The organism is Leucobacter chromiireducens, from assembly GCF_003917135.1.
Lineage (GTDB): Bacteria > Actinomycetota > Actinomycetes > Actinomycetales > Microbacteriaceae > Leucobacter > Leucobacter chromiireducens_A.
In genome coordinates, this window is the sequence record NZ_RPDI01000020.1 from 1 (window position 1) to 56,142 (window position 56,142).

The following is a 56,142-nucleotide window of genomic DNA, read 5'->3' on the forward strand; positions in this document are numbered from 1 at the left end:
CAGCGCGCACCCCGGGCGACGGCTGGGTGGGCGAGGGCGGCGCCTCGCACCTCGGACCGGCGACCCACATGAGCGCCGGGCACCCGCACGGCGACGATGAGGACGCGGCGGACGACGCCGAGTCGCTCGACGAGGAGGAGTAGCCCGAGCGCTCGTGCGGCGGTTACGCCTGCACGAGCGCGATCACGCTGGCGATGGCCGAGACCACGGCGATCAGCAGCGCGATCCCGATCAGCACGGCGTGCACGGTGAGGAAACGCGTGGGGCGGCCCTGCTCGTCGCGTGCGCGCGGATCCTTCGCGACGCGGCTCCAGAAGCGCGGCCACACCACGATGTTGTAGACGGCGTTCACGAGGAGCAGGATTCCGGCGAGGGTGAGCATGGCTCCAGCTTACGGTGACGGGGCCGGGTCGGCGCCGTGCCGCAGGGACGCGCGCGAGCCTGCGACCCCGAACACGAGCTCGACCGCCGCCACGGAGACGAGCAGGAGGAGCGAACCGGACCAGGGCAGGCCCGCCTGCGACAGGAACCCGAGCAGCAGCGGCCCGGTCGCCGCGAAGGCGTAGCCGACGCCCTGGCTCACGGCCGAGAAGCTCGCGGTCGCCGCTACGCTCGGCGCGGTGAACACGATGAGCGCGATTGCGAGTCCGAACGCGCCGCTCTGCGCGACGCCGAGCGCGGCGACCACGAGCGGTGCGAGCGAGATCGGGCCGAAGGCGAGGCCGAGCAGGCTCACGCCGGAGAGCACCGCAACGCCGATGATGAGCGGGGTGCGCAGCCGCGGGCGGGACGCGAGCGTCGGGGCGATGAGCGAGGCGGGGAGGCCGGCGATGCTGAGCCAGGCGAGCAGCATGCCCGACTGGCTGGGGCTCATCCCGCGGTCGATCGCGATCGTTGGCAGCCACGCGGTGAGCGCGAAGTAGATCAGCGCCTGGCAGCCGAAGAACCCGGTGACGGCCCAGATCCCCGGGGTGCGGAGGAGGCCGCGGAGCGACTGGGTCGGCGGCTGCTGGCCCCCGTGCGCCCGCGCACCGAGCGCTGGGCCGAGCCCGAGCGAGAGCCCGAGCGCGATGAGCAACGGGATACCCCACGCCGCGAGCGCCGGGGCCGCGCGGTCGTCGAACAGGTGGAAGAGCGGCACGGCGAGGCCGGCACCCGCTGCGGCGCTGATGCCAAACGACGTGGTGTAGACCCCCGTCCAGAAGCCGCCACGCCGCGCGAGCGCCTGCCGGATCACCTGCGGCGCCAGCACGCCGAGCAGCGCGATGGTCATGCCGCCGACGATCACCCCGGCGAACAGGAGCGGCGGCGACAGCGGGCGCAGCAGCGTTGCCGTGGCGAGCAGCGCGAGCAGGACGGTGATGGCGCGGGCGAGTCCGAGCCGGCGCACGAGGAGCGGGGCGAACGGGGAGGCGACGCCAAACATGAGCACGGGAAGCGAGCTCAGGATCGCGAGGCCGCCGGCGCTCAGCCCGTAGCTGGCGCCGATCTCGGGGAGGAGCGGGGAGACTGAAGTGATGGGAAACCGGACGCTGAGGCCCACCGCCAGGATCAGGATCCCGGCTGCCGCGGCCCGGCGCCGCTCAGTCCGACTCATCGAGCAGACGCTCCTGCTGCTCCAGCACGCCGAGCGCCGCTGCCGCCGCCGCGTCGGGTGACTGCGCGGCGATGGCCTGGAAGAGCGCATCGTGCATGTCGGCCCGGTCGGGGTCGTGGCGCTGGGTGAGGCAGGACGCGTCGGCAACGGACTCCCTGAGCGAGGTGTCGAAGCTTGCGTAGAGGTCGGTGAGCAGCTGGTTGCCCGAGGCCTCGGCGATGCCGAGGTGGAAGGCGACGTCCGCGTCGGCGAAGCCGTCGGCGTCGCCGGCCGCGATGGCCGCGGCGCGCGCGCTGAGGTGCGCCTCGAGCTCGGTGAGGTCGGCCGCCGTGCGGAACTCCGCGGCCTCGCGCGCGGCGAGCGCGTCGAGCGCGCGGCGCACGCGGATCACCTCGCGACCGTCGGCCGAGTGGATGGCGCGGCGGAGCGCCACCTGGGTGGGATCGGTGGCGATGAGGTAGGTGCCGTCGCCCTGCCGGGTCTCGAGGAGGCCGAGCTGCACGAGCGAGCGCACGGCCTCGCGCACGGAGGGTCGGCTCACGCCGAGGGCGGTGGTGAGCTCTGCCTCGGAGGGCAGGCGGTCGCCGAGTGCCCAGCGGCCGGCACTGATTTCGCGCTTCAGCTCATCGACAACGGTGTCGACGAGCGATCGTCGGTGAATGGGTCGCACGGTATCTATCCTTGCAGCTGCGGTTGGTTATATGGTTATCATATGTCTGACAAGTGGTTCGGCGCCAGGCTGGCGCCGGATTTCCCCGCAGAATCCCCGAGAAAGGTCCTCCAATGACGGCGACCCCCGACGCAGTGGCTCCCGCGGTGCTGGCGACCCCCGGCCTCGTTGACGGCCACATCCACCCGGACAAGACGTCCTGGGGCAGCGCGTGGATGTCCCGGCGCCCCGCGCACGATCTCGCGGAGCTCATCGCCAACGACCGCGCGACGCAGTTCGACTTCACCGAGAGCGTCGAGGAGCGCGCGTACGCGCTGCTCGCGAACGCGCGCCGCAACGGCACACTCGCGATGCGCGCGCACGTCGACGTCGCGAGCGAGCTCGGCGTGCGCAACGTCGAGGGCGTGCGCGCCGCCGCGGAGCGGCTGCCCGGCCTGACCGTGCAGATCGTCGCGTTCCCGCAGTTCGGCCTGCTCCGCAACCCGGGCACGCTCGACGTCATGGCGGCATCGCTCGACGCCGGGGCAGACCTCGTCGGGGGGATCGATCCTGGCGGCATCGAGGGCGATCTGCACGGCCACCTCGACGCCGTGTTCGGGCTCGCCGAGCGCAAGGGGCGCGACATCGACATCCACCTGCACGACGGGGGCGAGGACGGCCTCGCGCAGATTCGCGAGATCGCGCGCCGCACGGTCGCAGCTGGCCGCCAGGGGCGCGTCACGATCGGCCACGCCTTCGCGCTGTGCGACGAGACGCTGCCTAGCCTGCCCGACACCCTCGACCGCGTCGCCGAGGCCGGGATCTGGATCGCAAGCTGCGCGCTCGGGCCGGATCCGGTGCCGAACATCGACCGCTTCGAGCGGCACGGCGTGCGGCTCGTCGCCGGCTCGGACGGCGTGCGCGACTCCTGGAGCCCCTTCGGCACCGGCAGCATGGTCGACCGCGCACACCTCCTCGCCTACCGCACCGGCGCGATCACCGACGCGGAGCTGGAGCGCGCATTCCGCATCGCCTCGCTCGCGGGTGGCGAGATGCTCGGCATCAGCGAGCTGGCCGAGTGGACTGGCCCCGACTCCGACACGCGCCTCGAGTTCGTGGCGGACAGCATCGCGCAGCTCGTGGTCGATCGGCCGGCCCCAACGCGCGTGCTGCGCGGCGGCGTCGTGCTCAGCTAGCGCGCGGCCGCGCTGGCGGTCCGCCTCGGCCGCCCAGCTGAGCCCCTCCCTCGAACCCCTCACTCCCACCCACTGAACACCGCAGTACCCCTCACCGGAACAAAGGAGTCCCCGTGTCCATTCGACGTCTCACGCTGCTCGGAGCAGCCACCGCGGCCGCGCTCGCACTGACCGCATGCGCCGGCGGTGGTGGTGGCGCCCCCGCGAGCACCGCCTCCGGGAAGGCCGCCTTCGACCTCGACCCGGCGAAGCTCGCCACCACCACGCCAGCCGGCACCGCCGCGGTGCCGGAGATCACCTGGAACCTCCCGTACGAGCCGATGTCGATCGACCCGATGCTCTCGTTCAACTACGCCGAGAACACGGTGGACTCGAACATGTGCGAGGGGCTCACGCGCATCACGCCCGAGCTCGAGATCGAGAACGCGCTCGCCGAGAAGGTGGAGTCCCCGAGCGACACGAGCTACGTGTACACGCTGCGCGACGGCGTCACGTTCTGGGACGGCACCCCGCTCACGGCGGCCGACGTGGTGTACTCGCTTGAGCGCCAGGTGGGCGCCGACGCGCCAACCTACTGGACCGACTACTTCGCGAACGTCGCGTCCGTTGAGCAGACGGGCGACGCCGAGGTCACGGTGACGCTCAGCACGCCCGACGCGCTCTTCGCGCAGGGTATGTCGAGCGCCGCCGGCGCGATCGTGCAGCAGGCCGCGGCCGAGGCCGCAGGCGAGCAGTTCGGCACGCCGAAGGGCGGCATGATGTGCACCGGCCCGTTCCAGCTCGACTCCTGGGAGCCTGGCAAGGCGATCACCCTCGTCAAGAACGAGAACTACTGGGACGAAGCCCTGATCCCGAAGGTTGAGAAGCTGTCGTTCAGCTTCATCGCCGACGAGTCGACCGCGATCAACGCCCTCCGCTCCGGCGACGTCGACGGGCAGTTCTTCTACCTGCCGCCCGCCGGCCTGAGCCAGCTCGAGGGCAGCGACGCGAGCATCACCTTCGGCAAGTCCTACATCTTCTGGTCGCTGCGCGCGATCCAGGAGACCGGCACCTTCTCGAACCCCAAGGTGCGCGAGGCGCTGCTCGCCGCGATCGACAGCCAGGCCATCGCCGACGTGGTGTTCCAGGGCGCCGCGATCCCGTCGCCGGTGCTCACCGGCCCCGCGTACTACGCCGACGACGAGGCGGGAGCGCTCTTCCAGGAGGCGTACGACGGCTACGAACTGCAGCCTGACATCGAGCGCGCGAAGGCGCTGCTCGCGGAGGCCGGCGACGTGTCGGCGCCCATCGTACTCGGCGTGCAGGGCTCCTCGGCCGTGCACGAGCAGACCGCCAACCTGATCCAGGCCGCGGGGCAGGCCATCGGCCTCACGATCGAGACGAAGGTGATCCCGGTCGAGCAGTTCGGCAACCTGTACTTCGACCCGAAGGCGCGCGAGGGTCTCGACGGCTTCTTCACCACCTACTACGGGAACGTGACCGACCCGCTCGACGTGTACACGACGTTCATGCCGGACAGCACGAACAACTTCATCAAGTACGACGGCGCTGCGGCGGAACTCACCGAGGCGCGCGCGACGCTCGACCCGGTCAAGCGGGCCGAGCTGACGATCGCAGCGCAGGAGAAGATCACGCGCGACCTGCCGTGGCTGCCCATGGGTGACCTGCCCGTGATCCTCGTGCAGAACACCGGCATCTCCGGCGCGACCGCGTCCTCGGCGTACCTCGGCTACCCCTGGGCGGCCACCATCGGGGGCGTGGAGTAACGCGTGTCGATCCCCTCGTTCCTGCTTCGCAAGTCGGGCAGCCTCCTGCTCGTCCTGCTCGTGACCTCGTTCGTGGTCTTCGGCATGCTGTACCTCGCCCCGGGGAGCCCGCTGAGCTTTGTGCTCGGCCCCCGGGGCGGGACCCCCGAGCAGATCGCTCGGGTCACGGCCCAGTACCACCTCGACGACCCGTTCTTCGTGCGCTACTTCGCGTGGATCGGTGACCTCGTCCGCGGCGACCTCGGCGACTCGGTCGTGTACCGCCAGCCGGTTGCCGACCTCATCGGCGGCCGGGTGGGCACCACCGTCGCGCTGATCGCGCTCGCCACCCTCATCATCGCCGTGCTCGGCGTGGGGCTCGGGCTCCTCGGCTCGCTGCGCGGCGGCTGGGCCGACCAGGTGGTCACCACGCTCGCGACGCTCGGCCTCGCCACCCCGGCGTTCGTGATCGGCGTCGCCCTGATCAGCGTGTTCGCGGTGGGGCTCGGGTGGTTCCCGACCAACGGCAGCGGCAGCGGGGGGCTCGACACTCTCTTCCACCTCATCCTCCCCGCCGCGGCGCTCGCCGTCGCGAGCACCGCGTACCAGGCGCGCATCACGCGCGCGTCGGTGCTCGAGGAGGCGGGCCGCGAGCACGTGCAGACGGCCGTGGCGCGTGGCCTGCGCACAAACCTCATCGTGCGCAGGCACATTCTGCGCAACGCGCTGATCCCGATCACCACGGTGCTCGGCCTGACGGTCGCGACGCTCATCGCCGGCGCCGTGGTCATCGAGAACGTGTTCGCGCTCGACGGCCTCGGCTCGCTCCTCGTGCGCGCGATCCTGCAGCGCGACTTCGCCGTCGTGCAGGCGGTCATCCTCGTGCTCGTTGTCGCGTTCGTCGTGATCAACGCGATCGTCGACTTCCTGTACACGATCATCGATCCGCGCATCCAGCTGGGGAGCACGCAATGACCGCACCGAGCACCACTCAGATCGCCCTCCGGAAGGCCGCGGCGCAGGATCCCGGCCGCCTCACCCTCGTGGGCCGCAAGCTCGGGCCAACCGGCATCATCGCGGCCGCCGTGCTCACGGTGTTCGTGCTCGCGGCGCTCCTCGCGCCCTGGCTCGCGCCGTACGATCCCGACTTCCCCGACCTGCTCGCCGCGCTCTCCGGCCCGAGCGCGCAGCACCTGCTCGGAGCGGATGCGCTCGGGCGCGACCTGCTCTCGCGGCTCATGTTCGGCGCCAGGATCACGCTGCTCGGCCCGACGCTCGTGATCCTCATCGCGACGGTCGTCGGCACCGCGCTCGCGCTGATCGCCGCGTGGAATCGGGGCCGCGTCGACACGGTGATCTCGTGGGTCCTCGACGTGCTGTTCTCGGTGCCAGGCATCGTGTTCGCCCTGATCGCCGTTGCGATCTTCGGGCCGAACCTGCCCACGGTCGTCGTCGGCCTGTCGATCGGGTACATCCCATACGTTGCGCGCGTGGTGCGCGGCGCTGCGCTCCGCGAGCGCGGCATGCCGTACGTTCAGGCCGCCTGGCTCCAGGGACAGTCGGGGGTGGGGATCAGCCTGACGCAGATCCTCCCGAACGTGCAGCCCATCGTCGTCGCGCAGGCGGTGTCCTCGCTCGGCTTCGCGGTGATCGACCTCGCCGCGGTCTCCTTCCTCGGCCTCGGTGTGCAGCCGCCCACCGCTGACCTCGGTCTGATGGTGAAGAGCGGCTTCGACTCGCTGCTGCGCGGCCAGGCGCTCGAGGCGATCGCCGCCGGGCTCGCGATCGTGCTCATCGTGTGGAGCATCACCGTCATCGGCGACCGGCTCGCCTCGAACACCAGGAGCATCCGTTGAACGCACCACTCCTCGAAATCGACGGGCTGCACGCGAGCCTCGTCACGAAGTACCGGCGGCTCGACCTCCTGAACGGGGTCAGCCTCACCCTCGACCGCGGCGAGGCGCTCGGCCTCGTCGGCGAGTCGGGGTCTGGGAAGTCGCTCACCACCCGCGCCGTGATGCGCATGCTGGCCGACGGTTTCCGCACCACGGGCGACATCCGCTTCGCGGGGGAGTCCGTGCTCGGGATGAGCCGGGAGCGGCTGCGGAAGTACCGGGCGAGCGAGGTCGGCATGATCTTCCAGGACCCGCGCGCGCACGTGAACCCCGTGCACACGGTCGGCGACTTCCTCACCGAGGCGCTCGTGCGGGATCGCGGGCTGCCGCGCGCGGACGTGGAGCGTCGGGCAATCCAGCTCCTCGACGAGGTGGGGGTGCGCCACCCGGAGCGCCGCCTGCGCCAGTACCCGCACGAGCTCTCGGGCGGCCTGCTGCAGCGCGTCATGATCGCGAGCGTGCTGCTCGCGGAACCGCAGCTGATCCTCGCCGACGAGCCGACCACCGCGCTCGACGTCACCGCGCAGTCCGACGTGATGGCGATCATCGACGAGCAGCGCCGCGCGCGCGGGCTCGCGCTGCTCTTCATCACGCACGACCTCGAGCTCGCGAACGCCTGCTGCGATCGGCTCGCCGTGATGTACGCGGGCGAGATCGTCGAGCAGGGCGCGCACGTCTACGACGCGCCAACGCACCCGTACACGATCGAGCTCATGGGCGCGCGGCCGAGCATCGAGGAGCGGCTCGACCGCCTCCCCGTGCTCGAGTACTCGCTCGAACTGCACCAGGAACTCAAGGAGAGGACCGCGCCGTGACCGACGCAGCACGCACCACCGAGCCCTCGGGCGCCCCACTCATCACCGTGAGCGATCTCCGCAAGGTGTTCCCCGCCCCGCGCGGCACCCGCGGCGAGGACGTTGTCGCGGTCGACGGCGTCTCGTTCGAGCTCATGCCCGACGAGTGCCTCGCGATTGTCGGCGAGTCAGGCTCGGGGAAAACCACCGTGGCCCGCATGATTGTTGGGCTCGAGACCGTCACCTCAGGGGCGATCGCGATCAGCGGCGAGGACCGCACAGGGGCCCCGCGCTCCCTGCGCGAGCGGCGCGCCCGCGCCCGCGAGGTGCAGTACGTGTTCCAGGACCCGTACTCCTCCCTGAACGGGCGGCAGCGCATCGGCGAGGTGATCACCGCGAACCTGCGCCTCCACGCGGCGCCCGGCGCGGCCCGCGGCGGGGTGCGCCAGCGCGCGCAGGAGATCCTCGACGCGGTTGGCCTGCCGCAGCGTTTCTTCGACCGCTACCCGCGCGAGCTCTCCGGCGGGCAGCGGCAGCGCGTGGCGATCGCGCGCGCGCTCGCCGCAGACCCCGGCGTGATCGTGCTCGACGAGGCGGTCGCCGCGCTCGACGTGTCGATCCAGGCGCAGATCCTCAACCTGCTCGCCGACATCAAGGCCGAGCGGCAGATCAGCTACCTGTTCATCTCACACGACCTCGCGGTCGTGAATCAGATCTCGGACCGCATGATCGTCATGGAGAACGGGCAGGTCGTGGATCGCGGCGACACCGCGGAGCTGCTCGCACACCCCACCCACCCGTACACGCGCGCGCTCCGCGCCGCGGTGCCCGGTCCGGGGTGGACGCCGAAGCGGCGAGAGCAGCTGGCCTCGTGAGGACGACCGCACTCCGCAGCTCGCACGCCATCGTCGCGGCGCCGGCCGGGCTGGCCGGGCCAGCGGTGTCGGCCGGGCCAGCTGGGCCGCGGTTCGCCGAGCTGCGCGACGCGGTTGTGCTCGTCGCAGGCGACCGCGTCATCGACGTCGCTCGGGGCGCGGCGGGTGACGCGCTCGCGGCGCGCGCCGACGAGGTGATCGAGCTGGGGGAGAGCGTGCTCATGCCCGGCCTGATCGACCTCGAGGGCCTCGTCGACATCGACCACCTGCTCCTCGACTCGTGGTGGAGCCCCGAGCACGAGGCGCGGCTGGAGTGGTCGGAGGCATACGCGGCTGCGCCGCGCGAGGTGCTCACCCCCGCGGAGCGGTCGACGCTGCGCCGGTACGGGCTCGTGCAGCTGATCCTGCACGGCATCACCACCGCGATGCCGATCTCCTCGGAGGTGCACGGCGCATGGGCCGAGACCCACGATGACCTCCTGGACACGGCGCGCACGGCGAGCGAGCTCGGCATCCGCGTCTTCCTCGGCCCCTCCTACCGCTCGGGCGTGCACGTGACGCGCGCCGACGGCACGCACGGCATCCACTGGGACGAGGCGAAGGGCGAGGCGGCGTTCGCCGAGGCCGAGCGCTTCCTGGACACCGCGGCGGCGCTCGCCGACCCCCTGGTCACGGGCGTGCTCGTGCCGTGCCGGGTGGAGACGGTCAGCGACGAGCTGCTGCGGCGCACCGCGCAGCTCTCCGCCGAGCGTGGCGTGCGCGTGCGCGTGCACGCGACCCAGGGGCTCGACTCGGAGATCGGGATCCTCGCGCGCGAGCGCGGCACGACGCCGCTCGGCCTGCTCGCGCGCACCGGCCTGCTCTCCGAGCGGCTGATCCTCGCTCACGGCGTGTACCTCGACGTCCACCCCGACGTGCACGGGGAGGATCGCGGCGATCTCGCGCGGCTCGCCGAGGCCGGGGTGTCGATCGTGCACTGCCCGGTGACCAACGCGCGCTACGCGTTCCACCTGGAGCGACTCTCCCAGTACCTCGCCGCCGGGGTGAACATCGCGCTCGGCACCGACTCGTTCCCGCCCGACCTCATCCGCGCAATCGACACCGGGGTGCAGATCTCGAAGGCCCAGCACGGGGACCTCGGGATGGGGCTCCTCGCGGAGTACGTCGAGGCGGCCACGCTGGGCGGCGCGACCGCGCTCGGGCGCCGCGACCTCGGGCGGATCGAGGTGGGCGCGCAGGCCGACCTCGTTGCGTTCTCGCTCGCCGATCTGCGCATGGGTGCGGTGGACGATCCGCTGCGCACGCTCACCCTCGCCGGGACGGGGCGCGACGCGCACTTCAGCATGGTGGCCGGGCGCGTGGTGATGCGCGACGGCGAGATCCCCGGCCTCGACGCGCGGCAGCTGCGCGCCGATGGTCAGCGCATCTTCGAGCGGTTGCGCGCCGCGTACGCGGAGCGCGACGCGCTCGCGCCAGCGGGCGGCAGCGATCCCGAGCAGCTGTTCCCGCCCGTGTTCCCGCGGCTCAGCTGAACGTCCGTGCGCGCGTGAGCGCCGCGCTGCCGGGAGCCGAGGCCCCCGCCACCGCGGCGCTCACGCGGCTCGCGCGCTAGTCGCGGTAGGGCAGCGTCGGCATCGTCTCCGTCGCCTCGCCGTCGAGCTGCAGCGCGAGCGCGCCACCGTGCTTCCGTTTGCGCGCCAGGTAGATCGCCACACCGATGACGAGCCAGGCGCCCCCGAGGACGTAGGTGAACGGGGCGAGCGAGGTCCACAGCCACGCGATCGACACGAAGCCGATGAGCGGCATGATGAGATGGCGCACCAGACCCCAGCCGCTGCGCAGACGGAGGTCGACGAACAGCACCTTGATCGTCGCGAGGTTGACCATCGCGAAGGCGACGAGCGCGCCGAAGTTGATCATGTACACGGCCTGATCGAGCGTGATGAAGAGCGCGACCAGGGCGACGGCGGAGACGAGCAGCGCCGCAACGAACGGCGTGCGGAAGCGGCGGTGCAGGCGCGCGAGCGGCGCGGGCAGGATGCCGTCGCGCCCCATCGCGAACAGCACGCGGCTGACGCTCATCTGCGCCGCGGTGCCGCAGAGCACGATGCCAACGACGTTGACGATTACGAAGATCACCATGAGCGTGTCGCCACCCGCCTGCTGCATGAGCTCGGTGCCTGCGGCGTCGAGGTTGTCGAGCGTGCGCCAATCCGGGACGATGAGGCTGCCGGCGATCGAGAACGCGAGGTAGCCGAGCCCCGCGAAGAGCGTGGCGAGCACGATGCCCTTCGGGATCTTCCTGCGCGGATCGCGGGTCTCCTCCGCGAGCGTCGATACGCCATCGAAGCCGAGGAACGCGAACGCCACGATCGCCGCAGCGGCGAGGATGGGGCCGATCCCGCCGTCACCGATCGTGAGCGGCGTCATGACGGCCTCGAGGCTGAGGTCCGGGGCGTTCAGCACGGCGAGCGTGAGGAACGCGACGATCACGAGCACCGACGCGACGATCACCACGCTGTTCATGCGTTTGATCCAGGTCACCCCGATCACGCTGAGCACCGCGACGATGGCGATGCAGATGAGCGTGCCCACCCAGGCGGGGACCGCCGTAAACAGGCTGTTGAAGTAGAGCCCGAACAGCAGGAAGTTCACCATCGGCAGGAACAGGTAGTCGAGCAGCATCACCCAGCCGGTGAGGAAGCCCGGGGCGATCCCGAAGGCGCGGGTGACGTACGCGTACGCGCCGCCCGTGATCGGCACATGCGCGGCCATGCGGCCGTAGCTGTGCGCGGTGAACAGCATGATGAGGATCGCCGCGACGTACGCTGCCGGGAGGTGGCCATCGCTGAGCGCGGTCGCCGGGCCGTACACCGAGACGACGGAGAGCACCCCCATCGAGGTGAGACCGTACGCGATCAGTGCGGGGAGACCGAGCTCGCGCTTCAGTGTGCGCGGGCGGGCGGTCTCGGGGGCTTTGGCGGTGGTGGTCATGCACAGACTCCTTTGCTCTGGTGGACGACCGGGTGGGTCCGCTGCGCGAACCACGCAAGGATTGTATGCCAAAAACCGCGAATAGGTGAAATCAGGGGCATTTAGCGCTTGTTGGAACCGAATTTGGAATGCCAAAATGAATGAAATTGGCCTCCGCTCCGGCGGCGGGCATCATGGAAGCGTCCCTCGCGAGCGAGGGCGAACGGACAGGAGCGGCGCGGATGCCTCACAATGACTCGGCGGACACGCTGCGGCTCGACGCACCACTGTCGCGCGGCGAGGCCGTCTACGAATGGGTGCGAGACCGCATCATCGACGGACGTCTCCCCACCGGGAGCCGCATCCGCGAACGAGACCTCGCCGAGGAGATCAACGTCTCCCGTGTGCCCATTCGCGAGGCGTTTCCGCGGCTGGAGGCCGAGGGCTATATCCGCACGCTGCCACGACGCGGGGCGGTCGTCGCCCCGATGGCGCTCGCCGACGTCGTCGAACTGTTCGACGTGCGCGCATCCCTTGAGGTGCTCGCGGCGCGGCTCGCTGCTGCCCGCTGCGCCGATGGTGCCGACGGCATCGAACTCCTCGCGGCGCTTCGCAGCGCCGAAGAGGCCACCGAGCGCACCGACGCGCGCGCCATCGTCGGCGCGACCAGTGATTTCCACGCCGCTGTCGTCGAGCTCGCTGGCAACACCCTGCTGCAGGGCCTCATGGTGCCGATCCAGGGGCGCGTGAAGCGGCTGTTCAACATCGCGAACGAGCGTGACGACGCCGACCTGCACCGCGAACACCAGGAGCTCTGCGACGCGATCGTCCGCGGGCAGGTGGAACGCGCAGCGGCCCTCGCGCTCGCGCATGTCGAGCACAGCAGGGCAGACACGATCCCGATCATCGAGCGGATCATCGCCGACTCCGAGTAGCGCGCCCCAGGCTCACGCACCGTCGCGCGCACTAGGCTGACGCCATGAGCGACTACCGGCACATCGTGCGCAAGTGGGTCAAACCCGAGGACCTCAACCAGCACGGCGCCCTGTTCGGCGGCCGGCTGCTGCAGTGGGTGGACGAGGAAGCGGCGATCATGGCGATCACGCAGCTCGGCACCATCGACGTCGTGACGCGCCACGTCTCGGCGATCGACTTCATCTCGCGCGCCGACCGCGGAGATCTGCTCGAGCTCGAGTATTCGGTCGTGAAGTTCGGCCGCACGTCGATCACGCTCGCCTGCCGGGTCACGAACGCGGTCACCGACGAGGAGATCCTCACGCTCGACGAGATCGTGTTCGTCGCGGTCGACGGCGATGGGCGCGCGATTGTGCACGGCCAGTCGGCCGCGACGCCCGGCCTGGAGCGCGTGCGCGCGGTGTCCTGAGCGCGTTGCGTGGCCGCCCGGCGGCCCACGCCAAGCGATTCGGCGTATCCAAGCCCGACTTCGGAATGCGGGCTTGGATACGCCGAATCGCTTAGGGTGCGAAGGGGCCGGGTGGGTGTGCCGCAATGGGTGCGGGGAATGCTCGCTAGATGTGCCGAACGCGCACTCCGGCGACTCGATCGGCTGGCGCTTCCATGAGATCGGCGACGAGGCGCGCGAACGATTCCTCGCGCTCAGCGAGGCCGTCGGTGACAACGACCACACCGGCCCCTTCGGGTGTCGCGGCTCGCAGGGAAGCGTTCACAGCGAGTGTCCAAGCCTCGGTCGCAGCCTTCACCGACGCATAGTTTGCGCTGTTCGGGCTTGGGGTGTGGGCGAGCGGTGAGCTGACCGAGATGAGCCGAGGGGCCTGCGCGGCGCACAGGTCCGGGTGGAATTCTCGCGTCACGTTGCGAAGTGCGGTGAATGAGGCGGCGAGCATCGCGTAGCGCTCCTCCGACTGGCCGGGGATGTCTCGGCCACCGGCCCAGCCGCCGACCAGATGCACGATTCGGTCGACTGCGACGCCCTGATCGTTGAGCGTTGCACGCAGCGCAGCGACGTCCGTCGGGTCGGTGAGATCCACCGTGGCGCAGGTCGTCGAATCGGCGGGAGGGAGCTCTGCGGCCGATCGGCTCGCGATGATGCTGCGTGTGCCCCGGAGGTGCAATTCGCGCGCAACCGCCTGGCCGGCGGCGCTTGCGCCACCGGCCAGGAGCACGACGCCGGAGCGTGTCACTGAGTGTCCGCGCCGACCGCGGCAGTTGCCTGGCTGCGGTGTTGGTTCTGCGGGTGCGGAGGGCGCACGTACCCGAACTCGACGTCGAGCAGTGGGCCGGACTCGAGATCCTTGGTCAGCCAGTACTGGCCGGCGCGATCGTAGGAAGACTCGATCACAATCGCGTGCTGCGATGCCGTCATCATGTCTCGGAAGATGCGCTCCATGCGGAGGCCCTTCACGGTGCCGACCGCGCCGATCTCCTTGAACATCATCTCGACGACCTGTCGTGCCTCGGCGACAACGTGGACGTTGACCTCGTGCATGAGCACGCGAAGTTCGTAGTCGATGTGAGTCTTCGTCTGCGCGTCGGCGAAGGCCTGCTCGATCACGTCACGCATGAAGAGGCGGGCAGCACGCAGTTTCGCGTCCGCCTTCCCCACGGCGATGTAGTTGCTCTGCTCCTTGCCGAGCCGAGCCTGCCGGAACGAGCCGCGGCGTGCGCGCATCAGTGTTGTCTTCGTGAACTCCTCGACCGCTGCGACTGCGAGTCCAAGTGCGTGGGCGGCGTGGGCAGCGAGATTGAAGTTCGCGCGCATGAGCGGTGAATCGTAGTGGTGGGTCCAGATGCCAGTCTCGTTGACCATCGCGCTCGGTACGAAGACCTCGTCGATGGTGATGTCGCCGCTGCCGGTGCCGCGCAGTCCGAGGCCGTTCCAGTTGTTGTGCACCTGGACGTGTGCGGCGGGCACATACCCGGAGATGTAGTACGGCAGCCCGTCACGTGGGCTCGTCAGCGGCTCGCCATCTTCGCTGTGCAGCACGGCGCGACCGTAGAGGTAGCTCGCTTCGGGGGAACCTGAGCAGAACGGCCACTTGCCCTGGATCATGTATCCACCCTCGACCTTTCGGGCGATCCCACTTGCGCGGCCCACATTGCCCGCGGTGATCCAGCGCTCGGTCTTGAGGATCTCATGCATCGCTTCCGGTGTCGCCCAGGTGGCGCCCGTGTGGAGCATGCAGAGCCAGCCAACAGAGCCGTTCAGGCGGGAGACCTCTTCGACCGCTTCGAGCCACTCGTTGGGGTGGACCTCGAGCCCACCGAGCTCGCGCGGCATGAACGCCCGGTACATCCCGGACTCGTAGAGAGCGTCCGTCACTTCGTCTGGCACGCGGCGTTCATCCTCGATGGTCACCTCGGCGTTGAGGATGAGCTGTTCGTATGGCTTGATGGCGTCAATCAGGCGAGGGGCCGGGGAGGGCGAGGTCATAGATGATCCTTTCGGATAATAGTGATACGGATTCACGATGAATCGAATTCTTATAGTCCGGAGTATAGGTGGGCCGCGCCGCCCGCGCTAGAAGCGTGCGCAAAATTAATCAATTGAATATAGTTGTTCCTGAAGGCGGCGCAGATGGCGCTCGCATCGGCAGTCAGGAGCTGCCACGAAGGAGTATCGACGATGAGCACGGCGGAGACGGTCGGAAGACAAGAGAACGCACCGCGTGCGGGCGCGGGTGCGGCAGATGGGGCGGGAGCGGCGCCGGCGGATCAGCATCTCGGCGGCCCGCAGGAGAGCGAGACGCGGGCCAGCTCCACACACCAGGGCGGCTTCGAGTATCGCTCGACCGCAGGTACGCTCGTCGTGCGCGAGAACGATGGCGCCGCAATCGCGAGCATGTTCTATACCGCGTACGAGAGTGAACCGCGCGACCCACACCGCCCGATCACGTTCCTTTTCAACGGTGGTCCCGGGTCTGCAAGCCTCTGGCTCAACATCGGAGGTTTCGGGCCGCGCCGTGCTCCGACCCGCACCCCAGCGGCTACGCCTCCGGCGCCCTACGCATGGGGTGATAACCCGCACACGCTCCTGCCCGAGTCTGACCTGGTATTCATCGACGCGGTGGGGACTGGGTACTCGCGCTTTGTGCCTGGCGTGGATCCAGCGCGTGGGTGGGGGGTTGATGCGGACATCGATCTGTTCGCACGAGCGGTGATCCGCTACCTCACGAAGACCGGAAGCTGGAATCGTCCCCGCTTCCTGTTCGGCGAATCCTACGGCACCACGCGCGCCGCAGGTCTCGTGCATCGCCTGCAGAACCAGGGCATCGACTTCAATGGTGTGGTGCTGCTGTCAACCGTGCTGAACCGCAGCACCGGGTTTGAGGCGGGCGATCACTTCTACGTCAACCTTCTGCCCAGCTATGCTGCGACGGCACGGTTCCACGACAGAGCCGGACACGCGGATCTCGACGATGCTGCCTTCCTTGCCGCGGCGCGAGAATACGCGCTCGGGGACTACGCCGGGGCGCTGCTCGCCGGCGATCGGCTCTCGCCAGACGCACTGCAGTCACACGCTGAGCGACTCTCGGCATTCATTGGCATTGATGCGGCCGAGCTGAAGCGACAGCGGCTCCGACCCGAGATGGAGTGGTTCCGTGAGGCGCTGCTGCGCGACCAGGAACGCAAAGTGGGACGCTTCGATTCCCGCTTCTCCGCGGACAATGGCTATGTGATCGGCACGGGGCAGCACGACCCAGCCACTGATGATGCGGCCACCGCTGCGGTCAACAGCGCACACCTCGCCGCGTATCGCGATCATCTGGCACAGGATATTGGTTTCGTCCCTGAGCTGCCCTACCTTCCGCTCAATAACATGCAGGTGAGTGGAGCCTGGGATTGGTCGCATCGCGCGCCAGGCATTCCAGCGCCGCTCCTCGTGCCAGACCTCGGCTACGACCTCGCCGCGGCGATGCGGCGGAATGAGGGGCTCCGCGTGCTGGTGATGGGTGGGATCTACGATCTCGCAACGCCCTTTTTCCACGCGGAGAACGACGTCGCACGTATGTTTCTCGCGCCGAGCGTTCGAGAAAACCTGTCGTTCTCGTGGTTCGAGTCGGGGCACATGACCTTTGTCGATGAGCGCGCCATCGAGCGGATGCGCGCCGAGCTGACGCAGTTCTACCGTGCGGCAGTGCCAGGCGGACACCGCGGCTGACTCCTGCGGGCCTGGCCCTGCGTGGTCAATTCATCCCGGTACCTGTTCTTGACGTAGATCGGGTAGCGTAAAGCAGATCATCAACGAAAGCAGTGAGCGTGACCACAGATACCGTGAGCAGAAGCCCCATGGGTGGCGGTGTGCCTGCGGCGCCGGCGCTCGCGGACACCCTCGTCGAGATGCTCGAACGGGAGATCCGCGAGGACGAGCTGCGGCCCGGGCACTTTATTGGCACCAAGCGCGAGCTGCTTGAGCGGTTTAGCGTTGCGCCAGCCACACTGGGCGAGGCGATCCGTGTGCTGCGCAATCGCGGAGTGATCTCGGTGAAGCCAGGCCCGGGCGGGGGGATCTTCCTCGCCGAGCAGTCTCCGATCATGCGCCTTGGTCACGAGCTCATACAGCTGCGTGCCGGAGATGCGACGGTCGACGAGTGCCTCCGGATCACTGACTCGCTCGATCAGGTCGTGCTCTCCGATGCGGTGCTCCACCGCACCGAACAGGACGTTGCGGAGTTGCAGGCGATTATCGCAGAGCTTGCGCAGGTCTGGTCGAATTCAGAGCTCGCGCAGCCGCTGAACTGGCGACTGCATAAGCGCATTGCGCAGATCTCGCCGAACAAGATCTTGAGCGTGGTGTACACGAACGTGGTGGACTTCATCCTCACAAACCTTGACGGTCTCCCTCAGGCTCCGGGTTTCTCCCCCACCTCGGAGGAGCGCTTCGAGGTGCACCGGCGGCTTGTTAACGCGATCGCCGAGCGGGATCTGGAGGCCGCGCTCGCCGCGGTGCGTGACCACCAGACGGTGCTCGCGAACCCATGACCGGCGCGTCGGAGCAGCGGTCAACGACGGTGTCGCGCGCGGTTGAGCTGCTCCATTTGCTTGCCGAGCGCGAGGACGGGTGGTTGATTACGGAACTCGCGCGCGAGCTTGGGACGCAGCGTCCCCCGCTCTATCGGATCGTGGGCAGTCTGATGGATCGCGACCTTGTGCACCGTGACGCACGTGGCCGCTATGTGCTTGGCGGTGGGATTCTGGAGCTTGCTCGCCCACTCGCGCACACGCTTGAGGAACTTGTCTCCGAGCCGCTGCAGCGGGCAGCCACGGAGGCTGGTGCGGGAGCTGTTCTCGTCATTGAGTCGGGTGACGGGCTGGTCGCAGCGGCAACCGCGGTGCCCGAGGGTGCGGATATCCATGTGGCAACTCCGGTGGGACATCGCTTCAGCGCAGGGCCGATTGCGCCACGTCTCGCGATCGAGAGCATGCGAGCTCCTCAGGCTGACGGGGACGAGGTGCGTGATCGGGGGTACGCAACGAGCGCGGAGCAGGCGCTCGCGGGCGCGTGGGCCGTCGCGTTCCCCGTTGCCTTGCCCGAGCGGTATGGGCCGGCGTGCGTGATGCTCGTCACGCTGAGCGCGGACGAGTCGGACCGATTGATCGCGGCGGGCCGCCGGGCGGTCGCTGAGGTCGAGCTTCGCAGTGTCCGGCGATAGACACGAGTCGGTTTCGAGCCGGGCGGGTGCGGCCCGCCCGGCCCAAACTGACTAGGCGAGGTGCAGAGCTGCCGCGATGAGCTGGTCGTTGGCTTCGGTCTCGGCAATCGTGGCGCGAAGCCCCTCGCCAGCAAACGGTCGCACAATCAGGCCCGCCTGCTCGAGTGCCGCGGCCGCCTCGGTCGTGCGCGCTCCGAGTGGGAACCAAAGGAAGTTGGTCTGGCTCTCCGGGAGCCGAACCCCCGCAGCCGCGAGCCCCGCGATGACGCGCTCGCGCTCAGCAATGAGTGCATCGACGCGTTCCTGAAGCTCGGCCTCGACTTCGAGCGAGCGCACGGCCGCGGCCTGCGCGAAAGCGGTCACGCCGAACGGAATGGCGACGGCTCGCATCGCGCTCGCGAGTGCGGGGGGAGCGATCGCGTAGCCGACGCGGAGGCCGGCGAGCCCGTACGCCTTTGAGAAGGTGTGTGCGACGGCGACATTGGGGCGCTGCCGGAAAAGCTCGACGCCGACCGGCATGTCCTGCTGCTGATTGAAGTGCTGGTATGCCTCGTCGATCACCACCGTGATGTGCCCGGGTACACGGTCGAGGAACCGGTCGAGGTCTGCGGCACTGACCGTGGTGCCGGTCGGGTTATTGGGGTTGCAGACGAGGATGAGGCGAGTGCGATCGGTGATCGCGTCGATCATTGCGTCGAGGTCGTGGCGGTGCTCCTCGTCGAGCGGGACAAGCACCGGCTCGGCGCCGGCCGCACGAACGAGCATGGGGTACGCCTCGAACGATCGCCAAGCGAAGAGCACTTCGTCCCCTGGCCCGGCGGTGGCCCGAATCAGCTGCGAAACGATCTCGATCGAGCCGCTGCCGAGCACGATCGCCTCGGGCGACACGTTGTGCCGTGCGGCCAACGCGGAGACCAGCGCGGTGCCCGCGGAGTCGGGGTAGCGGTTCACCCCCGCGGCGAGCTCGGCGATCGCCGTTTGCACTGAGGGGAGCGGCGCGTACGGATTCTCGTTCGAGGAGACCTTGTAGACGGGGGCGCCTGCGGCGGCGGTGGCGACGGACTTCCCTTGGCGGTAAGCGGGGGCGGAGGCGAGATCTTCGCGCACTCGAAGCTGGGACATTTGGGGCTCCTTGGGAGTTCTGGAGGTCGGGGTCGACGCTGATCAACAAATTCGATAAATTGATTATAACCAATTGAGCGAAATCGAAGCGAGGTCGAAGATGATCGAGTGGCAGTCGGATCCACAGCGGTTTACCGCGACGGAGGCGGCGAACGGACCGACGGGGGGCGTGTTTACCGGAACGGTGGACCGCTTTGCTGTCACGGCCCCGGATGGCTCCGTGATTGGCACTGCACACACCATCGCCTATGCGCTGGAGAGCGAACTGAGGCGGCCCATCGCGTTTGTCTTCAACGGCGGGCCGGGTGTCTCCTCCGTGTGGCTGCACCTCGGTGGTGTCGGCCCCTTCCGGGTAGCGCTCCCCGATGCGCCAGACGAGGGCATGATGCCACCGTACGCGCTCGAGGAGAACGCTGGGAGCCTGCTGGCCGCGGCTGACCTCGTGTTCATTGACCCTGTTCGCACCGGTCTCGGTCGCGTGGAGGCGGGTGCCGCGCCGGAGCTCGTCTCGGCCGCGGTCGACGGGGCTGAGGCCGACGCCGCCCACGTGGGGGAGCTCATCGCCGCTTGGCTTCGGCGGCACGATCGGGTGGGTGACGAGGTGTACCTCGTTGGTGAGAGCTACGGCACCGTCCGGGCCTCGCTGCTTGCCACCCGATTCCTTGCTGGTGACCATGCAATTGCCGTCTCTGGGATCGCACTGCTGGGGCAGGCGGTCAATGCGCAGGAAACAACGCAGCGCCCTGGCAATGTGATCGGCTACGTCGCGGCGGTCCCCTTTCTTGCGGTGACGGCGCGGTACCACGGCAAGGGCGCGCACGCGGGGCTCACGGTTGCCGAGCTCGCTGAGCGCGCCCATCGGTGGGCGATCACGAGTTATGCGCCTGCCCTGCTGCAGGGTGACCTTCTCGATGCCGAGACCGAGGCGCGCATCGCCGGCGAACTGTCGGGATTCGTCGGCCTTTCGGAGGCGGAGGTGCGTGCGCGACGACTGCGTATCAACAAGGAGGAGTTTCGGCGCGCGCTGCTCCCCGGGCGCACGCTCGGCCTCACCGATGCGCGGTACACGCTCCCGCAGCCGGACCCTGGGTTTCCCGAGCCGGAGCTGGAGCCCACTGGCGCGTACCTCGATCCGGCGTACACTGCGCTCATTCAGCGTCATCTGAGTGAGGGTCTCGGCGTCCGGAGTGACATCCCCTATCTGCTTGCTGCGCCCGGGGTGCACGAGCGGTGGGACTACCAGGAGCGGCGCTCGCTTGAAACGTTTGGTGGGAGCCCGTCGCCGTCGCCGTTTGCGGTGTTTGACTACGGCGCGAACCTCCGCGCCTGGTTGCGCAGTAACCGCGACGCGCGGCTATTCATTGGCACGGGGCACTACGACTCGCTCACCACTGTGGGGGCTGCGCACAATCTGCTCGAGCAGAACGCGCTGCCGCGGGATCGTGTCACGTTCTGTACGTACGAGGCGGGGCACATGATGTACAGCGACCGCACCGAAGCGACGCGGCTGGGCGCGGATCTGCGTGCGTTCATTGCCGGGGGCGCCGCGTGACCGCGGGGGGCGTGGCACCCGCGCGAGCGTCTCGCTGGGCGCTGGTTGGCGGTCGGGTGGTGACCGGCCTCGGTGAGATCCACGATCCCGGTGCGGTGGTGATCGAGGGGTCGCGAATCGAATGGGTTGGCCCGGCGGATCAGGTGCCGGAGGGGGTGGATCGTATCGACGCATCTGGCATGTGGGTCACCCCCGGCCTGGTCGATGCGCACAGCCATATCGGTGCACACGAGGACGGCGTTGGCTGGGCTGGTGCGGACGCGTCAGAGCTCAGCCGACCCAATGTTGCCGGGGTACGGGTGCTCGACGCGGTGAACACCGAGGACGTCGCCTTTGAGGATGCGGTGCGTGGCGGGGTGACGACCGTCGTCGTGAAGCCTGGGTCGGGGAATCCGATCGGTGGACGCACTGTGGCGCTGAAGACGGCCGGGCACAAGATCGTGGATCGGCGTGTGGTGCGCAGCGAGGTGAGCGTGAAGTCCGCGCTGGGCGAGAACCCGAAGCGCACGTATGAGAGTCGCACGCAGTCGCCTATGACAAGACTCGGCATTGCTCAGGTGATCCGGCAGGCGCTCCGAGATGCTGAGGACTACGCCCGGCGGCGTGAAGCTGCGCGTGCTGCGGGTGACGGGTTCCGCGTCGACCTCGACCTCGAGGCCCTCGCCGATGTGCTTTCAGGGGTGCTGATGTGGGACCAGCATGTGCATCGCCATGACGATATCGCCACCGCCCTCCGGATTGCGAGTGAGTTCGACGTGCAGCTCGTGGTGAATCACGGGACCGAGGCGCACAAGCTCGCGGTGGAGCTTGCTGAGCGTGACGTTCCGGTTATTTTTGGGCCGTTGTTGAGCTCGCGCGGCAAGGTGGAGAGTGCGGAGGCGGACCCGGCGAACGCGGCCAAGCTCGTGGCTGCCGGGGTGCGCGTCGCGCTCACGACCGACCATCCTGTGGTGCCGCAGCAATACCTCGCGCTGCAGGCCGGGATTGCGGTGCGCGCAGGGCTCGCCTGGGAGGATGCGCTCGCCGCGGTGACGAGTGTGCCGGCGGAGATTGCGCGCATCGAGGACCGGGTCGGGGGGCTCGATGCGGGCCGAGACGCCGATCTGGTGCTCTGGACCGGGGACCCGTTTGCCGCGAGCACGCGTGCGGTCGCGGTCTGGGTCGACGGGGGTCAGGTGGTCGGCGAAGAGACGAATTCCGTTTGCGATGATTCATTATAATCAATATGATTAATCAAGATCACGCCCCGCCCGTGCCGATCGCTCCGATCCGGGGCGCGCGGCGCGGCGCGCACCCATTGCAATGACGCTTGAGAGGACACGATGACTGAGATGACTGGCGGCGAGCTCCTCGCCGAGTCGCTGATCGCCCAGGGAGTGACGAAGATTTTCGGCATCCCCGGAGTGCAGCTCGATGCGGCTGCCGATGCGCTCTACGATCGCGCGGAGCAGATCGACTTCATCTGCGCGCGAAACGAACAAGCCACCACCTATATGGCCGACGGGTATGCGCGGAGCACTGGCGAGGTCGGCGTCGCGATGGTCGTGCCGGGACCCGGCGTGCTCAACGCGCTCGCGGGTCTGGCGACCGGCTATGCCACCAACTCCCGGCTGCTCTTGATCGCTGGCCAGATCGATTCTCACGCGATGGGCAAGGGGCTTGGCGCACTGCACGAGATCCCGGACCAGACCGGAATGCTCGAGCGCCTCACGAAGTGGACGGGAACCGCGACGAGCGCCGCCGAGATTCCCGTACTTGTCGCCGAGGCGTTTCGACAGCTGCGCTCCGGTCGGCCACGTCCGGTGGCGCTTGAGGTGCCGCCCGACGTGCTTGCCACCCTCGCTGACGCGGACATCGCGGCCTTCGTCGAGCCGGAGCCGGTGCTCCCGGACGCCGCTGCAATCTCGGAGGCCGCCGCGCTCCTTGCGGCAGCACAGTCGCCACTCATCGTCGCGGGTGGCGGCGTGGTCGCTGCCGGCGCAGGCGATCAGCTGATCGCGCTCGCGGAACGCTTGGAGGCCCCCGTGCTCATCACCGAGGGCGGTCGCGGTGCGGTGGATGCGCGGCATCGCCTGGTGTTCGACGCGCTGGCCCTGCGCGAGTTGCGTGAGCGCGCTGATCTGGTGCTCGCGGTCGGAAGCCGGTTCGTGAGTACCTTTGGAACCCGCGTCGATGTCGCCGATGCTCGTGTGGTGCTGCTGAACGCAGAGGCTGCAGACCTTGCGGGGCCGCGGGAGGCCCAGGTGCGCATCCACGCGGATGCGGTGAGTGGGCTCGAAGCGCTGCTCGAGGCGCTGCCAGCGGGCCAACATGACGCCCCGCGACCGAGCCGCGAATCGGAGCTCGCAACGACCCGCGCATGGTTGGCTGGCAAGTTGAACGACATTGCCCCGCAGCGAGAGTACCTCGACGTGATCAGGCGAGCACTGCCCGACAGTGGGGTGTTCGTGAGTGAGTTCACGCAGGTGGGGTACGCGGCGAGCGCGTGCTATCAGGCGCACGCACCGCGCACCTACATCGGGCCTGGGTATCAGGGGACGCTCGGGTATGGGTTCGCGACCGCGCTCGGTGTGAAGGCCGCAGATCCGGATCGAGCGGTGATCTCAGTGTCAGGAGACGGGGGGTTCTCGTGGACTCTGCAGGAACTCTCCACCATGCGCCGTTACGACCTGGGGTTGATCGCCATCGTGTTCACTGATGGGTTCTACGGCAATGTCCGCCGCATCCAGAAGAACCGCTACGGCGCGAGATACTTCGCGAGCGACCTCACGAATCCCGATTATGCGACGTTGGCCGCGGCGTTCGGGATCCGCTCCGCACGCGCATACACCCCCGCCGAGCTCGAATCCGTGCTCGTGGCGGCTGTGGCCGCGAACGAACCGATCCTGATCGAGGTGCCGGTTGGTGAGTTCCCTTCACCGTGGCATCTGATCCACGAGGGGATCCCCACGCCGCAGCCGCTCACGCCGGGCTCCCACCTCGTCGAGCCCGAGGGGCGAGCGTAATGCACGAGGCACGACACTACATCGATGGCGCATGGGCGCATCCCGCGGGACACGCATGGCTCGAGGTGGAGAACCCCGCCACCGGCGAGGTGGTGGGTCGGGCGATGCGAGGATCCGCCGCTGATGTTGATCGCGCGGTCGCGGCCGCTCGGCGGGCGCTCCCACTGTGGTCGGCGCGTTCGATGGCGGAGCGGATTGCCATCGTCGAGCAGTTGAGCGCGGGGATGAGTCAGCAGCGGGAGCGCCTGGCGCAAGTGCTCTGTGCGGAAATTGGCGTGCCGATCTCGTTTGCGCGGAGCGCCCAGCTGGGTGTCGCGCTCGCGGATCTCGCGGCACTCATGGACGCGGCGCGGCAGCATGCTGCCCGCACGCCAATCTCGAACTCTCTCGTGGTGACGATGCCCGTTGGGGTCGTCGCAGCGATCACACCGTGGAACTTCCCGCTGCATCAGATCGTGTTGAAGCTGGGTGCAGCACTGCTGGCCGGCTGTACCTTCGTCCTCAAACCGAGCGAGGTCTCGCCGCTGAATGCCGCGATCCTCACGGAGATCCTCGCTGAGCTCGATCTCCCGGCTGGCGCGGTGAACGTGGTGTTCGGTGATGGTGGCGGCGTTGGGGAGCCACTCGCAGCGCACCGTGACATCGACATGGTCTCGTTTACCGGCTCACGTGCCGTCGGCGAGTGGATTGCGGCGGGAGCCGCGCGGAATCTTACTCGAGTGTCGCTTGAGCTCGGGGGGAAATCGGCGGCGATTATCCTCGACGATGCGTCGATCGAGGATTCGGCGAAGTCTGTGGTGGCGTCGTGCATGGCGAACACCGGGCAGACCTGTGCGGCCCTGACGCGCGCGCTCGTACCTTCGGCGTTTGTGGCTGAGTGGGAGGCCGCGGCGTCGCGTGCGCTCTCGGCATGGGTGCCAGGCAATCCGGCACTCGAAACCACCGCACTGGGGCCAACGGCCTCCGCGGTGCAGGGTGAGCGCGTACGCGAGCATGTGCGTGCCGCGATCGCGGATGGTGCGCGGCTGGTGGCCGGCGGGGCCGAGGTGCCGGGGGAGTTGCCGGCTGGATCAGTGCCCGAGGCATGGGTGCGCCCGACGATCCTTGGCGATGTCACCCCGGAAATGCGGATCTTCCGGGATGAGGTCTTTGGTCCGGTGCTCGCGGTGACGCCGTACGACGGGATCGCGGAAGCGATTGCGCTTGCGAATGACAGCGACTACGGCCTCTCCGGGGGAGTGTGGTCGGCGGATCCGCAGCGTGCGCTTCAGGTCGCGCTTCAGGTGCACACTGGCACGATTGGGATCAACGGGGCGGGGCTCGATGTCGGGGCCCCGTTCGGTGGGGTCAAGCAGTCAGGAATCGGCCGGGAGTGCGGCGCGTACGGACTTGAGGAGTTTCTCGAGACGAAGTCTGTGATGGGTGCTGCGGCGCTCGGATAGGGGCAGGCGCATTGCGCGAACACCGGGCCCAAAAATCTCCGTTTCCAGACGGTAACAAAATAGCTGATATTCATAATAATGAATTAGTCTTATCTCGCAGCGAAGCGAGGTACCAACGAAAGGATACGCAATGAAGCGAAACACCGCCGCAGTCGTCGGTGCGGTGGGGATTATTGCACTCGCGGTCAGCGGGTGCAGTGCCTCATCAGGGAACACCGCTGGGGGTGAGAGTGCCCCCGTCGATGGCGCGACGATTCAGGTCGCTGTGAGTGCGGACCCCGGTGCCATCAACCCGGTACTCAACGCAACGAGCGCTGGCATCGATATCGCCGTCTACGGGTATGAGTCGCTGCTCAGCTTCCAGCCGGGTGAGCCCGCGATCGGCGCCCTCGCCGAAACGTGGGACGAGAGCACGACCGAGGCGAACTTCACCCTCAAGGAGGGCGTCCTCTGCCAGGACGGAAGCGAGCTCACCGCGAGCGACGTCAAGGCGACCTTCGAGTACGCCAACGAGAACGGATCGCCCTACACGGGTGTCTACTTCCACCCGGAGGTGCAGATCGAGGCTGACGACGCCGCGCGAACCGTGAAGTTCACCTATCCGGCGCCCGACAGCTTCCTGGCGCAGAGCGTCGGGGCGATGCCCATCATCTGCGCGGCCGGCCTCGAAGATCCGAGCAAGCTCGACACTGAGCAGTTCGGCACGGGGGCCTACAAGCTGGTCGACGTCGCGCCGGGCCAGAGCTACTCGTTTGAGCTCCGCGAGGACTACGCCTGGGGCCCGAACGATGTCACCAGCGACACGACGGGGCTCCCCGCGAAGGTGGAGATCTCGGTGGTTGAGAGCGACGCGACTCGCGCCAACATGCTGCAGTCGGGAGAGCTCGACCTCGCCACGATTGGTGGGGCGGAGCGTGATCGCCTTCCCGAGGACGATTTCGCGCAGACGCTCGAACTGCCGCTGCGACCCGGGCTCGTATTCTTCAACCAGAACGAGGGGCGTCCCACGCACGATCTCGCGGTGCGCACCGCGATCGCCAATGCGCTCGACCGTTCGGAGATCGGCGGCGTCGCATCGGCTGGTCGCGGCTCGCAGCTCACCACGCTCGTGCCCGAGATCGGCGCAGCGTGCACCGCGATGGACAGCTCCGCCGCGATTCCCGCCTTCGATCTCGATGTCGCGAATGACAGCCTCGACGAGGCGGGGTGGGCAGTCGGCGCCGACGGGATCCGGGAGAAAGACGGGAAGAAGCTGAGCCTCAAGCTGCTCTACCCGGTGAATGAGAGCGCGAGTGTCACCGCGGCTATCGAGCTGATGCAGGTCAAGCTGAAGGAAGCCGGTATCGACGGCGTACCGACGCCCTCACCCGCGTACACCGACGTGATCTTCGGCGGCGGCGATTGGGACCTGGTCTGGGCTCCGATCTTCACGAGCCTGCCAAGCAACTGGGCCGGTATCCTCGGTGGCGAGTTCCCGCCGGACGGGGGCAACTGGACCTACAACACGAACGACGAGTACTTTGAACTCGTTGCGAAGGCGAGCCAGCTTGCTGGCGACGAGAGCTGCGGCGCGTGGGAGGAAGCACAGAATTCGCTCTTCTCCGACGTGGAGGTACTGCCCTTCTACGCCAGCACTGAGACGGTCTACGGCAAGAACGCCGAGTTCGCCTACTCGAAGGACGCGATCTCACCGACCTCCATCCGCGTCGTGCAGTAGCGACGCCTCCACAGAAACTCACACATGACGACGCAGCCCCTCTCCCTGCAGTCGGGTGGGAACGGTGCGACCTCGGGAACCCCCCGAGGTCGCACCGGCAACCGCTGGCTGATGTTCCTCCTCCGCCGCACCGTGCGCATGGTGGTGTCACTCTTCGTGATCGTCACCGCCGCGTTCCTGGTGCTTCGGCTTGCTGGAGGCGACCCGGTCCGCTCGGCGCTGGGCGCCACCGTTGACGAATCCGTCGTGCAGGCGCGTCGCGAGGAGCTTGGATTGAACGATCCGCTGATCGTGCAGTTCTGGAACTACCTGGTCGGGCTGCTGAACGGTGACCTCGGGTCCTCGCTGATCACGGGCCGTTCGGTGTCCGAGCTTGTTGAGTTTCGGCTGCCCGCCACGCTGCAGCTCGCTGGCATCGCATTCGTCGTGGTGCTGGTGGTTGCAGTCCCGCTCGGGCTCTGGATCGGCCTCCTGACCCAGGGTGGGAAGCGCCGCGGAGTCGAGCTGAGCTTCACGGGGACAACAGGCGTCATTGCTGCGATCCCCGAGTATCTGCTCGCCGTGTTTCTTGTGCTGCTGTTCTCGGTGACGTTCTCCTTGCTTCCGGTCGCCGGGAATTCCGAGCCGGCCTCGTACATTCTTCCCGTGTTGGCACTCGCGCTGGGTTCAGCGGCTTCCCTCTCGAGAATCGCGCGAGTGGAAGCGCTGAACGCGCTCTCCGAGGACTACATCCGTACAGCGCGATCGAAGCGCCTTCCGACCTGGATGATCAACTTCCGACACGCCCTCCCCAACATGCTCACTGCGACCCTCACGTTGGGCGGTTCGTTGCTCGCGACCATGATCGTCGGCTCCGTGCTGGTTGAGCAGGTGTTCAACTGGCCCGGCCTGGGAACGGCATTCGTGCAGGCGATCGTCACGAAGGACTACGGCATTGTCCAGGGGCTCGCGATCGTGTACGCCACAGTTATTTTGGTCGTCAATCTCGTCGTCGATGTCGTGCTCTCACTCATCGACCGGCGCACAACTCTTCTGGAAACCGCATGACCCTTCGACGGAACTCACTCTGGAGATCGCCCATGGCGGTCATGTCCGGCAGCGTTGTGGCGCTGCTCGTCCTGCTCGCAATCTTTGCGCCGATGATCTGGGGCTCGGTCGCGGCTGAGCCGGATCCGAGCGCGATCTTCCAGCCGCCGAGCGCAGCGCATCCACTGGGCACGGACGGGCTCGGCCGTGACCTTTTGCTGCGCACCCTCGTTGCCACACGGACCTCGCTGGTCATGGCGCTCATCGCGACTGCGTGCGGCGCTGTGGCGGGGCTCATTCTCGGAGCGCTCCCCGCAGTGCTCGGCGCGCGTGCTCAGCGGGCGTTCAGCGCGGTGATCAACACTTGGCTCGCGTTCCCCGTGCTGCTCGTTGCAATGCTCACGGTGATCCTGTTGGGGGCGGGCCCCACCACCTCCGTGATCGCGCTCGCACTGACCATGACGCCCTCCTTCGCTCGGTTGGCGCAAACGCTCTCCTCGCGCGTCGGTGGGTCGGAGTATCTCGCTGCGGCGAAGATGCTCGGGGTTTCGAAAACCAGGCAGTATCTCCGGTATGTGCTCCCGAACATCGCGGAGCCGGTGATCGTCAACGTCACGATCTCGATCGGTGGCGGCCTGCTCGCGCTCTCAAGCCTGAGCTTCCTCGGCGTGGGGATCCAGCCGCCAGAGTACGACTGGGGTCGCATGCTCAACGAGGGCTTCGCTCAGGTGTATAGCCAGCCCACCGCGGTGCTCGGGCCCGGCCTCCTCGTGGTTCTCGCTGGGCTGTCGTTTGGCATGTTCGGTGAGGCGCTTGCCGCGCATATGCGACAGCAGGGCAGAGGACGCATGCTGTCGGTCCGCAAGCTCGGCCCCGCGCCGAGCGCTGCTGCTGATCGGCGCAAGGAGAGCGGAAGCCTGGGGGTCGTGGCCGACGCGGAGAACCCGGATTCTCGGCACGGATCCCAAACCCCGCTGCTCGAGGTTGAGGGGCTCTCGGTGTCGTTCCCCGGCGAGGACGGCTGGGTGCGCCCCGTCCGGGACGTCTCGTTCTCGATTATGCCCGGCGAGCTCGTTGGCGTGGTGGGCGAGTCCGGCAGCGGCAAGAGCATCACTATGATGTCGGTCGCGCAGCTCGCCCCAGCAAACGCCGCCGTCACCGCAACCCGCTTGCGCTTCAATGGTGTTGAGCTCAGCGAGCTCTCGCCCGAGGACGCTGGAAAGGTGCTCGGCACCCAGGTCGGTGTGATCTTCCAGGACTCACTTACCGCACTCAACCCGGCGTTGCGCGTCGGCACCCAGCTCGCTGAGGTGCCGCGAGTTCACGAGAAGGCCAGCCGGCCTGAGGCGCACCGTCGCGCAGTTGCCGCGCTCGATGAGGTGCGCATTCCGGATCCCGAACGCCGCGCTCAGCAGTTCCCGCACGAGTTCTCAGGCGGGATGCGACAGCGCTCGTTGATCGCAATGGCGCAGATTGGTCACCCCTCGCTGCTGATCGCCGATGAGCCCACCACAGCGCTCGATGTCACGGTGCAGCAGCGAGTGCTTGCGCTCCTGCGCGCCAAGTGCGAGGAGACCGGGGCTGCCGCCGTCGTGATCTCGCACGATATCGCCGTGCTCGCTGAGCTGTGCTCCCGGATCCTCGTGATGTATCGCGGTGAGATTGTTGAGAACGTTGACGTCCGCGATCTGCCTCACCCTGAGCGATTGCAGCACCCCTACTCGCGCGCGCTGGTGGAGTGCATGCCGGACCTCACCACGGACCGCTCGCTTCCACTTGCCACGATTCCTGAGGATCCTGCATTTTCCACCGAGCGTGCCGACGATGCGCACCCGAGTTGGGAGCGCAAGCCGACACAGCTCATCAACGTCGTCGACGCGCGTGACGCCGGCCGGGCGAGCTCCGACCTCGTGGTAGAGAATCTCGAGGTGACGTTCGGCCACGGGGCGAAGGCCTTCAACGCCGTGGACGGTGTGTCGTTTGAGCTGGCGAGCGGATCGGTGCTTGGCCTCGTCGGCGAGTCTGGGTCGGGAAAGTCGACCGTTGCGCGCACGATTGCTGGCCTGCAGCCGGCGAGTGCGGGTCGTGTCACCCTCGGAGGCGTCGATCTGCTGGACACCAGAGGAGTCGATCGCCTGGAGCGCGCACGCGATGTGCAGATGATCTTCCAGGATCCCTACTCATCACTCAACCCGAGGATGAGCGTGCGTGAAGTGCTCGATGAGGTCCTGCTGACTCACGGAATGAGTGACGGCGCCGCCCGTCGCTCGCAGGTAGCCGAACTGCTCGATCTGGTGCGTCTCCGCGCGAACACCGCGGAGCTGTACCCGGGACAGATGTCCGGCGGAATGCGTCAGCGCGTCGCGATCGCACGCTGCTTGGCCACGCGGCCGCGGCTGATCATCGCGGATGAGATCACCTCGGCGCTCGACGCTTCGGTGCAGGGTGCAGTGCTCAACCTCATCCGCGAGCTGCAGCGGGAGCTCGACATCTCCATGCTGTTCATTACGCACAACCTTGCGGCGGTGCGCTACATCGCCGACCGAACCGCGGTGATGCAGCGGGGTCGAATCGTCGAGATCGCGGATCCTGACCGCCTCGTGCAGCAGCCGGAACATCCGTACACCCGCACCCTGGTCGATGCGATCCCGCGCATCGAGAACGCCGGGACCGATGCGCTGTTGAGGAGCCTGAACCAATGACCGTAACGTCTGCCGCTGTGCCGCGCGACCTCGCGCGACTCCGACGCGATGCCGATGCGCTGCTGCCCGAACTTGTGGAGCTGCGCCGCGCCATTCACCGGGACCCTGAGCTCGGCCTCCGTTTGCCGCGCACCCAGGAGCGCGTGATCGCCGCGCTCACGGCGGCCGGCGTCGAGGTGATTCGTGGGACTGCTCTCGACTCTGTGATCGGAATTGTGCGAGGCGGTCTCCCTGGCGACACGGTGCTGTTACGCGGTGACATGGACGCATTGCCGATGCGGGAGCGCACGGGTCTCCCGTACGCGGCAGCTGGCGAGGCAATGCACGCCTGCGGCCACGACCTACATGTTGCCGGGCTCGTCGGTGCCGCGCGCCTGCTCGCGTCGCGTCGCGCCGAGCTGTCGGGAACGGTGGTGCTAATGTTCCAGCCTGGCGAGGAGCTCGGCGACGGAGCTCGGCTCATGCTCGATGAAGGGCTGCTTGCGGCGGTCAGTCCTGCGCCCAGTGCAGCCTACGCGATCCACGTGGTTCCCGGAGAGTATGGGGTGTTCTCTACCCGACCGGGGCCCATCATGGCCGGCTCGCTCGAATTCAGTGTGACCGTGCAAGGGCGCGGGGGGCACGCGTCGGCACCGCACCTTGCGGTGGACCCGGTGCCTGTTGCCGCCGACCTGGTCGGGGCGCTCCAGGCCTATGTCACGCGAACCTTTAGCGTGTTTGATCCGGTGGTGCTCTCGGTGACGCAGCTGTCCACAGCTGGCAGCGCTCGCAATGTGATCCCTGGCACGGTGGAACTCGGCGGGACGATTCGTGTGCTTTCCGCAGAGGCGCAGCGACAGGTCGAAGCGACGCTTCCTGACCTGGTCAGGGGGCTGTGCGCGGCCCGCGGCTGTGAGGCGGAGGTGGCGCTGCAACTGCTGTGCCCGGCGACGGTGAACGACGCCGACCGTACCGAGTACGCGCGTGGGGTGCTCGGCGAGGCGTTCGGTGATGCACGCGTCTGGGAGTCTCCCGCGCCCGTCATGGGTTCAGAGGACTTCGCGTACGTGTTGCGTGAGGTGCCTGGAACTCTGCTCTTCTTGCGAGCTACCCCACGTGAGCTCGATCCTGAGACCGTGGCACCGAACCACTCTCCGGAGGTGGTGTTCGACGACGCGATTCTCGCGGACCAGGCGGCCGCGTTGGCTGCGCTCGCGCTCGGTCGCTGAGCGCCAGTCACACGCGAGCGCGTTGCGCCCTTTCATATAAACCATTATATTGAATTATATGAAAGCGGATCTCTGGGAGATCTGAAGCAACGACGCAAAGGTAACAACACCATGGGGCCGAACCGTAGAACCGAATCAGCGTTTGGGGAGCACTCCAGGCTCTACCACCCACCGCAGCACCATTTCCGTGGCAGCCTCGGGCGTTTCGCGACGGGAGTGGCCGTGGTCACATTCCGGGGTCCGGAGGGTGAAAATCGTGGCATCACGATCAACTCGTTCACGTCGATCTCAATGGATCCACCCCTTGTGCTCGCTTCCATCGGCCTCACCGCACGCTCGCACGAAGACCTCAAGGGGCAGCCGTTCACGGTGAACATCCTGGAGGCGTCGCAGCAGGCGGTCGCGAGTCAATTCGCTGGGCGCCCCGGGTCGGCGGAGCCGGTGTGGATCGCCGGGGAGCATGCCCCGCGCCTCGGTGGCACCATCAGCTGGTTCGAGTGCACGCCCTGGGCAGCGTACCCGGGCGGCGACCACACGCTCTTCCTGGGTGAGGTGCGCAACTACGACTACGGCCGGGGCGACGCGCTGGGATTCGTTGGCGGGCAATTCACCACCATCCCCGAGTTCAGCGGCGGTCCCGAGGACCTGTTCTAGCCCGGATTTTGCACCGCAGCCGGCCCACACACTGACGAACCGAAGGAGGGTGCGCGATGGGTATTCGCACCGGACAGCAGTATCTCGATCACCTGAACGCGCGCAGCGCACAGATCTACCTCAACGGCGAGCGCATCGGAGCTGGACGCGCTGAGCATCACGCGCTCGCGCCCGGTGCACAGTCCTTCGCGCGGCTGTACGACCTGCAGCACGATCCCGAGCTCCAGGACACACTCACCACGTCATCTCCGACCACGGGTGACCGCGTGAACGCGTCGTTTCTGGTGCCGAAATCCGAGGCCGATCTTGCGCGCCGTCGCGAGGCGCTGACGCAGACCGCACGCTACTCGCAGGGCTTCCTGGGGCGCACCGGTGACTACATGAACAGTGCGCTCGCCGCGCTCGCGGCGGCACAGAGCTTCTTCGCGCAGGCGGATCCGGTATTCGGAGAGCGGATTGCACGCTATACGGAGTACGTGCGTGAGAACGACCTGCTGACCGCGCACGCGCTCATTGCGCCGCAGACCAATCGCGCCGACGCTGGCACACAGGTTCAGGACGACCCCCGGGTCGCTGCCCGTATTGTCGAGGAGCGCCCGGACGGCATCGTGGTGCGTGGGGCGAGAATGCTCGCGACCAATGCGCCGCTCGCAGATGAACTGCTGGTGTTCCCGTCCACGGTGCTGCGCGGGGCTCCGCAGGATGCGCCCTACGCCTATGCCTTCGCCGTGCCAACGGATACCGAAGGGCTGGCGTTTTACTGCCGGACGCCGCTGTACGGTGGCGGGGGTGAGCTCAATGAGCCGCTTGCGAGTCGGTTCGAGGAGCTCGACGCGTTCGTCGTGTTTAACGATGTCTTCGTGCCGAACGAGCGGGTCTTCCTGCTGGGCAACCCGCGTCTGCGCAATGAGTGGTACACGGCCACTGGAGCAGGCGCGCTCATGACGCACCAGGTCCTGTGCCGCACACTGGCGAAGACCGAGTTCTATCTCGGCCTCGCCGCTGAGATTGCTGACGCGATCGGCATCGATCAGTTCCAGCACATTCAGGGTGACCTCGGTGAACTTGTCACCTACGTCGAGATTGAGCGAGCACTGCTGCGGGCCGCCGAGGCCGACGGTGAGCTCTCCGAGGATGGGGTGTACCTGCCGCGCTGGAGTACGCTCAACGCCGCGCGTAACTGGTACCCGCAGCACGTCGCCCAGCGCCTGCCAGAGATCGTTCGGAAGTTCTCAGCGTCCGGTCTGATGGCGCTCCCGAGCGAGGCCGATCTTGCGAACCCCGAGGAGCGGCACGAGCTCGACCGGTACCTGCAGGGTGCGCGCGTGGACGCCGAGCGGCGGGTGCGACTCTTCAAACTGGCGCTTGATTCCTCAATCTCCGGGTTTGCCGGCCGGGAGAGCCTGTACGAGTACTTCTTCTTCGGAGATCCGGTGCGGATGAAATCGGCGCTCGTGAACGGCTACGACCTCGGGCCGGCGCGCGAACGCGTCGCCGAGGTGTTGCGGTAGGGCGGGACCTGATGACACTCCCGTTGCTCGAACGCGCGGCACTGCTGGGTCCGAGGTTGACCCGCATCAGGCGGGAACTACATCTCCGCCCGGAGGCCGGATTCGAGCTCCCTGAGACGCAGCGCGCCGTGTGCGAGGCGCTTGCCGGCCTTCCCCTCGAGGTGGTCCTCGGGGACACGCTCGGCTCGGTCACCGCGGTGCTGCGGGGTGGCAAGCGTGCGCAGTGTGCCGCCCAGGCTGTACTGCTCCGCGCCGACATGGATGCGCTCCCGATTGTTGAGGAGACGGACCTGGCGTATGCCTCACGCAACGGCGCGATGCATGCCTGCGGGCACGATCTCCATGTTGCCGGGCTGATCGGGGCGGCGCATCTCCTCAGCGAACTCCGCGATGAGCTCGTCGGCGACGTGGTATTCATGTTCCAGCCAGGGGAGGAAGCGGGTGGCGGCGCGCCGCGCATGATCGCTGAGGGTGTGCTCGACGCATCAGGGAGGCGGGTCTCCGCGGCGTATGGGATTCACGTGCTCCCTGGCGAGCGAGGTGTATTCAGCACCAAGCCGGGTCCGCTGATGGGCGGCGCGAACCTCTGCGAGGTGATCGTGCACGGGCGGGGTGGCCACGGGTCGCGGCCGCACGAGGCGATTGATCCGGTGCCGGTGCTTGCCGAGATTATCCTCGCGCTCCAGAGTTACGCGACGCGGAGGCTCTCACCGACGGACCCTGCGGTGATCTCGGTCACGAAGCTGAGCGCCAGCGCCGCCGTGAATGTCATCCCCGATTCTGCATCCTGTGCTGCGACCGTGCGCACACTCTCGCCCGCGGTGCTGGAGCAGGTGCAACGGGATCTGCCCCTGTTGGCTGCTCGGATCGCGGAGGCGCACGGGTGCACCGCCGAGGTGGACTTCAGGGTGGTCTACCCGGTCACGGTGAACGATGAGCCTTCCGCGGAAGGCGCGATTCGGGTGCTTGCTGATGCCTTTGGCGAAGCTCGGGTCGAGCGCCTTGCGGCGCCCATTATGGCCTCAGAGGATTTCTCCTTCGTCTTGAACGAGGTCCCCGGCGCATTCGTGTTCCTGGGGACCACTCCGCCAGGGACCGCCCCAGAAGCCGTTGAAATGAACCACTCGCCACGAGCAGTATTCGATGACGCGGTGCTTGCCGATCAGGCGGCTGCGCTCGCGTTGCTCGCGCTACAGCATGTGGGAGCTGACATACCTGGTCATGAGGTGGGGGAGCGCGGCGCCGAGTAGCCTCAGAATTGTGGGCTCGGGTGCATTCCCAAGCGATTCGGCCTATCCAAGCCCGGCTTCGGAATGCGGGCTTGGATACGCCGAATCGCTTGGGATGCGAGGGGACTGGGTGGCCAGCGGGGTGGCTAGTGGGGTGGCCAGCGGAGCGCCTGAGCGGGCGGGCTCCTACTCCGCCGGCGCGAGGTCGTACGTGACCCAGGGGGTCTGCGTGGCCAGCCGGTCGTAGATGCTGCGCGCGGTCGCGTTGCTCTCCGCCGTGATCCAGCGCACCAGCGAGGCGCCCTCGTCGCGCGCGATCTCCGCCAGGCGCTGCAGGATCGCACTGCCGGCGCCCGTCCCTCGCGACTCGGCGGAGGTGAACAGGTCATCGAGGTACAGCCCGCTCCCGCCGTCGATGGGCCGGGCGAAGCGGCGGAAGTGGCCGATCCCCACCGGCGTGCCGTCGAGCTCGGCGATGAGGCCGCGCGTCTCGTGCGCGGGATCCTGCAGCCAGCCCCACACGGTCTCGAACACGGCGGGGTCGTGCGGCTTCGCGTAGAAGTCTCGGTAGCCCCGGTAGAGGGTCTCCCACGCGGCGCGATCGTCTGCGGCGATGGGCCGCACCGTCACCGCGCTCACGCGAGCTTCTCCACCTCGACGAAGACCACGTCGCTCGTGGACGTGCGGTTCTCGACCTGGTGCTCGGAGCCGGCCGGCCGCGTGTAGCTCTGCCCCGTGGTGAGCTGCGCCACGATCTCGCTGCCGTCGGCGTTCGTGACGTGCATCGTGTCCGTGACGAGCGGGATCACCACGTACTCGAAATCGTGGCGGTGCATCGGGATGACCCCACCGGGCTTGATCGTCCACTGGGTGACGCGGAAGTGCTCGTTCTCGAGTTGGACTTCGCCGTGTGAACCGGTGCTCATGATCCTCCTTGATGCGTGAGGCCCGGGCTGCGCCGGGCATCGCCGTTGCGATGCCCCTCAGCCTAGGGGATCGCTGGTCTTGCGCGCCGCCCGGTGGTGTCATCCGTCAGCGGCGCGGGGTCTGGTGCAAAGCTGCCAGATGCGGTACAGATAAACCACAGCCACTTCCTGGAATGGGTGGCATCACTGTGAGGAGCCGTTATGTCCGACACCACCACTTCGACCGAGCCGTCGCTCGAGGCCCGCTTCACCGACGGTGTGCGCACCGCCTTCGGCGTTGGCGGTCTGATCGCGCTCGTGCTCGGCCTGCTCATCATCTTCAACCCGGCGAAGTCGGGCGCGGTCGCCATGCAGGTGCTCGCCGTCATCATGGCCGCGTACGCGCTCGTGGTCGGCGTGGTGTACCTCGGCTCGTCGATCTTCAGCCGCACCCTGGGCGGCTGGGCGCGCGTCGGCCACATCCTGCTCGGCGTGCTCTACATCGCCGGCGGCATCATCATGATGCTGAACATCGGCAGCACCGCCGTGGTGCTCGCCCTGTTCCTCTCGATCACGATCGGCATCCTGTGGCTGTTCGAGGGTGTGATGGCCTTCACCGTTGCGAGCAAGAGCGACAACAAGGTGTGGACCATCATCTACGGCATCATCAGCGTCATCGCCGGCATCACCCTCATGGTCTCGCCGATGCTCGGCGCGGTCACGCTGTGGCTGCTGCTCGGCATCTCGATGATCGTGATGGGCGTGGTGCAGGTCATCCGCGCGTTCACCGTGAAGTCGGCCTAAGCGCAGGCGCACGCACCACGGCGGCCCGCTCCGAAGAGGAGCGGGCCGCCGTTCGCGTGTGTGGGCGGCGCGTCCCGGATCGCTGCCGGATCGCTACCGCATCGCCTCGAGCGACTCGGCGGTGATCTCCTCCTCGCCCGCGGCGAGCGAGACGTACTTCCGCAGCATCACGAGCGCGGCCGACGCCTTGTCGAACTCGGCGGCGGCGAAGCGGTCCGATGAGATGAGCGCGAGCGCCTCACGCGCGGGGAGCACGGCGCCCTGCAGCTCCGCGCTTCGGCTGGCGGGCACCACCGCGCGCAGCTCAGCCATCGAGGTGAACAGCGGCAGGACGAGCTGCCCGGTCGTCGAACGGATCGTGCGCAGCCGCGGCCCGCGCTTCTTCGTCTGCGTGCCCGAGACGTCAACGACCAGGTATCCCTCGCGCAGCGCGTTCAGAAACCCGGCGAGGTGCGCGTAGTCCGGGGTCGCCTGCAGGGCCTGCAGCGCCGTGCGCGCCGCCTCGTTCACGTAGTCAGCGTGCACGTCGTCAGGGATCTCCGCCTCAGCCATGCGAACTAGCCTACGCGGTGCGCTGATCCTGATCGTCGTCGCCGATGCCCCGCGCGACGAGCGCGTCGCCCGTGAGCTGCGCGTGCGCGACGGAGCGCAGCACGAACGGGACGAGCCGGGCCCGGGGGCTCCGCTCGAGTCCGCGCGCGCGTGCCGCCGCGCGCGTCTCGCCCGCGAGCTCGATGATGCTCGGGATCGCGCGGATGACGAGCGAGAACGCGAACGCCACCCGCTCCGGGTGCACCCCGAGCGGGCGCAGTCGCTGCAGCGCCCAGGTGAGCGTGTCGAGCATGTCGTCGACGGCGGTGCTCGCGGTCACGGCGCTCGCCGCAAGGATCATCGCGAAGAGGTCGCCCACCACCTCGACGCCGCGCTCCCAGCCCTGCTGCCAGGCCTGGAAAGCGAAGAGCGGGATCGCGATGAGCGCGAAGCCGCGCGCCACCCGCCAGAAGTCGCGCCCGCGCAGGCCGGCGAGGACGGCGAGCAGCACCGCCGCGCCGAGCAGGATCGCGGTGCTCGCGGTGCCCCGCAGCGACACGACGAGCGTGGCGAAAGCGATGAGGCCGAGGAGCTTCGCCCCGGGCCGCAGCCGGTGGAGGGGGCCGTCGCCCGGGAGGTATGCGCCGAGCGGGTTCACGGCGCTCACGCGCTCGGCTCCGCGGCCGCACGCTCGCGGTAGTGCGCGATGGCCTGCGCCGGATCGCCGTCGAACACCACGCGGCCATCGGCCACTACGAGGGTGCGGTCGGCGCGGGCGGCGAGCTCGAGGTCGTGTGTCACCACGATGACCTGCTGCGGCAGGCCCATGAGCAGCTCGCCGATCCGGATCGCGTTGCGCAGATCGAGCAGCGTGGTCGGCTCATCCGCGACAACGACGGTCGGCTCCGTCGCGAGCACGGCCGCGATCGCGAGCAGCTGTTTCTGCCCGCCGGAGAGCGTGTGCACGCTGCGGTCGGCGAGGCTGGCGAGGCCGAAACGCTCGAGCACCGCGAGGGCGGCGCTGCGTCGCTCGGCCTTGGCTCGGATCCGGCGCCGCAGTGAGAGGGCAACGTCCTCGGCGACCGTCGGCATGATGAGTTGCGCGGCGGGATCGGTGAACACGAAGCCGACCGCACGGCGCACTGCTGCGCCGTGCGCGCGGGTGTCGAGCGGGGTGCCGTCGGCCGTTGCGGTGAGCGTGACCGCGCCGGAGCTGGGCTCAACGAGCCCGTTGATCAGCCGCGCGAGCGTTGATTTGCCCGAGCCGTTTGCGCCGATGATCGAGACGCGGCGCTCGGTGAGCGTCAGCGTGGTGGGGTGGAGCACCGTCGTCTCGCCCTCGGGTGTTGGCGCGACGACGGCTGCTGCGCGAAACTCGATCACTCGGCGATCCTACGCGCTGCGCTCGGTGACGCGCTGCGCGCGCGTGGGGAGCAGCGTCGGGAACGCGCGGTGCACCGCCGCCGCAACGATGCCCATCAGGATGTTCTTCACGAGATCGCCCGGCCAGAACGGCAGATCTGCGATGAGCGCCTGGCCGAGCGTGAGGTCCGCGCGCCAGGCCATGCCGAGGATCCCGAGCGGGTGGATGAAGAGGAAGCTCGCGGCGAGGCCCGAGAGCACGATGAGCGGGATCCGTGCGGCGGTGCGGCGCTGCGGGATGCGCTCCACGAAGAACCCGGTCGCTGCCGCGGCGAGCGGGAAGGCGACGAGGTAGCCGACCGTTGGGCCGGCGAACGGGGCGAGCCCGGCGGAGCCGCCGGCGTAGACGGGGAGCCCGATCGCGCCGACCGCGAGGTAGAGCAGTGTCGCGAGGAAACCGCGGCGGGCGCCGAGCACGGCGCCGGAGAGCATCACGCCGAAGGTTTGCAGCGTGATCGGCACCGCGCCGCCGATGTTGATCGCCGGGAGGAGTGCGCACGCGGCGATGAGCGCGGCGAAGGTGGCGATGAGTGCGAGGTCGGTTGCTGGGTTGCCGCGTCGCGTGCGGGTGTCTGCGGGCGCGGCTGGGGGGTTCTGGGGTGTGGTGGTCATTCGGTTCCCTTTGCTTCCGGCGGCCCACATACGGTCGACCTGAACACTGTTCTGGTGAATGGTGTTCAGGTTAGCGTTAGGCTGAGCGCATGCGCAACTCACTCGCCGACGTCGTGGCCGCGGCGCTGCGGGTGCTCGACGCGCAAGGTCTCGAAAACTGCTCTATGCGCCGGGTCGCCGCAGAGCTCGAGGTGCAGCCGAGCGCGCTGTACCATCACGTGCCCAACAAGCAGAGCCTGCTCGCGCTCATGGCCGATGAGATTGTGCGCGGCGTTGGCGTCGCGCAGGCCCGCGCTGGCGCGGCGATGCCCGAGGCCGCCGGCGTTGCCGCGCGTCAGCTCTGCGTTGAGCTCCGCGCTGCGATGCTCGCGGTCCGCGACGGCGCCGATGTGGTCGCAACCGCCGCCGCGTTCCGCCTCGGCCGCTCCCGCGTCGAGGAGCGGCTCGCGAGCCTCGTTGAGGGCGATGGGGCGCGCACGCTCTTGCTCTTCACCTTCGGTCACGCGCAGTCCACGCAAACGCACCGCCAGGCCGCCGCGCTCGGCGCGCTCGTGGACCCCGATCTCACCGATCCCGACCTGGGTGATGAGATTCTCAGTGAGGCCAAGCGGTCAGCGCCAGCTGACGAACTCGGCGCCGGTGTCGGCCCCGACCTCGACGCGTCGTTCGGCCGGGGGCTCGACCTGATTCTCGCCGGACTTGCGCAACTCCCGGATCCGCGCGGACACTAGCGCCCGGATCCGCGAGCCCGCCCTCCTACCAGGGGCTCGGCGCGTAGTCCTTCAGGAAGCAGCCGAACAGATCCTCGCCGGCCTCGCCGCGCACGATCGGGTCGTACACCCGCGCTGCGCCGTCGACCAGGTCGAGCGGGGCGTGGAAGCCTTCCTCCGCGAGCCGCACCTTCGTGAAGTGCGGCCGCTCGTCGGTGATCCAGCCCGTGTCCACCGCGGTCATGAGGATGCCGTCGGTCTCGAGCATCTCGCCAGCGCTCGTGCGCGTGAGCATGTTCAGCGCGGCCTTCGCCATGTTCGTGTGCGGGTGGCCTGGGCCCTTGTAGCGGCGCGAGAACTGGCCCTCCATCGCCGATACGTTCACCACGTAGGTGCGGCGCGCCGGCGACGCGGCCATGGCCGCACGCAGCCTGCTGATCAGGATAAACGGCGCGGTCGCGTTGCACAGCTGCACCTCGAGCATTTCGAGGGGGTCGACGTCCTGCACGTTCTGCACCCAGCTGTTCACGCGCGTCACGTCCGGCACGAGCCCGCCGGCGTCGATCGCGGTCCCATCCGCGTGCTTCTCGAGCGACGAGGAGCCGGGGGCCATCGCGAGCTCCGTCAACTCGGCGGCCGAGCGGTGCTGGGCGAGGCCGGCCGCGATCGTGCCGGTGAGGGCGGAGGGGAGCGCCGCGTCGATCGACAGCGCGCCAGCAGCATCAACGGTGGACTGGATCGCCTTGGGGTGCAGCTCGGTCGGATGCCCGAACACCTCCATCTCTGGCAGCGCCCCGGCCGGCAGCGGCTGCGCCTCGGCGTCGGCGAGCAGCGAGTACGAGCCGGGGGAGCGGCGCACGGTCTGCGCGGCGTTGTTGATGAGGATGTCGAGCGGGCCGCGCGCCGCGACCGAGTCGGCGAGCGCGATCACCTGGGAAGGATCACGGAGGTCGATTCCCACGATGTGGAGTCGATCGATCCACTCTGCGGAGTCCGGCAGCGAGGCGAAGCGCCGCGCGGCATCCTTGGGGAAGCGCGTGGTGATCGTCGTGTGCGCACCGTCGCGGAGGAGGCGCAGCGCGATGTGCATGCCGATCTTCGCGCGCCCGCCCGTGAGGAGCGCGCGCTTCCCGGTGAGGTCGGTGCGCGCGTCGCGCTTGCCGTGGCTGAACGCGGCGCACTCGGGGCACAGCTGGTGGTAGAACGCATCCACCCGCGTGTACGGTTGCTTGCAGATGTAGCAGTTGCGCGGCTTGATGAGCTCGCCGGCGGACGCCGCGGTGGTGCTCGAGGAGAGCGGGAGCCCGCGCGTCTCATCGTCGATGCGGTCGGCGGCGCCGGTCGCGGTTGCGGCGATCACCGCGCGATCGGCGGCGGCCACGGTCTCGCGCTTCGTGCGGCGGCGCTCGCGCTTCTGGGCTTTGAACATCGACGAGGTCGCCTGGCGGAGTGCGGCGTGATCCGGGTGATCCGGGTCAAGGGTGTGCGCCTGCGCGAGCACGCGGAGCGCGATCTCAAGTTCGGCCGGATCGACGGAGCTGCCCGGCAGCGCCTGGCCAGTCGGAGTATCGGTCATTGGGTCGATTTTACGCGACGATCCTGGACGCCGTCGCACGGCCTCCGCGCGCAAAAATACACCCGCAACCTCACAGCGTGTTCAGCGGGTGTTGCAGTTTCTTCCAGCTCAGCTCGCAAGACTGGAGCTCCACCAACCGGAAACGAATGGGGGACACCATGGGATTTCTTGATGACGCAAAGGCCAAGGCAGAGGCTGCGGCGAAGAAGGTCGGCGATGCCGTTGAGGACGGCATCGACAAGGCCAAGGACAAGGTTGACGAGCTGCAGGCTGAGGCCGAGGTGAAGCAGGCTGAGGCCAAGCGTGACGCCGTGCAGGCGCGGAACGAGGCGAAGGACGAGCTCCGGGACCGCTGATCCCGCGCGCCGCGCTTCTGAGCTCTCACCTCACCCACTCACCTCACCCCCAATCCCCACGGAGAAATTGCATATTTCGGAGGAACTCGAAGGTTCCCCTCCGAGATCCGCGATTTCTCCGTGGGGATTGGTGGGATTCCCTGGTGCGGTGGGTGCGCCCGCCTAGAAGAGGGTGTTCTTGTCTTCCATGCCGCGCATCGCGTCGTAGTCGAGCACGAGGCAGCGAATGCCGCGATCCTCAGCGAGCGTGCGCGCCTGCGGCTTGATCTCCTGCGCGGCGAAGACGCCCTGCACGGGCGCGAGCTTCGGATCGCGGTTCATCAGCTCAAGGTAGCGTGTCAGCTGCTCGACGCCGTCGATCCCGCCGCGGCGCTTGATCTCGATCGCCACGGAGCCGCCGGACGCGTCTTTCGCGAGGATGTCCACCGGTCCGATCGCGGTCATGTACTCGCGGCGCACCAGCGTGTGCCCCTCGCCAGCGAGCTCGATCTGATCGGCCAGGAGCTCCTGCAGGTGCGCCTCGACGCCATCCTTGATCAGACCGGGATCCACGCCAAGGTCGTACGCCGAATCGTGGATCACCTCGAAGAGGGACACGACGAGCTTGTCGGCGGTCTTCTTGTGTGTGACCTGCCACTGCTCGACGATGCCCGCCTCGCGGTGGTCGTCCTCAAGCTCGAGCGTCTCGAGCGAGCAGGGCGGGCTCATCCAGTTGAGCGGCTTGTACGAGCCGCCGTCCGAATGGACGAGGATGCTGCCGTCGTTCTTGAGCATGAGGACACGCTTGGCCCGCGGAAGGTGGGCCGAGAGGCGGCCGGCATAGTCGACAGAGCAGTCAGCAACAACGATTCGCACCCGCCGTAGTTTACCCGGTGTGGCTGTCCTGTGGCGCGAGCCCCGATCCGCTCGACGATTCGCGGGGCTCCGGCTCCCGCGCGGTGCCGGCGAACACGAGCGCGAACCCGGCGAACGCCACGAGCGGCCAGAACGCCTGCAGCAGCCCGAAGTGCTCGCCGAGGAAGCCGATGAGCATCGGGCCGAGCAGGTAGGCGGTGTACGCGATCGCCGAGACGGCAGCGACGTCGCGCACCGCCGTGCGCGGGTTGTCGGCGGCGGCCGAGATCCCGACCGGGAAGCCGAACGCGCTGCCGATGCCCCAGAGCACCGCGCCCACGACGCTCGCCCAGTTCGTTGGCACGAGAATCGTGACGATCACGCCGGCGATGACGAGCAGCGCGCCGCCGCGCAGCACGAGCACGCGTCCGAAGCGGCCGAGCAGCCAGGATCCCGCGACGCGAGTGAGCGTCATCGAGACGAAGAACGCGCCGAGGGTGAGCGCGGCGGTCTCGTTCGCGAAGCCGCGCCCGTCGGTGAGCGCGAGCGGCAGCCAGTCGCTCGCGGTGCCCTCGGCGAGACTCATGCTCATCGCGATGCCGCCGATGATGAGGATCCGGGGGTCGCGCCACGGGCTGTACGGCCGCTTCTGGGCGGCGCGCGCGGCCTGAGCGGCAGCTGCCGCGGCCTGGTCGGCGGCGGTGACCGTGGGGATCGGGCCGGTGTGCACGCTCGCGTGCGGCTCGACGTCGGAGGACTGCGCGGCGTTCGGGACGACGCGCAAGGCGAGCAGCACGCCCAGCGTGAGCAGGGCGAACAGCGCCGTCAGGTGCACGGGCACCGGGATGCGCAGCGACTCGGCGAGCGCGCCGAGCCCCATCGAACTCACGCTGCCGAGGCTGTACGCCGCGTGGAAGAGGGGCATGCGTGGCTTCCCGAGCTCTCGTTCGGCCGCGGCGCCGCTCACGTTCATCGCGACGTCCGAGGTGGCGAACATGATCCCGAAGAGCGCGAGGCACGCGGCGGCCGGCACGGCGGCCCCCACCCAGAACAGCGCGGCGGCCGCTGGCATGGCGATGGCCTGCCCGATAATCCCGACGGCCAGCGTACGCCGCGGGCCGAGCAACGTCACGGTGCGCCCGGAGAAGATGAGCCCCGTGAGGGATCCGAGCGCGAGCGTCAGCCCGAACACGCTCATCTCGAGCGTGGAAGCCCCGAGGTGATCGCGCACCGCGGGGAGGCGGCTGAGCCAGCTACCGAACCCCATGCCGAGCAGGGCAAACACGGCCAGGATCCCCACGGTCCAGCGGTGGGCTGCGCGGGCGCGAAGCGCGGCGTTCGGTGTGCTCATCAGTAGATTCTATGGCTCAGCGGTGGCCGGAATGCGAGTCGTGCTGCGCGGGATCGCTACACCCCGAGGCGCACCCACGCCCCGCTGCGCGTGCGCAGGCCGAGCGTCACCGCGCGCGCGAGCATGAACACGATCGTGAAGCCAGCCGTGAGCGCGATGAGGGCCGGGGTGCCGCTCGGCACGGCCTGCGTGAGGAGCCACAGGATCGGCAGGTAGACGGCGAGGTTCACGAGGCTGGTCCACGCGAGGTAGCGCGCGTCACCAGCGCCCATGAGGATCCCGTCGAGCACGAACACGAGCCCGCCGAGCGGCAGCGAGACGCCGAGCACGAGGAGGGCGGGCGGCAGGATGTCGAGCACCGCGGGGTCGCTCGTGAACACGCGCCCGATGAGCGGGCTCAGCGCGGCGAGCACGAGCCCGATCGCGGCACCGCTCACCACCCCCCAGAACACGGTGCGGCGGGTGATGAGCCGCGCGCGCTCGGCGTCGCGCGCACCGAGCGCATCGCCGACGAGGGCCTGCGCGGCGATCGCGAGCGCGTCGAGGGCGAACGCGGCGGTCGAGAAGATGGTGAAGACGATCTGGTAACCGGCGGTCGCCGCGGTCCCGTGACTCGTCGCGGCGAACACCGTGGCGAGGAGCGCCGCGCGGAGACCGACCGTGCGGATGAAGAGCCACCCGCCGGAGCGGCCAGCGTGCCCGAGGCCATCGCGGCGCGGCAGGAAGCCTGCCCCCGCGCGCACCGCGTGCCGCACGATCACCCAGAGGTACACGAGCACCATGCCCCACTGGGCGAGCACCGTGCCCCACGCGCTGCCCGCGATCCCGAAACCGAGCCCGTAGATGAACCACCAGTTGAGCAGGGCATTCACGGCGAAGCCGATCGTGGCGACGTAGAGCGGCGTTCGCGTGTCCTGCAGCCCGCGAAGCAGCCCGCTCGCCGCGAACACGACGAGCATCGCCGGGATCCCGAGGCAGGACACTGACAGGAAGATGCGCGCCTGCTCGGCGGTCTCGGCCTCGACCCCGAACAATCCGACGAGTGGGCCGCTGATCAGCCACATGAGCGCGCCGACGACGGCGCCGATCGCGAGCGCGAGCCACAGCCCGTCGATGCCGGCCTGCACCGCGCCGCGCAGATCGCCCGCGCCGCGCCGCCGCGCGACGAGCGGCGTGGTCGAGTAGGCCAGGAACACCATCAGCCCCACTGCGGTCTGCAGGATCGCGCTCGCGACCGCCAAGCCGGCAAGCGCCGACATGCCGAGGTGGCCCACCAGTGCCGAGTCGACGAGCAGGAACAGTGGCTCGGCGACGAGCGCGCCGAGCGCGGGAATGGCGAGGCCGGCGATGCGGCCATCGATCTGACGCCGCGCGGCACGCGCCGGCGCGGCGGGAGCTGGCACCACGGGTTCGGAGGGCATGAGAGTACGGTACCCGGTGCCTCGGACACTGGGATCGCTGCCGCAGCTCTTGCCGCAGCGCACCCTTGTCCACACCCCGCCCTGCCCAGGTGTTCGCTCACAGCCGCGATCCCGATCTGATCTTCTCGGGACGGGGTGCCGGGGGCGCGGCTAGGCTGGGCGCATGAGCAACGTAGCGCCCGTCTCCGGTATCGACCTCGCTGAACTTGACCCTGCGATCCGCCCGCAGGACGATCTCTTCCGCCACGTGAACGGCAAGTGGATCGCCCGCACCGAGGTCCCATCCGACAAGGCGCGCTACGGCTCGTTTGCGGTGCTCGCGGAGAACGCCGAGGAAGCGGTGCGCGACATCATCACCGGCACCCCGGCGCCGGCGCCAGGCACGCCGGCCGTCGGCGAGAGCGACCAGGTCGCCGCCCTCTACGCGAGCTTCATGGACACGGACCGCGCCGACGCGCTCGGCGCGCAGCCCATCCAGGAGGACCTGGCCCGCGCGCTCGCGGTCACCTCGATCGACGAGCTGGTCACCCTCCAGGCGCGCTTCGAGCGGCAGGGGCTTGGCGGATTCTTCGGCATGTTCGTCGACAACGATCCCGGCGATCCCGCGCGCTACATCGTGTTCGTGATGCAGAGCGGGATCGGCCTGCCCGACGAGTCGTACTACCGAGAGGACCAGTTCGCCGAGATCCGCGAGCAGTACCGCGCGCACATCGCCCGCATGCTCGGCCTCGCAGGGGTCGAGGACGCCGAGCGTCTCGCCGATCTCGCATACGAGCTCGAGCGCCGCATCGCGGCAACGCACTGGGACAAGGTTGCCAGCCGCGACATTCAGAAGCTCTACAACCTGCGCTCGTTCGCCGAGCTGGAGGAGATCACCCCGCAGCTCGACTGGTCGCGCTACCTGACGGAGATGGGTGCGCCGGAGGCGGCGTTCGCCGAGGTCGTTGCGGCGCAGCCCGACGCGCTCAGCGGCATGGCCGCGCTGCTCGTCGACGACGAGCTCGAGGCGTGGAAGGCCTGGAGCGTGTGGAACATCGTGCGCTCCTCGGCCGCGCTGCTCTCGCAGGAGATCTCGCGCGCCAACTTCGACTTCTACGGCACCGCGCTCACCGGGGCCCCCGAGCAGCGGGACCGCTGGCGCCGCGGCGTCTCCTTCGTGGAGGGCGCGATGGGTGAGGCGGTTGGCCGTATCTACGTCGAGCGGCACTTCGACGAGGATGCGAAGGCCGAGATGGACGGGCTGGTCGCGCACCTCATCGAGGCGTATCGCGACTCGATCGAGAACCTGTCGTGGATGGGTGCGGACACGCGTGCGCGCGCGATCGACAAGCTGAACAGCTTCACGCCGAAGATCGGCTACCCCGTGAAGTGGCGTGACTACTCGGCGCTCGTCGTCGACGCTGGCGACCTCGTCGGCAACTCTCGCCGCGTCGCCGAGGCGGAGTTCGTGCGTGAGCTTGGCAAGGTCGGCAAGCCCATCGACCGCGACGAGTGGTTCATGACCCCGCAGACCGTCAACGCCTACTACAACCCGGGCTTCAACGAGATCGTGTTCCCCGCAGCGATCCTGCAGCCCCCGTTCTTCGACAAGCACGCCGAGGCTGCGGCGAACTTCGGCGCGATCGGCGCCGTGATCGGGCACGAGATCGGCCACGGCTTCGACGATCAGGGCTCGCGCTACGACGGGGACGGCCGCCTCACCGACTGGTGGACCGAGGAGGACCGCGCGGCGTTCGAGCAGCTCACGGGCGCACTCATCGGGCAGTACAACGAGCTCTCCCCGGAGGGCGCCGACGGCCAGAAGGTCAATGGCGAGCTGACGATCGGCGAGAATATTGGGGACCTGTCCGGCCTCGAAATCGCGTGGAAGGCGTACCTGCGTTCGCTCGAGGGCGCCGAGCCGCCGGTGATCGACGGGCTGAGCGGGGCCGAGCGCTTCTTCCTCTCCTGGGCGCAGGCCTGGCAGCAGAAGTCGCGCCCCGAGGAGACCGTGCGCCTCCTCACGATCGACCCGCACTCGCCCAACGAGTTCCGGTGCAACCAAATCCTCCGCAACCTCGCGGCCTTTCACGAGGCGTACGGCACGCAGCCGGGCGATGCGCTCTGGCTCGACCCGGCCGAGCGCGTGAGCATCTGGTAGTTCGGCGGCGCGCATGGGGCGGTTCGGAGCGGCGTGGCTCACGCAGATCGGGATCGGGGCCGAGCGCTCCGATCCCGATCAGGGCGGTTCCGCTGCGCCCGTCCCGCTGCGCGCGCGGCTCCCGGTCGGTGAGCTCGCTGCCGATGCCGTCACGGTACTCGCAGCCGCCATGGAGTTGGCTCGGGCTGGCCTGAGTGGGGCGCCTCGCGCCGCAGCGGTCCAGGTGGACCCTGAACGGGTCGCCGCCTCGTTCCGCAGCGACCAGCTGGGGCGGATCGACGGCACACCGTTCCCGGTTTGGGCCCCGCTCAGCGGGTTCTTTGCCGCGGGCGACGGGTGGGTGCGCACGCACGCGAACTACGCGTGGCACGCCGCAGCGCTGGCCGGGGTACTGGGCGTTGACGTCGCCGCTCCGGACGTCGCCGCACGCGCGGCCGAGGTGATCCGCGACCGCTCGGCGCGCGAGCTCGAGCGCGAGGTGTTCGCCGCGGGCGGCCTCGCAGTCGCCGTGCGCGACGCGGCGACGTGGGCCGACGAGCGTCGCGACGCCGGGGTGTCTGCGGACGGTGGCGCGATCGGATTCGGCGTGCGCTCAAGCGGGCACGCCGCCGCGTGCCGCGCGCTGCCGAACCGCGCACCGGGTGCGTTCCCGCTGGCTGGCGTTCGGGTGCTGGATCTCACGCGCGTGATCGCCGGACCCGTTGGTACGCGTACGCTCGCGAGCCTCGGCGCCGACGTGCTGCGGGTCGACGGTCCGAACCGTGACGAGCCGTTCTGGCAGTGGCTCGATACCGGGCGCGGGAAGCGCTCGACGCTACTGGATCTGCGCGCGCGGGCGGACGTGCGCACGCTGCGTGAGCTCGTGGCGACGGCGGACGTTGTCGTGTGCGGTGCGCGTCCGGGCGCGCTCGCGCACGCTGGGGTTGATCCCGATCAGCTCGCTGCCGACTACCCGGGTGCGGTGATCGCCAGCGTCGCGGCGTGGGAGCCGGGCGGAGTGTGGGGAGCGCGGCGCGGCTTCGACAGTCTGGTGCAGGCCGCGAGCGGCATCGCGCTACTGGAGTCGCCCGGCGATGGGGTGCCGGGCAAGCTGCCGGCGCAGGCGCTCGACCACTCCGCTGGCGCGCTGCTCGCCGCCGGGGTGCTGAGCCTGCTCGCCCGTGGCACGGGCGGTCGGGTGGAGACGCGGCTCGAGGGGATCGCTGCCGCGCTGCTGCGTGCGGGCGCGGGTGAGGGCTCGCTGGGTGCGGGCTCGCTGAGTGAGGGCGAAGGCGCCGCGGTGCCCGCGCCGGAGCTGTCGCCCGCGGTTGCGACGCCCTGGGGAGCGCTGCAGCTCGCGGGGCCCCCGTACCGCCCGGCCTGGCAGGAGGAGCCGGAACCCTGGGCTGGCCATCCCTGGGGCGAGGATCGCCCAGTCTGGTTGGCTCGGGGCGCTGCGCCCCACGCGCGCCCTTGAGCGCGCGCTGTGCCCCCACTCCAGAAGTGGCAAATCGACGCTTCAGCCCAACGAAGCGTCGGTTTGCCACTTTTCACATGCGGGTGAAAGAGCCTGGGTCAGAGCTCGGGCTGCTCGGGGTCCGCCCCACGCAGCGCCCGGCGCACGCGGCGCTCCGCCGAACGTTCGGCGGAGCGCTGGCGCAGCGACGGCTTCGCCGCCGTCTCGGCGCGCAGTTCGGCGAGTTCGAGCGGCAGCGCGTGCGGGGCCGGCCCGAACGCCGTCCGCGACCGCGCCACCACTCGGCGCGCCATCACGTAGTTGCCCGAACCGCCCAGCACCGCGCCAACGCCGAACGGGATCGCCTTGCTCACCACCGAGGCGCCGCCGATCTTCGCGGCCCTGCGGATGAACATGTCCTTGAGCTGCCCGGCGAGCGGCCCGACGAGCTGGCGTGGCAGCGACGACGAGACGAGCTCGCCCCAGAACGAGGAGCGGGACGAACCCCCGCCCGCCTGCTGCGAGATCTGGCGAAGGAGCGTGATGCCCTCGTCGCCGAGCAGCAACGTCAACACGAGCGCGCGGGCACGATCGGGATCCCGCAGCGTGATCCCGTGCAGCTCCGCGAGGGAGTGCGCGTAGAGCGCGGTCGCCTCGAGGAAGCCGACGGTTTCCGCGCTCGCGATCCCGAGCGCGGCGAGCGTTCCGACGCCGGGGATCGCCGCTGCCGCGCCCACCCCACCGCCGCCGGCGGTGACGGCGGCTACGTAGCGGCGTTCGAGCGCGCGGCTGAGCGCCGCCGGTGTCATGCCCGGGCGCTTCGCGCCGAGCCGGCGCAGGTGCGCGAGCACGAGCGGGCGCTGGATCGCGAGGACGCGGTCGACCGCGCGGTCGATGAGGGTCAGCGTCTCCGCCGACGGCTCCGCAACCGGCGGCGCGTACTGGTAGGCGGCGGCCTGGTAACCGGGCACATCGGCGACAGCGCCCGGCTGGCTTCCCGTGTGCTGATCGGGCGTTCCTGTTGGCGGCCACGGTTCGGGAGGCAGCCAGCGCGGGGCGGGCGTGCCGTCCGGGGCGGCGTCCGCTCGGGGGTCGTGTTCAGGGCTCACAGGTGCAGAATAGGCGACCACGCTGTGCGCCGCGGTATGTGATCGCTCAGAGCGTGCCGCCCTTCGCCCCCCCCCTTTCTCCCCTCGCGCCCCCGTCCCTCGTGCCTCTTCCCCCGGCCCCAACGCGATCCGGGTCACTCCGGCAGGGTGTCGCGCCGCATTACGCCGCGACACCCTGCCGAACTGACCCCGATCCGCCAGATCCGCCAGACCCGCCAGATCCACCCGCCTCGGGGCGGGCGGCCGCGAGCATCGGCGCCGCGCGGCGGCGATCCGCGCGCCCATCACGCGCGCCCAGGCGCTCAGTGCGGTCAAGCCAGGCCGCGATCCGGCGCTCGCTTGCCGTGCCGACGCCGAGCAGGCGGTGCACGCGGAACGGGCGCACGCCGACGAACCGCATGGTGTGGCGCGCCACCTGTCCGGCAGCGGCGTTTCCGGTGAAGGGTAGCGCGAACGTCGGGGTGTCGGCGAGCATCACGAAGCGCCCCGGCCGACCGGCCAGCATGCCGATGGGAAGGCCAAGTTTCGACATGCGATACTCCTCGCCAGGCAGGAGCGCGCGATCGAAGAAGCCCTTGAGGAGCGCGGGCACCCCGCCCCACCACATGGGGGAGACGATCACGATCCGTGACGCGGCGTGCAGCGCGTCGCGGGCGTCCTGGAGTGCGGGCTCGACCGGGATCCTGCCCCGGTATCCGAGCCGCAAATTGGGATCGTAGCTGAGCTCGCGCAGGGCGAGCACCCGCGCGTTGCCGTGTCCGGCGGCGTAGCGCTGGGCGAGCGCCGCGGTGAGGGAATCGGGGTTGGGGTGGCCGTCGATGACGAGGGCATGGGGCATGCGAGCACCTATCTTGACAGTGTCAACCTATGTGGACAGTGCCAAGATAGGAGACAATGTTGCGCATGTCAAGTTCGCGCGGGACGTACCACCACGGCAACCTGGCCGAGGTGCTCGAGGCCGCGGCGATGCAGCTGCTCGAGCGCATGCCTGCCGCGGAGATCAGTTTGCGTGAGGTCGCGCGCGCGGCCGACGTGAGCCACAACGCGCCGTACCACCACTTCACGGATCGGCTCGGGCTCTTGAAAGCGCTCGCCGAGCGCGGCATGGTGGAGCTCACGCGGGCGGTAGAGGACGCGATCGCGGCGGAGCGCACCCCGGACGCCGCGCTGCGTGTTGGCGGGGCCGCGTACATTCGCTTCGCGGTCGAGCGCCCGCACGCGTTCGCGGTCGTCTACGACCCCCAAGTCTGCGTCCCTGGTCAGCCAACCGAAACGATGGCGCCCCTCATCGATCACCTGGAGGGTGTGCTCGCGGAGACGTCGGCGGCCGCCGGGCTGGCAACGGGCGAGGAGATCCGCTCCGTGTGGGGGCTCGTGCACGGCCTTGGCACCCTCTGCGCGGCCGGCCACTTCACCGAGCCTGAGGCGCTCGCCGCAGCGGAGGCGGCGCTCACACGCATGCTCGCCCGCTGAATCGGGGTCAGTTCGGCAGAGTGTCGAGCTCGCTCCGGCAGCGACACCCTGCCGAAGTGACCCCGATCGCGTGGGGCCCGGGGGTCCGTGGGGCGGGGGCCAGGGGGCCCGAGGTCGGGTCTGGGGCCCGGGGGGCTACTGGGTCGGGGTCGGGGCCACCGCGTGGGTCGGGCAGAGCGGTGCCTCGTGCGACGCGCACGCGACGAAGCGCGCGCGGCAGGACTCGTCCGCGCAGTTCGGGATGCTGGTGGTGTGCTCGCCACACACCGTGCAGCGGCCGAGCTGCGCGGCGCCCGGCGCGAAGTCCATCGCCTCGCGGCCGTCGAACACGGCGAGCGAGCCCTCCCACAGGCCATCGTTGCCGAACGCCTCGCCGTAGCGCACGATGCCACCGTCGACCTGGTACACCTCGGAGAAGCCGCGCTCGATCATCGCCGCCGACAGGATCTCGCAGCGGATACCGCCCGTGCAGTAGGTGACGACGGGGCGCCCCTTCAGCTCGTCGAACGCCCCGCTCTCGATCTGCGTGATGAAGTCGTGGGTGGTGCGGGTGTCGGGCACGACGGCGTCGCGGAAGCGGCCGATCTCGGCCTCCCACGCATTGCGGCCGTCGAAGAACACGACCTCGTCGCCGCGCTCGGCCACGAGGTCGTTCACGGCGGCGGGGGAGAGGTGGGTGCCACCGCCGACCACCCCGTTCTCGTCGACCACGATTTCGTCGGGGATCCCGAACGCCACGAGCTCATCGCGCACCTTGACGCTCAGCTTCGGGAAGTCGGCGGAGCGCTGCCACGGCGCGCTGCGATCGACCCCGTGCAGCAGCTCCGGCGTGCTCGGCTCGAACCCGGTGCCCTCGCTCCACTTCATCTCGATGCCGGCGAAGGGGCCGTACTCGCGCGTGCGACGGGCGTACTGCTTGCACGCGTCGAGTTCACCACCCACTGTGCCGTTGATGCCGTGCTTCGAGATGATGATGCGCCCGCGCAGGCCGAGCGATTCGCACAGCTCGCGCTGCCACAGGCGAACTGCCTCCGGGTCGGCGATCGGAGCGAAGGCGTAGTAGAGCAGGATCTTGGCGGTCACCCGACCATGGTACGCGCCCGCACCGCGGCCAGGCTGCGTGCGCAACGCTTGACATTGACGTAACGTCAACTTCTACGGTAGATCTGACGGCGCCACCTGGGCGCCGGACGAAACAGGGGAGGGGAAGCGCGCATGGAGCGTTCGATCCAGGAGGTGGCACGCGCCGCGGGTACGACCTCGCGCACGCTGCGCCACTACGACCGGATCGGGATCGTCCCGCCGAGCAGGATCGGTGCCAACGGCTACCGCTTCTACGACGACCGCGCGCTCGTGCGGCTGCAGCGTGTGCTGCTGCTGCGAGAGCTCGGACTGGGCCTCGACGCGATCGCGGAGGTGCTCGCCGCGCAGGACGCGCAGGCGGCGCACCGCACCGCGCGCGGCGAGACGCCCGCCGCGGCCGAGGCTCGGATTCTCGGCGAGCATCTCGAACTGCTGCGCGCCGAGCGGGATCGCATCGACGCGCAGATCGGCGCCGTCGAGCGCACGGTCGCGGCGCTCGGCCGCGCCGCCCTCCCCGACTCACACACCGAAGGAGACCTGATGTCTGAAGATATGTTCGCCGGATTCGACCACGCGCAGTACCGCGACGAGGTGGCCGCCCGCTGGGGCGAGGACGCCGCCGCCGCGAGTGAGCGCTGGTGGGCGGGCCTCGACGAGGTCGCGCAGGGCGACTGGACGCAGCAGCTCGCCGCGTTGAACGCCGCGTGGATCGCCGCCGTCGAGGCCGGCGAGGAGCCTGCCGGCGCCGCAGGGCAGGAGCTCGCGGCGCGCCACGTCGCCTGGCTGCGGAGCGTGCCTGGCACGCCAGCCGCGACGCCTGGTGGGGATCTCGCCGGCTACGTGCGCGGGCTCGGCGCGATGTACGTCGCCGACGAGCGCTTCGCCGCCAACTACGGCGGGCTCACCGGGGCGGCGTTCGTGCGCGACGCGCTCGAGGCGTACGCCGCGCGCGAGCTCGACCCGCGTTAGACCTGCGCCTTCTCCTTCGCTGCCTCGCGCGCGCTGTCGATGCGCTGCTGCTGCTCGGGGGTGCGCGTGAGCGGCGGAACCACCTCGTGCTGATCGTTCACGATCACCACGTCGTGGTCGACGTGATCCACCATCGCGTGGACCGCGTCGATGAAGTCGCGGCGGCGGATCGCGTCGAGGACGCGCGCGTGGTCGCGCTCCATCTCCGCGCCCGTCGCAACGTTGGCCAGGCGGCCGCGGTGCTCGGGCGTGCGGAGGCGATCGTTGATGCCGGCGTAGAGCGCGGCGAGCAGCCGGTTCTTCGCCGCGTCGAAGACGAGGCGGTGGAACTTGCTGTCGAACGCCGAGTCTGCGCCGTCGGCGAAGCCAAGTACGGGGCAGCGCGTGCAGCCCACTTCCTCGGTTGCCGCCCGCTCGAGCGCGGCGATGTCGTCCTCGCTGCGGTGGATCGCGGCCTGCTGCGCCGCCTCGATCTCGAGGGCGCGGCGGTAGCTGAGGATCTCCTCGAGCGTGAAGTCGGTGAGGAACTCGTTGAGCAGCGTGCTCGTCGGCGCCGCCGAGCGCACGAACGTGCCGCGCCCGGGGAGCGTCTCGATCATGCCGATGCTGGCGAGCGAGCGCACGGCCTCGCGCACGGTGGAGCGGCCGACGCCGGTCTGCTCGGCGAGCTCGGGCTCGATCGGGATCCGGCTGCCCACCGGCCACTCGCCGGTGGTGATCTTTCGCCGCAGGTAGGCGAGGGTTGCGCGTGCGCGCTCGGAACCTGTCGTCACTGCCATGGTCACCCCCGGAATTCTTCGGCGACGGCGCGCCGATCCAGCCCTCAGTATAGCGGGCGCGGGTCCTGGCCTTCTGGGGTGCATGGCCCGTAAGCTGTGGCCATTGACACACGCGCCGGAAGCGGATCCCGCCCCCGGGATTGCGCGCGGCGCCACACACGAGGGGCATGATCATGACGCATGCACAGCAGGGGCGCGGCGCGCTCAATCCGTACGCGGGGATGCGCCAGGTGCCCAGTTTCACGCTGACCAGCACGGACATCCAGGACGGCGAGCCGCTGCCTGCCGAGCTCTACGCGGCATACGCCGGCGGCTCGAACCGCTCGCCGCAGCTCAGCTGGTCGGACTTCCCGGCGGAGACGAAGAGCTTCGCGGTGACGTGTTTCGATCCGGATGCGCCGACCGGATCCGGGTTCTGGCACTGGTCGGTCGCGAACATCCCGCTCGCGGTCACGGAGCTCGCGGCCGGCGCCGGCGCCCCGGCCGGCGAGCCGGGGAGCGAGTTGCTGCCTGCTGGCGCGCTCACCATGCCGAACGAGATGCGCGAGCCGGCGTTCACCGGCGCTGCGCCGCCGGAGCACACGGGCGTGCACCACTACTGGTTCGTGGTGCACGCGCTGAACGTCGAGCACATCGACGTCGACGCGAACGCCACTCCCGCGGTGATGGGATTCACGATGCGCGACGCGGTGATCGCGCGGGCGATCATTGTTGCGACCGGGGAGTTCGGCCAGGCGGCCTAGTCTCAGTACGCCGCGCTCACTCGGCCTCGCCCGCTGGCGCTCACTCTGCCGCGGCCGCTGGCACCGCGCTGCGCACGAGCGGCAGCGTGCGGTTCTTGAAGTGGCTCTCGAGCGCGAGCCTGGTGGACGAGCGCGCGACGCCCTCGGTGTGCGAGATGAGATCCATCACCCGCTGCAGATCGTGCGTGGACCGCGACGCGATCGTCGCCATCATGTCGTAGTCGCCGGTGATGGTGTGCAGCTCCAGGAGCTCGGGGATCTTCGCGAGCCCCTCGGCCACGCGCTGGTGCCCCACCGACTGGTGGATCTGGATCGTGCAGAAGGTGCGCAGTGGGTAGCCGAGTGCCGCGGGGTCGAGGTGCGGC

53 protein-coding genes and 1 pseudogene (1 of these 54 only partly in view) are annotated in these 56,142 nt (G+C 69.0%); 32 read left to right on the top strand and 22 right to left on the bottom strand.

What is annotated here, in order from left to right; all coding sequences use genetic code 11:
- Window positions 1–163: 163 nt before the first annotated feature.
- From EGM46_RS10105 to EGM46_RS10115, 3 genes are read right to left on the bottom strand one after another with little or no spacing between them, the layout of a single operon-like run.
- Window positions 164–382, bottom strand: a complete 219-nt coding sequence (locus EGM46_RS10105) for an SCO4848 family membrane protein (RefSeq protein ID WP_125100033.1) — start codon at window positions 380–382, stop codon at window positions 164–166.
- Window positions 383–391: 9 nt separating this feature from the next.
- A complete protein-coding gene (locus EGM46_RS10110; protein ID WP_164512860.1) occupies window positions 392–1,597 on the bottom strand; it encodes an MFS transporter in 1,206 nt (401 codons plus the stop codon).
- Window positions 1,584–2,267 carry a FadR/GntR family transcriptional regulator gene (locus EGM46_RS10115; protein WP_125100035.1) on the bottom strand — a complete coding sequence of 228 codons (684 nt, stop codon included), beginning with the start codon at window positions 2,265–2,267 and terminating at the stop codon, window positions 1,584–1,586. Before EGM46_RS10115 ends, EGM46_RS10110 begins: the two co-directional genes overlap by 14 nt.
- A 113-nt stretch (window positions 2,268–2,380) precedes the next feature.
- Here EGM46_RS10115 and EGM46_RS10120 point away from each other — a divergent pair, with 113 nt between their 5' ends.
- From EGM46_RS10120 to EGM46_RS10150, 7 genes are all read left to right on the top strand, one after another.
- Complete coding sequence (locus EGM46_RS10120) at window positions 2,381–3,442, top strand: amidohydrolase family protein (protein WP_125100036.1); 1,062 nt, start codon at window positions 2,381–2,383, stop codon at window positions 3,440–3,442.
- Window positions 3,443–3,555: 113 nt separating this feature from the next.
- Entirely contained in the window at window positions 3,556–5,208 is a 1,653-nt protein-coding gene (locus EGM46_RS10125) for an ABC transporter substrate-binding protein (protein ID WP_125100037.1), read from the top strand.
- Between the two features lie 3 nt (window positions 5,209–5,211).
- Window positions 5,212–6,162 carry an ABC transporter permease gene (locus EGM46_RS10130; RefSeq protein ID WP_241156285.1) on the top strand — a complete coding sequence of 317 codons (951 nt, stop codon included), beginning with the start codon at window positions 5,212–5,214 and terminating at the stop codon, window positions 6,160–6,162.
- Entirely contained in the window at window positions 6,159–7,043 is an 885-nt protein-coding gene (locus tag EGM46_RS10135; RefSeq protein WP_206427552.1) for an ABC transporter permease, read from the top strand. Before EGM46_RS10130 ends, EGM46_RS10135 begins: the two co-directional genes overlap by 4 nt.
- On the top strand, window positions 7,040–7,897 hold the full coding sequence (locus EGM46_RS10140; RefSeq protein ID WP_241156286.1) for an ABC transporter ATP-binding protein: 858 nt from the start codon (window positions 7,040–7,042) through the stop codon (window positions 7,895–7,897). The genes EGM46_RS10135 and EGM46_RS10140 overlap by 4 nt, the downstream gene beginning before the upstream one ends.
- Window positions 7,894–8,751, top strand: coding sequence for an ATP-binding cassette domain-containing protein (locus EGM46_RS10145; RefSeq protein WP_125100038.1), 858 nt, complete (start codon window positions 7,894–7,896; stop codon window positions 8,749–8,751). The genes EGM46_RS10140 and EGM46_RS10145 overlap by 4 nt, the downstream gene beginning before the upstream one ends.
- Window positions 8,748–10,283 carry a chlorohydrolase family protein gene (locus tag EGM46_RS10150; RefSeq protein WP_241156287.1) on the top strand — a complete coding sequence of 512 codons (1,536 nt, stop codon included), beginning with the start codon at window positions 8,748–8,750 and terminating at the stop codon, window positions 10,281–10,283. Before EGM46_RS10145 ends, EGM46_RS10150 begins: the two co-directional genes overlap by 4 nt.
- Before the next feature lie 76 nt (window positions 10,284–10,359).
- Here the strand turns inward: EGM46_RS10150 and EGM46_RS10155 are convergent, their stop codons facing one another.
- Complete coding sequence (locus EGM46_RS10155; RefSeq protein ID WP_125100039.1) at window positions 10,360–11,745, bottom strand: APC family permease; 1,386 nt, start codon at window positions 11,743–11,745, stop codon at window positions 10,360–10,362.
- Window positions 11,746–11,966: 221 nt separating this feature from the next.
- Here EGM46_RS10155 and EGM46_RS10160 point away from each other — a divergent pair, with 221 nt between their 5' ends.
- Window positions 11,967–12,659 carry a GntR family transcriptional regulator gene (locus EGM46_RS10160; protein WP_125100040.1) on the top strand — a complete coding sequence of 231 codons (693 nt, stop codon included), beginning with the start codon at window positions 11,967–11,969 and terminating at the stop codon, window positions 12,657–12,659.
- Between the two features lie 44 nt (window positions 12,660–12,703).
- Complete coding sequence (locus EGM46_RS10165; protein ID WP_125100041.1) at window positions 12,704–13,108, top strand: acyl-CoA thioesterase; 405 nt, start codon at window positions 12,704–12,706, stop codon at window positions 13,106–13,108.
- A gap of 145 nt (window positions 13,109–13,253) precedes the next feature.
- Here the strand turns inward: EGM46_RS10165 and EGM46_RS10170 are convergent, their stop codons facing one another.
- A complete protein-coding gene (locus EGM46_RS10170) occupies window positions 13,254–13,886 on the bottom strand; it encodes an SDR family NAD(P)-dependent oxidoreductase (RefSeq protein ID WP_164512861.1) in 633 nt (210 codons plus the stop codon).
- On the bottom strand, window positions 13,883–15,136 hold the full coding sequence (locus EGM46_RS10175) for an acyl-CoA dehydrogenase family protein (protein ID WP_125100043.1): 1,254 nt from the start codon (window positions 15,134–15,136) through the stop codon (window positions 13,883–13,885). The genes EGM46_RS10170 and EGM46_RS10175 overlap by 4 nt, the downstream gene beginning before the upstream one ends.
- A 192-nt stretch (window positions 15,137–15,328) precedes the next feature.
- On the opposite strand from EGM46_RS10175, the gene EGM46_RS10180 reads away from it, so the two are divergent.
- From EGM46_RS10180 to EGM46_RS15005, 4 genes and pseudogenes are all read left to right on the top strand, one after another.
- Window positions 15,329–16,864 carry a S10 family peptidase gene (locus EGM46_RS10180; protein ID WP_164512862.1) on the top strand — a complete coding sequence of 512 codons (1,536 nt, stop codon included), beginning with the start codon at window positions 15,329–15,331 and terminating at the stop codon, window positions 16,862–16,864.
- A gap of 98 nt (window positions 16,865–16,962) precedes the next feature.
- Window positions 16,963–17,685 (top strand): FadR/GntR family transcriptional regulator, encoded by a 723-nt coding sequence (locus EGM46_RS10185; protein WP_125100045.1) that lies wholly within the window; start codon window positions 16,963–16,965, stop codon window positions 17,683–17,685.
- Window positions 17,682–17,804 (top strand): annotated as a pseudogene (locus EGM46_RS15200) (helix-turn-helix domain-containing protein); the annotation flags it as partial. The gene EGM46_RS10185 and the pseudogene EGM46_RS15200, both read left to right, overlap by 4 nt.
- A 321-nt stretch (window positions 17,805–18,125) precedes the next feature.
- Window positions 18,126–18,356 (top strand): hypothetical protein, encoded by a 231-nt coding sequence (locus EGM46_RS15005; RefSeq protein WP_241156289.1) that lies wholly within the window; start codon window positions 18,126–18,128, stop codon window positions 18,354–18,356.
- A 51-nt stretch (window positions 18,357–18,407) separates the two neighbouring features.
- On the opposite strand, the gene hisC is transcribed toward EGM46_RS15005, so the two are convergent.
- Window positions 18,408–19,478 (bottom strand): histidinol-phosphate transaminase, encoded by a 1,071-nt coding sequence (gene hisC, locus EGM46_RS10195; protein ID WP_125100047.1) that lies wholly within the window; start codon window positions 19,476–19,478, stop codon window positions 18,408–18,410.
- Window positions 19,479–19,551: 73 nt separating this feature from the next.
- On the opposite strand from hisC, the gene EGM46_RS10200 reads away from it, so the two are divergent.
- From EGM46_RS10200 to EGM46_RS10250, 11 genes are all read left to right on the top strand, one after another.
- Window positions 19,552–21,030, top strand: coding sequence for a S10 family serine carboxypeptidase-like protein (locus EGM46_RS10200; RefSeq protein WP_125100048.1), 1,479 nt, complete (start codon window positions 19,552–19,554; stop codon window positions 21,028–21,030).
- Between the two features lie 95 nt (window positions 21,031–21,125).
- Window positions 21,126–22,250, top strand: coding sequence for an amidohydrolase family protein (locus EGM46_RS10205; RefSeq protein ID WP_241156290.1), 1,125 nt, complete (start codon window positions 21,126–21,128; stop codon window positions 22,248–22,250).
- A gap of 102 nt (window positions 22,251–22,352) precedes the next feature.
- Window positions 22,353–24,035: a thiamine pyrophosphate-dependent enzyme gene (locus tag EGM46_RS10210; protein ID WP_206427553.1), complete on the top strand. Its 1,683-nt coding sequence runs from the start codon at window positions 22,353–22,355 to the stop codon at window positions 24,033–24,035.
- Complete coding sequence (locus EGM46_RS10215) at window positions 24,035–25,477, top strand: aldehyde dehydrogenase family protein (protein WP_125100049.1); 1,443 nt, start codon at window positions 24,035–24,037, stop codon at window positions 25,475–25,477. The genes EGM46_RS10210 and EGM46_RS10215 overlap by 1 nt, the downstream gene beginning before the upstream one ends.
- A gap of 130 nt (window positions 25,478–25,607) precedes the next feature.
- The gene (locus EGM46_RS10220; RefSeq protein ID WP_125100050.1) at window positions 25,608–27,194 is read left to right on the top strand and encodes an ABC transporter substrate-binding protein; all 1,587 of its coding nucleotides are present in this window, start codon (window positions 25,608–25,610) and stop codon (window positions 27,192–27,194) included.
- 24 nt (window positions 27,195–27,218) lie between these two features.
- Window positions 27,219–28,241, top strand: a complete 1,023-nt coding sequence (locus EGM46_RS10225; protein WP_125100051.1) for an ABC transporter permease — start codon at window positions 27,219–27,221, stop codon at window positions 28,239–28,241.
- On the top strand, window positions 28,238–30,922 hold the full coding sequence (locus EGM46_RS10230) for a dipeptide ABC transporter ATP-binding protein (RefSeq protein ID WP_125100052.1): 2,685 nt from the start codon (window positions 28,238–28,240) through the stop codon (window positions 30,920–30,922). The genes EGM46_RS10225 and EGM46_RS10230 overlap by 4 nt, the downstream gene beginning before the upstream one ends.
- Window positions 30,919–32,130 (top strand): M20 metallopeptidase family protein, encoded by a 1,212-nt coding sequence (locus tag EGM46_RS10235; RefSeq protein WP_125100053.1) that lies wholly within the window; start codon window positions 30,919–30,921, stop codon window positions 32,128–32,130. The genes EGM46_RS10230 and EGM46_RS10235 overlap by 4 nt, the downstream gene beginning before the upstream one ends.
- Before the next feature lie 111 nt (window positions 32,131–32,241).
- Window positions 32,242–32,784 carry a flavin reductase family protein gene (locus EGM46_RS10240; protein ID WP_125100054.1) on the top strand — a complete coding sequence of 181 codons (543 nt, stop codon included), beginning with the start codon at window positions 32,242–32,244 and terminating at the stop codon, window positions 32,782–32,784.
- Between the two features lie 56 nt (window positions 32,785–32,840).
- Window positions 32,841–34,295, top strand: a complete 1,455-nt coding sequence (hpaB, locus tag EGM46_RS10245; RefSeq protein WP_125100055.1) for a 4-hydroxyphenylacetate 3-monooxygenase, oxygenase component — start codon at window positions 32,841–32,843, stop codon at window positions 34,293–34,295.
- 23 nt (window positions 34,296–34,318) lie between these two features.
- A complete protein-coding gene (locus tag EGM46_RS10250; RefSeq protein ID WP_346773389.1) occupies window positions 34,319–35,545 on the top strand; it encodes a M20 metallopeptidase family protein in 1,227 nt (408 codons plus the stop codon).
- Window positions 35,546–35,710: 165 nt separating this feature from the next.
- On the opposite strand, the gene EGM46_RS10255 is transcribed toward EGM46_RS10250, so the two are convergent.
- Entirely contained in the window at window positions 35,711–36,163 is a 453-nt protein-coding gene (locus EGM46_RS10255) for a GNAT family N-acetyltransferase (RefSeq protein ID WP_125100057.1), read from the bottom strand.
- Window positions 36,160–36,450 carry a cupin domain-containing protein gene (locus EGM46_RS10260; RefSeq protein WP_125100058.1) on the bottom strand — a complete coding sequence of 97 codons (291 nt, stop codon included), beginning with the start codon at window positions 36,448–36,450 and terminating at the stop codon, window positions 36,160–36,162. The genes EGM46_RS10255 and EGM46_RS10260 overlap by 4 nt, the downstream gene beginning before the upstream one ends.
- Before the next feature lie 201 nt (window positions 36,451–36,651).
- On the opposite strand from EGM46_RS10260, the gene EGM46_RS10265 reads away from it, so the two are divergent.
- On the top strand, window positions 36,652–37,233 hold the full coding sequence (locus EGM46_RS10265) for an HdeD family acid-resistance protein (RefSeq protein WP_125100059.1): 582 nt from the start codon (window positions 36,652–36,654) through the stop codon (window positions 37,231–37,233).
- A gap of 93 nt (window positions 37,234–37,326) precedes the next feature.
- On the opposite strand, the gene EGM46_RS10270 is transcribed toward EGM46_RS10265, so the two are convergent.
- From EGM46_RS10270 to EGM46_RS10285, 4 genes are read right to left on the bottom strand one after another with little or no spacing between them, the layout of a single operon-like run.
- Complete coding sequence (locus tag EGM46_RS10270; RefSeq protein ID WP_125100060.1) at window positions 37,327–37,785, bottom strand: SseB family protein; 459 nt, start codon at window positions 37,783–37,785, stop codon at window positions 37,327–37,329.
- A gap of 10 nt (window positions 37,786–37,795) precedes the next feature.
- The gene (locus EGM46_RS10275) at window positions 37,796–38,431 is read right to left on the bottom strand and encodes an energy-coupling factor transporter transmembrane component T family protein (RefSeq protein ID WP_125100061.1); all 636 of its coding nucleotides are present in this window, start codon (window positions 38,429–38,431) and stop codon (window positions 37,796–37,798) included.
- Window positions 38,428–39,147 (bottom strand): energy-coupling factor ABC transporter ATP-binding protein, encoded by a 720-nt coding sequence (locus EGM46_RS10280; RefSeq protein ID WP_125100062.1) that lies wholly within the window; start codon window positions 39,145–39,147, stop codon window positions 38,428–38,430. The genes EGM46_RS10275 and EGM46_RS10280 overlap by 4 nt, the downstream gene beginning before the upstream one ends.
- A 9-nt stretch (window positions 39,148–39,156) precedes the next feature.
- Window positions 39,157–39,798: a biotin transporter BioY gene (locus EGM46_RS10285; protein WP_125100063.1), complete on the bottom strand. Its 642-nt coding sequence runs from the start codon at window positions 39,796–39,798 to the stop codon at window positions 39,157–39,159.
- Window positions 39,799–39,887: 89 nt separating this feature from the next.
- Between EGM46_RS10285 and EGM46_RS10290 the strand changes: the two genes are divergently transcribed.
- On the top strand, window positions 39,888–40,529 hold the full coding sequence (locus EGM46_RS10290; RefSeq protein ID WP_125100064.1) for a TetR/AcrR family transcriptional regulator: 642 nt from the start codon (window positions 39,888–39,890) through the stop codon (window positions 40,527–40,529).
- 25 nt (window positions 40,530–40,554) lie between these two features.
- Here EGM46_RS10290 and EGM46_RS10295 read toward each other — a convergent pair whose 3' ends face one another.
- Window positions 40,555–42,084 (bottom strand): SDR family NAD(P)-dependent oxidoreductase, encoded by a 1,530-nt coding sequence (locus EGM46_RS10295; RefSeq protein ID WP_125100065.1) that lies wholly within the window; start codon window positions 42,082–42,084, stop codon window positions 40,555–40,557.
- A 158-nt stretch (window positions 42,085–42,242) separates the two neighbouring features.
- On the opposite strand from EGM46_RS10295, the gene EGM46_RS10300 reads away from it, so the two are divergent.
- Window positions 42,243–42,440: a hypothetical protein gene (locus tag EGM46_RS10300; protein WP_125100066.1), complete on the top strand. Its 198-nt coding sequence runs from the start codon at window positions 42,243–42,245 to the stop codon at window positions 42,438–42,440.
- Between the two features lie 162 nt (window positions 42,441–42,602).
- On the opposite strand, the gene nucS is transcribed toward EGM46_RS10300, so the two are convergent.
- From nucS to EGM46_RS10315, 3 genes are read right to left on the bottom strand one after another with little or no spacing between them, the layout of a single operon-like run.
- Window positions 42,603–43,295 carry an endonuclease NucS gene (gene nucS, locus EGM46_RS10305; RefSeq protein ID WP_125100067.1) on the bottom strand — a complete coding sequence of 231 codons (693 nt, stop codon included), beginning with the start codon at window positions 43,293–43,295 and terminating at the stop codon, window positions 42,603–42,605.
- A gap of 10 nt (window positions 43,296–43,305) precedes the next feature.
- Window positions 43,306–44,625, bottom strand: coding sequence for an MFS transporter (locus EGM46_RS10310; protein ID WP_125100068.1), 1,320 nt, complete (start codon window positions 44,623–44,625; stop codon window positions 43,306–43,308).
- Between the two features lie 56 nt (window positions 44,626–44,681).
- Window positions 44,682–46,046 carry an MATE family efflux transporter gene (locus EGM46_RS10315; RefSeq protein ID WP_125100069.1) on the bottom strand — a complete coding sequence of 455 codons (1,365 nt, stop codon included), beginning with the start codon at window positions 46,044–46,046 and terminating at the stop codon, window positions 44,682–44,684.
- Between the two features lie 163 nt (window positions 46,047–46,209).
- Here EGM46_RS10315 and EGM46_RS10320 point away from each other — a divergent pair, with 163 nt between their 5' ends.
- A complete protein-coding gene (locus EGM46_RS10320) occupies window positions 46,210–48,186 on the top strand; it encodes a M13 family metallopeptidase (protein ID WP_125100070.1) in 1,977 nt (658 codons plus the stop codon).
- 13 nt (window positions 48,187–48,199) lie between these two features.
- Complete coding sequence (locus EGM46_RS10325) at window positions 48,200–49,642, top strand: CoA transferase (RefSeq protein ID WP_125100071.1); 1,443 nt, start codon at window positions 48,200–48,202, stop codon at window positions 49,640–49,642.
- A gap of 98 nt (window positions 49,643–49,740) precedes the next feature.
- Here the strand turns inward: EGM46_RS10325 and EGM46_RS10330 are convergent, their stop codons facing one another.
- Together EGM46_RS10330 and EGM46_RS10335 are read right to left on the bottom strand one after the other, a co-directional pair.
- On the bottom strand, window positions 49,741–50,730 hold the full coding sequence (locus EGM46_RS10330; RefSeq protein WP_125100072.1) for a hypothetical protein: 990 nt from the start codon (window positions 50,728–50,730) through the stop codon (window positions 49,741–49,743).
- A 160-nt stretch (window positions 50,731–50,890) separates the two neighbouring features.
- Entirely contained in the window at window positions 50,891–51,568 is a 678-nt protein-coding gene (locus EGM46_RS10335; protein WP_125100073.1) for an NAD(P)H-dependent oxidoreductase, read from the bottom strand.
- A 65-nt stretch (window positions 51,569–51,633) separates the two neighbouring features.
- Between EGM46_RS10335 and EGM46_RS10340 the strand changes: the two genes are divergently transcribed.
- Entirely contained in the window at window positions 51,634–52,203 is a 570-nt protein-coding gene (locus tag EGM46_RS10340) for a TetR/AcrR family transcriptional regulator (protein WP_125100074.1), read from the top strand.
- A gap of 135 nt (window positions 52,204–52,338) precedes the next feature.
- Here the strand turns inward: EGM46_RS10340 and EGM46_RS10345 are convergent, their stop codons facing one another.
- Window positions 52,339–53,286 (bottom strand): rhodanese-related sulfurtransferase, encoded by a 948-nt coding sequence (locus EGM46_RS10345; protein ID WP_125100075.1) that lies wholly within the window; start codon window positions 53,284–53,286, stop codon window positions 52,339–52,341.
- Between the two features lie 132 nt (window positions 53,287–53,418).
- Here EGM46_RS10345 and EGM46_RS10350 point away from each other — a divergent pair, with 132 nt between their 5' ends.
- Window positions 53,419–54,255, top strand: coding sequence for a MerR family transcriptional regulator (locus tag EGM46_RS10350; protein WP_125100076.1), 837 nt, complete (start codon window positions 53,419–53,421; stop codon window positions 54,253–54,255).
- On the opposite strand, the gene EGM46_RS10355 is transcribed toward EGM46_RS10350, so the two are convergent.
- The gene (locus EGM46_RS10355; protein WP_125100077.1) at window positions 54,252–55,034 is read right to left on the bottom strand and encodes a FadR/GntR family transcriptional regulator; all 783 of its coding nucleotides are present in this window, start codon (window positions 55,032–55,034) and stop codon (window positions 54,252–54,254) included. The genes EGM46_RS10350 and EGM46_RS10355 overlap by 4 nt on opposite strands.
- Window positions 55,035–55,207: 173 nt before the next feature.
- Between EGM46_RS10355 and EGM46_RS10360 the strand changes: the two genes are divergently transcribed.
- Window positions 55,208–55,777, top strand: coding sequence for a YbhB/YbcL family Raf kinase inhibitor-like protein (locus tag EGM46_RS10360; protein ID WP_125100078.1), 570 nt, complete (start codon window positions 55,208–55,210; stop codon window positions 55,775–55,777).
- 40 nt (window positions 55,778–55,817) lie between these two features.
- On the opposite strand, the gene EGM46_RS10365 is transcribed toward EGM46_RS10360, so the two are convergent.
- Window positions 55,818–56,142 carry the 3' portion of an Lrp/AsnC family transcriptional regulator gene (locus tag EGM46_RS10365; RefSeq protein ID WP_125100079.1) on the bottom strand. It continues 158 nt past the right edge of the window, so the window shows 325 of its 483 coding nt (coding positions 159–483); its start codon lies beyond the right edge, outside the window — the gene reads right to left on this strand; the stop codon is at window positions 55,818–55,820.

Coding starts and splice junctions, on each gene's coding strand:
- EGM46_RS10260 (WP_125100058.1), bottom strand. CDS start 36,450: ATGAGCACCGGTTCACACGGCGAAGTCCAACTCGAGAACGAGCACTTC.
- EGM46_RS10230 (WP_125100052.1), top strand. CDS start 28,238: ATGACCCTTCGACGGAACTCACTCTGGAGATCGCCCATGGCGGTCATG.
- EGM46_RS10340 (WP_125100074.1), top strand. CDS start 51,634: ATGTCAAGTTCGCGCGGGACGTACCACCACGGCAACCTGGCCGAGGTG.
- EGM46_RS10120 (WP_125100036.1), top strand. CDS start 2,381: ATGACGGCGACCCCCGACGCAGTGGCTCCCGCGGTGCTGGCGACCCCC.
- EGM46_RS10295 (WP_125100065.1), bottom strand. CDS start 42,084: ATGACCGATACTCCGACTGGCCAGGCGCTGCCGGGCAGCTCCGTCGAT.
- EGM46_RS10220 (WP_125100050.1), top strand. CDS start 25,608: ATGAAGCGAAACACCGCCGCAGTCGTCGGTGCGGTGGGGATTATTGCA.
- EGM46_RS10320 (WP_125100070.1), top strand. CDS start 46,210: ATGAGCAACGTAGCGCCCGTCTCCGGTATCGACCTCGCTGAACTTGAC.
- EGM46_RS10335 (WP_125100073.1), bottom strand. CDS start 51,568: ATGCCCCATGCCCTCGTCATCGACGGCCACCCCAACCCCGATTCCCTC.
- EGM46_RS10360 (WP_125100078.1), top strand. CDS start 55,208: ATGACGCATGCACAGCAGGGGCGCGGCGCGCTCAATCCGTACGCGGGG.
- EGM46_RS10175 (WP_125100043.1), bottom strand. CDS start 15,136: ATGACCTCGCCCTCCCCGGCCCCTCGCCTGATTGACGCCATCAAGCCA.
- EGM46_RS10310 (WP_125100068.1), bottom strand. CDS start 44,625: ATGAGCACACCGAACGCCGCGCTTCGCGCCCGCGCAGCCCACCGCTGG.
- EGM46_RS10300 (WP_125100066.1), top strand. CDS start 42,243: ATGGGATTTCTTGATGACGCAAAGGCCAAGGCAGAGGCTGCGGCGAAG.
- EGM46_RS10160 (WP_125100040.1), top strand. CDS start 11,967: ATGCCTCACAATGACTCGGCGGACACGCTGCGGCTCGACGCACCACTG.
- EGM46_RS10240 (WP_125100054.1), top strand. CDS start 32,242: ATGGGGCCGAACCGTAGAACCGAATCAGCGTTTGGGGAGCACTCCAGG.
- EGM46_RS15005 (WP_241156289.1), top strand. CDS start 18,126: ATGCGAGCTCCTCAGGCTGACGGGGACGAGGTGCGTGATCGGGGGTAC.
- EGM46_RS10165 (WP_125100041.1), top strand. CDS start 12,704: ATGAGCGACTACCGGCACATCGTGCGCAAGTGGGTCAAACCCGAGGAC.
- EGM46_RS10315 (WP_125100069.1), bottom strand. CDS start 46,046: ATGCCCTCCGAACCCGTGGTGCCAGCTCCCGCCGCGCCGGCGCGTGCC.
- EGM46_RS10265 (WP_125100059.1), top strand. CDS start 36,652: ATGTCCGACACCACCACTTCGACCGAGCCGTCGCTCGAGGCCCGCTTC.
- EGM46_RS10325 (WP_125100071.1), top strand. CDS start 48,200: ATGGGGCGGTTCGGAGCGGCGTGGCTCACGCAGATCGGGATCGGGGCC.
- EGM46_RS10110 (WP_164512860.1), bottom strand. CDS start 1,597: ATGAGTCGGACTGAGCGGCGCCGGGCCGCGGCAGCCGGGATCCTGATC.
- EGM46_RS10105 (WP_125100033.1), bottom strand. CDS start 382: ATGCTCACCCTCGCCGGAATCCTGCTCCTCGTGAACGCCGTCTACAAC.
- EGM46_RS10225 (WP_125100051.1), top strand. CDS start 27,219: ATGACGACGCAGCCCCTCTCCCTGCAGTCGGGTGGGAACGGTGCGACC.
- EGM46_RS10210 (WP_206427553.1), top strand. CDS start 22,353: ATGACTGAGATGACTGGCGGCGAGCTCCTCGCCGAGTCGCTGATCGCC.
- EGM46_RS10285 (WP_125100063.1), bottom strand. CDS start 39,798: ATGACCACCACACCCCAGAACCCCCCAGCCGCGCCCGCAGACACCCGC.
- EGM46_RS10135 (WP_206427552.1), top strand. CDS start 6,159: ATGACCGCACCGAGCACCACTCAGATCGCCCTCCGGAAGGCCGCGGCG.
- EGM46_RS10355 (WP_125100077.1), bottom strand. CDS start 55,034: ATGGCAGTGACGACAGGTTCCGAGCGCGCACGCGCAACCCTCGCCTAC.
- EGM46_RS10235 (WP_125100053.1), top strand. CDS start 30,919: ATGACCGTAACGTCTGCCGCTGTGCCGCGCGACCTCGCGCGACTCCGA.
- hisC (WP_125100047.1), bottom strand. CDS start 19,478: ATGTCCCAGCTTCGAGTGCGCGAAGATCTCGCCTCCGCCCCCGCTTAC.
- EGM46_RS10215 (WP_125100049.1), top strand. CDS start 24,035: ATGCACGAGGCACGACACTACATCGATGGCGCATGGGCGCATCCCGCG.
- EGM46_RS10350 (WP_125100076.1), top strand. CDS start 53,419: ATGGAGCGTTCGATCCAGGAGGTGGCACGCGCCGCGGGTACGACCTCG.
- EGM46_RS10290 (WP_125100064.1), top strand. CDS start 39,888: ATGCGCAACTCACTCGCCGACGTCGTGGCCGCGGCGCTGCGGGTGCTC.
- EGM46_RS10155 (WP_125100039.1), bottom strand. CDS start 11,745: ATGACCACCACCGCCAAAGCCCCCGAGACCGCCCGCCCGCGCACACTG.
- EGM46_RS10180 (WP_164512862.1), top strand. CDS start 15,329: ATGAGCACGGCGGAGACGGTCGGAAGACAAGAGAACGCACCGCGTGCG.
- EGM46_RS10270 (WP_125100060.1), bottom strand. CDS start 37,785: ATGGCTGAGGCGGAGATCCCTGACGACGTGCACGCTGACTACGTGAAC.
- hpaB (WP_125100055.1), top strand. CDS start 32,841: ATGGGTATTCGCACCGGACAGCAGTATCTCGATCACCTGAACGCGCGC.